The organism is Arenimonas maotaiensis, assembly GCF_014638745.1.
Taxonomy (GTDB): domain Bacteria; phylum Pseudomonadota; class Gammaproteobacteria; order Xanthomonadales; family Xanthomonadaceae; genus Arenimonas; species Arenimonas maotaiensis.
The window spans coordinates 164962-221238 of sequence record NZ_BMFO01000002.1; the positions used below are offsets into that span (position 1 = coordinate 164962).

Sequence of the window (56277 nt, forward strand, 5' to 3'; positions counted from 1 at the left end):
CGGCACGAAGGCGTCGTCCTCGAATTCCCAGAGCAGGTCGTCGAGGAAATCGGCCTGTTCGGCCGAGGCGCACAGCACCAGGCAGGGTTGGCCGGCCTGCACGGCTTTTTCGGCCAGTTTGCAGACCAGCAGCAGGGGCTGCGCCACGAACGCGGGCCGGCCCGCGATCATGTAGAAATCAGCCCGCACGGACATGTTCAGGCCTTGGCCTGATCCAGCAGCCACTGCGTCAGCAGGCCGACCGGGCGGCCGGTGGCCAGACCCTTGCGGCCGTCGTCGTTGGACACGCCGGCGATGTCGAGGTGCGCCCAGCGCTGGCCTTCGGCGAAGCGCGACAGGAAGCAGCCGGCGGTGATGGCGCCCGCGCCCTTGCCGCCGATGTTGTAGATGTCGGCGAAGGTCGATTCGAGCATGGTCTGGTATTCGTCCCACAGCGGCAGGCGCCAGGCGCGGTCGAACACCTGTTCGCCGGCGCCCAGCAGTTCGGCGGCCAGGTCGTCGTGCTTGCTCATCAGGCCGGCGGCGTACTTGCCGAGCGCGATGATGCAGGCGCCGGTCAGGGTCGCCACGTCGACGGTGGCCTTCGGCTCGAAGCGCTGCACGTAGGTCAGCGCGTCGCACAGGATCAGGCGGCCTTCGGCGTCGGTGTTGCCGACTTCGATGGTCTTGCCGTTCATCGCGGTCAGGATGTCGCTCGGGCGGTAGGCGTCGGCGTCCGGCATGTTCTCCACCGCCGGCACCACGGTCACCAGGTTGATCGGCAGCTGCAGCTTGGCGCAGGCCAGGAAGGTGCCCAGCACCGAGGCGGCGCCGCACATGTCGAACTTCATCTCCTCGATGCCGCCCTGCACCTTCAGGTTGATGCCGCCGGTGTCGAAGGTGATGCCTTTGCCGACCAAGGCCAGCGGTTTGGCGTCGCCGGCGCCGGTGTAGCGCAGCACGATCAGCTTCGGCGGATTGGCCGAGCCGCGCGCCACGGCCAGCAGCGAGCCCATGCCCAGCGCCTGCATCTCCTCGCGCTCGAGCACATCGCAGCTGACGTTGTCGTGTTCGGCGGCGATCTTCAGCGACTGCTCGGCCAGATACGACGGGTTGCAGATGTTCGGCGGCAGGTTGCCCAGCTCGCGGGTGAACTGCACGCCGGCGGCGATGCCTTCGCCTTGGCGGAAGGCCTCGGCCTGCGCGGCCGGGGCCCAGACCGACAGCTCGGCCAGGGTCACGCTCGGCTTCTTGCTGCGGGTGGCGGTGTATTCGTAGGCGGCGTGGTCGGCGGCGATCACCGCCTGGCGCACGGTCCAATCGGCGTCGCGGCCGTTCACCGTCAGGTCGCTCAGGGTCAGGTAGGCCGATTTGCCCGGGCCGGTGCGCAGGGCGCGCACGGCGTCGGCCACCGCCTTCAGATACTGCGGCACGCCGAACTTGGCCGGTTCGCCCAAGCCGACCACCAGCACGCGCGCCGCGGCCACGCCCGGCAGATCCGGCAGCAGCAGGGTGGCGCCGGTCTTGCCGGTGATGTCGCCGCGCTCGGCCAGCGCGCGCAGGCGGCCGCCGCTGGCGGCGTCGACGGCGTTGCCGGCGGCGTTGAAGGTCTTGTCGCTGAACGCGCCGACGACGACGCAGTCGCCGTCGTGGCGTTCGGCGGAGGTTTGGGTGGCGAGGAATCGCAGGGCCATGGGGTTCTTCCTGGGTGGTGCCCGCGGCACGGCGCGGGACGTGGGATGGTAAACTGCCATTGTAATCCAACCCGCCCCGAGTTGAGCCGCCGCGCCCGATGAGCCTGATCGACCGTTATCTGTTCAGACAGTTCAGCCAGCTGGTGGCCGCGGTGCTGTTGGTGCTGTTCCTGATCAGCGTCGGCGGCTTCCTGACCGACCTGATCGCCGAGATCTCGCGCGGCAAGGTGCCGGCCACCCTGATGCTGCAGCTGCTGGTGCTGCGCATGCCGCGCTTCCTCAGCTTCGTGATGCCGTTGGCGCTGTTCATCGGCCTGATGATGGCGATCGCCCGCCTGTACGCCGACAGCGAGATGGCGGTGCTGGCGTCGGTCGGCGTCGGCAGCCGCAGCCTGTGGCGGCCGGTGGCGTTGGTGGCGGCGCCGCTGGTGCTGATGATCGCCTTCGCCTCGCTCTGGCTGGTGCCGTGGACGGCGCAGAAGGCCAAGAACATGGTCGAGGAGGCCAACCGCAGCTTCCTGGTGTCCGGGCTGGAGCCCGGCCGCTTCGTCGATCTGCCGGGCAACTCCGGCATCCTGTTCGTGACCGAACTCAGCCGCGACGGCCGCGAGTTCGGCAACCTGTTCGTGCAGCGCGAGAACGGCGGCCGGCTCGACATCATCACCGCCGGCAAGGGCGAGTTGCGCCTGGCCGGCGGCGCGCGCGTGCTGCGGCTGGAGAACGGCACCCGCATCGAGGGCGAACTCGGCCGCCGCGATTTCCGCAAGGTGCAGTTCGCGGTCAACGAGATCCGCGTGCCGGAGCCGGGCGTCAGCAAGCCGTCCAACAAGCTCGACGCCGCCGGCACGCTGTCGCTGATCCGCCGCGGCGACGCCGCCGCGATGGCCGAACTGCACTGGCGCATCGCGCTGCCCTTGTTCGCCGGCATCCTGGCGCTGCTGGCCATTCCGTTGGCGCGCAGCGAACCGCGCCAGCCGCAGTACGGCCTGGTGCTGTTCGCGGTGATGGCCTATCTGCTCGGCATGTTGTCGCTATTGGCCGGCACCTATCTCATCGGCGAGGGCCGCATCCCGGCCTTCTTCGGCCTGTGGTGGGTGATCCTGCCGTTCGCGGCGCTGGCGGCCTGGCTGTTCCGGCGTGACGGCCGGCTCAAGCCGGTGCCGGAGACGGCGGCATGAACCGCATCGGCCGGCGGATGAGCGCCTACTTGGCGCTGAGCGTGCTGAAGGCCACCGCGCTGGTGTGGCTGGTGCTGCTCGGTTTCGATCTGATCAGCGCGTTCTACAACAGCTTCTCCGACATCGGGCGCAACGGCTTCACGCTCAACTACGCCCTGCTCGGCACCCTGTTCACCGCGCCGCGGCGCGCCTACGAACTGCTGCCGGTGGTGACGGTGATCGGCCTGCTGCTCGGCCTCGGCCAGCTGGCCGGCAAGTCGGAGCTGATCGCCATGGCCTCGGTCGGCGTCTCGCGCCTGCAGATCGCGGTCGGCGCCTTGCTGCCGGCGCTGCTGCTGTCGTGCCTGATGATTATCGCTAACGAAACGATCGGCATCGCCAGCGAGAAGCAGGCCTTGGCCTACAGCAGCTATAAAGCCGGCAAGTTCACGCTGGCGCGCTATTCCGGCGTGTGGGCCAAGGACGGCGAGGTCTACTTCAACGCCCGCTCCGGTTCGGCCAAGGTCAGCGGCACCGAAAGCTGGCTGGAGCTGGCCGACGTGCGCCTGTACCGCTTCGGCGCCGACGGCGCGCTGCAGTCGATCACCCAGGCCAAATCGGCCGGCAACCGCGCCGGCCATTGGCAGCTGCGCGACGTGCAGCGCACCACCTTCAAGCCCGAGCGCGTGCTGCTGGAGCGCATGGGCAGCCTGCCGTGGAACACGCGCATCACCGACGCCTCGCTGGAGGCCACGTTGTCCAATCCGCGCAATTTGAGCATGGCCGAGCTGCGCGCCAACATCGAATACCTGGGCCGCAACAAGCTGGACGCGCGCGTGTTCAGCTCGGCCTATTGGGGCCGGGTGTTCTATCCGCTTAAGATCGCGGTGCTGTGCCTGGCGGTGCTGCCGTTCGCGTTCGGTTCGCTGCGTTCCGGAGGCTTCGGCAAGAGCCTGTTCCTGGGCATCGTGGTCGGCATCAGCGCCATCCTGCTCGAGCGCCTGTTCGTGAACCTCTCCGACGTCTACCGCTTCGACGTGCGCATCGCCTACCTGCTGGCGCCGGCCTGCGTGTTCGCGCTGTGCTGGGGCTATCTGGCTAAGCGGGTCTAGCGTCCAGGCGCACGAACGCGGTGCCGGAGGCCAGGTCGTGCAGGCCGCGGCGTTCGCGGTCGATCAGGCTCCACAACAACGCCGCGCCCAAGCTCAGGCTGGCCACCGCGTAGCGGATCAGCAGCGCCCGCCAATCGGGCCGTCCGCCGTCGGCGGCCACCACTTTCAGCCGCCAGGGCTTCATGCCGATGGTCTGCCCGCCGCGCCGCCAGGAGGCGGTGGCGTACAGGCCGATACCGGCCCAGATGGCCGCGAACACCCCATACGAGGCCAACGAGCCGGGCTGCACCGGCTGGTGGTCGGGCTTCAGCGCCAGCGACAGCGCGCTGATGGTGAACAGGATGGCGATCGACACCACGGTGTCGTACAGCAGGGCCAGTAGGCGCCAGCCCAGATGGGCGGGACGGGCGCTGGCTTTCGCGGTCGGGGCGGAGGTTTGCATGCGCCATAGCATAGCCGCGAACGGCCGGCCGCGTTAAGCTTGGCCGATGGGAACCCGAACCACCGCCATTCGCCTGCAGGCCCGCGCCGCCACGCCGGCCGATGCCGACGCCACGGCGTTGATCGACACCGTGCTGGAACGCCTGTGGGCCGAACACGGCCTGTCGAAGGCGACCTTGGCCGCCTACCGGCGCGATCTGCGCGCCTTGGCCGCGTTCCTGGCGCCGCGGCCGCTGACCGCCGCCGCGCGCGCCGACCTGTTCGGCTTTCTGGAAGCGCGGGTGCGCGCCGGCTATGCCGCCAAGAGCAATGCCCGCCTGCTGTCCAGCCTGCGCGCGTTCTACGCCGTGCTGCAGCGCGACGGCGGCATCGCCGAGGATCCGGCCCGGTTGCTGGACATGCCGCGGCTGCCGCGTTCGGTGCCCAAGGCGCTGTCGGAATCGCAGGTGGAAGCGCTGCTGCGTGGGCCGGAGGACGCGGCGGATTCGCCCGACGGCCTGCGCCTGCGCGCCATGCTGGAGCTGATGTACGCCTGCGGCCTGCGCGTCAGCGAATTGGTCGAGCTGCCGGCGGCGGCGGTCAACCGGCGCCAGGGCCTGCTGCGCGTGCTCGGCAAGGGCGGCAAGGAGCGCCTGGTGCCGATGGGGCAGGAGGCCCAGCATTGGCTGGAACGCTATCTGGCCGAGGTGCGGCCGGCGCAGGCCGGCAAGCGCAATCCGCCGGCGCTGTTCCTCGACGCCAAGGGCGAGGCCCTGAGCCGCCAGCGTTTCTGGGCCGAGCTCAAGGCGCGCGCCACGGCCGCCGGCATCGATCCGGCCAAGGTCAGCCCGCACGTGCTGCGGCACAGTTTCGCCACCCATCTGCTCAACCACGGCGCCGATTTGCGCGCGTTGCAGATGCTGCTCGGGCACAGTTCGCTGTCGACCACGCAGATCTACACCCTGGTCGCCAAGGAAGGCCTGAAGCGCATGCACCGCGCCCATCACCCGCGCGGCTGAACCGCACATCACCGCCGGCGTGCCGCCCGTCCGCCGGGAACGCCCGCGCCCGCCGGCCTATGCCACAATGAGGGCCTGTCATACCGCACGGATCGCCCGATGAAATCCTCCCGTCCGCTCCTGATTCTCCTGATGGCCTTCAGCATGCAGGCCTGCGCCCAAGGCAACGCCCCGGTGCCGGCCGCCAAGCCGGCCGCGGCCAAGCCCGCCAAGACCGCCTTCACCGGCGCCGACGCCGTGGTCGCCGAGGCCCTGCGCAAGATCGCGCCCGGCGTCGAGATCACCCGCATCCAGCCCTCGCCGATGCCCGGCCTGCGCGAGGTCATCGTCGACGGCCGCGTGCTGTACGTCAGCACCGACGGCAAATACCTGTTGCAGGGCCAGATGATCGATCTGGCCACGCGCAGCAACCTCTCGGAAGCCAGCGAGGCGGTGGAACGCAAGACCCTGCTGGCCGGCATCCCGGCCGCGCAGAAGATCAGCTTCGCGCCGGCCAACCCGAAGTACCGGGTCACCGTGTTCACCGACATCGACTGCGGCTTCTGCCGCCAGATGCACAGCCAGATCGCCGAGTACAACAAGCTCGGCATTGCGGTCGACTACCTGTTCTTCCCGCGCGCCGGCATCGGCTCGGAGTCGTTCCAGAAGGCGGTCAACGTCTGGTGCGCGCCGGACCGCAAGGTGGCGATGACCATGGCCAAGGCCGGCAAGACCCTGCCGAAGAAGAACTGCAGCAATTTCGTGACCATGGACTACCACCTCGGCCAGAAGGCCGGCGTGGACGGCACGCCGGCGGTGTTCGACGGCAACGGCCGCCAGCTGGGCGGCTATCTGCCCCCGGACAAGCTGCTGGCCGCCCTGCAGGGCAAAAAATAAGCGCCTGCGCCCGGTGCCGCCCGCCGCCTGCGGGGCGGCCCGGCGCCCGATAAGGTAAAATGGCGGCCCGTCCCCAGCGCGTGCCGCCATGATCGTTCTCGAAGGCCTGCCGGCCTTATCCGCTTTCCGCCGCGACCGTCTCCAGACCCGCCTGCAACAGATCGCCCCGGATGCCGTCATCGCCGGTGCCTGGCATGTGTATTTCGTGCAGGCGGCGCCCGGTGCCGCGCCCGATGCCGCCGTGCTCGGCCGCATCCTGGAAGGCTGCAGCGCGCACACCGAATCCCTGGCCGGCGCGCGCCGGCGCATCGTCACGCCGCGCTTGGGCACCCGCTCGCCGTGGTCGAGCAAGGCCACCGACATCCTGCAGGGCGCCGGCCAGCCGGTGACGCGCGTCGAGCGCGGCCTGCGCTTCGACCTGTTGGGCGCACCCGACGCCGGCTCGCCGCTGTGGGCCGCCATCGACGGGCTGCTGTCCGATCCGATGACGCAATCGGTGTGGGACGACCTCGACCAGGCCGGCGCACTGTTCGCTGCCCCGCCGCGCGGCGCGTTGGTGCGGGTTCCGGTCGACACCCTGCCGCAGGCCAACGGCGAACTCGGCCTGGCGCTGAGCGAGGACGAGATCGCCTATCTGCAGGAACGCTACCGCGCGCTCGGCCGCGATCCGTCCGACGCCGAGCTGATGATGTTCGCGCAGGCCAACTCCGAGCACTGCCGGCACAAGATCTTCAACGCCAGCTTCCGCATCGACGGCGCCGATATGCCGCATTCGCTGTTCGGCATGATCAAGAACACGCACAAGGCCGCGCCGCAGTACACGCTGAGCGCGTACAAGGATAACGCCGCGGTGATCGAAGGCTACCGCTCCAGCCATCTGCGCCCGGACGCCGGCCAGGTCTACCGCTTCGGGCCGTCGATGCCGGACGCGTTCTGCATCAAGGTCGAGACCCACAACCACCCGACCGCCATCTCGCCGTTCCCGGGCGCCTCGACCGGCGCCGGCGGCGAGATCCGCGACGAGGGCGCCACCGGCCGCGGCGGCAAGCCCAAGGCCGGCCTGACCGGCTTTTCGGTCTCGCATCTGCGCATCCCGACCCTGCCGCAGCCGTGGGAGAAACCGCGCGCGCTGAATCCGCGCATGGCCTCGGCGTTCGAGATCATGACCGACGGCCCGCTCGGCGGCGCCGCGTTCAACAACGAATTCGGCCGGCCGAACCTGACCGGCTATTTCCGCAGCTTCGAGCTGGCCGGCGGCGATGCCGCGCACATGCGCGCCTACGACAAGCCGATCATGCTGGCCGGCGGCCTGGGCACGGTCGATCCGGACCAGGTGCAGAAACTGCCGCTGCGCCACGGCGACGCCGTGGTGGTGCTGGGCGGTCCGTCGATGCTGATCGGCCTGGGCGGCGGCGCGGCCTCCTCGGTGTCGTCCGGGCAGAGCTTGGAGGCGCTGGATTTCGCCTCGGTGCAGCGCGACAACCCGGAAATGGAACGCCGCTGCCAGGAAGTGATCAACCGCTGCTTCGCCCGTGGCGAGGCCAACCCGATCCGCTTCATGCACGACGTCGGCGCCGGCGGCCTGTCGAACGCCATCCCCGAGCTGCTGCACGATTCCGGCATGGGCGGCGTGATCGACCTGGCCAAGGTGCCGTGCGACGATCCGTCGCTGTCGCCGATGCAGCTGTGGTGCAACGAATCGCAGGAACGCTATGTGCTCGGCCTGGCCGCCGCCGACGTGCCGGCGTTCGAGGCGCTGTGCGCGCGCGAGCGCTGCCCGTTCGCGGTGGTCGGTTTCGCCACCGACGACCAACGCCTGGTGGTGGCCTACGGCGCCACGCCGGACGGCTTCGAGGCCATCCCGGCCGCTGAGCGCGCCATCGACATGCCGATGGACCTGCTGTTCGGCAAGCCGCCGAAGATGCACCGCGACGCCGTGGCGCCGCGTATCGCGCCGTACGCCACCTTGGCCGGCGACACCATTTCGGTGTACGAAGCCGGCCTGAAGGTGCTGGCGCACCCGAGCGTGGCCGCCAAGCAGTTCCTGATCACCATCGGCGACCGCAGCGTGGGCGGCCTGACCGCGCGCGACCAGATGGTCGGGCCGTGGCAGGTGCCGGTGGCCGATTGCGCCATCAGCAGCGCCGATTTTTCCGGCGTGCACGGCGAGGCCATGGCCATGGGCGAACGCACGCCGGTGGCCTTGCTGGACGCCGCCGCCTCGGCGCGCCTGGCGGTGGGCGAGGCCATCACCAACCTGCTGGCCGCGCCGATCGCGGGTCTGGATGAAGTGAAGCTGTCGGCCAACTGGATGGCCGCCGCCGGCCAAGCCGGCGAAGACGCCGCGCTGTACCAGGCGGTGCAGGCGGTGGGCATGGAACTGTGCCCGGCGCTGGACATCAGCATCCCGGTCGGCAAGGATTCGCTCTCGATGCAATCGCGCTGGCAGGCCGACGGTGCCACGCACACGTCCAGCTCGCCGGTATCGCTGGTGATCTCGGCCTTCGCGCGCGTGGCCGACGTGCGCCAACAATCCACGCCGGTGCTGGAATCCGGCATCGAATCCGACATCTGGCTGATCGGCCTGGGCGCCGGCAAGAAGCGCATGGGCGGCAGCATTTTGGCGCAGGTGCAGGACCGCTTCGGCGGCGAATGCCCGGACCTGGATTCGCCCGAGCTGCTGGCGCGCTTGGCGCAGTTGGTGATCAAGGCCCGCGAACAAGGCCTGATCCGCGCCTACCACGACCGCTCCGACGGCGGCGCGTTCGCGTCGCTGTGCGAGATGGCGTTCGCCGGCCGCTGCGGCCTCGACATCCACCTCGACCAGTGGGGCGAAGACGACTTGGCCTGCCTGTTCAACGAGGAGCTGGGCGCGCTGCTGCAGGTGGCCAAGGAAGACCGCGCCGAATTCGCCGACCTGATCAACGCCTGCGAGCTGACCCAGTGCGCGCAGCGCATCGCCAAGCCGACCGCGACCGACGCCATCCGCGTGCTGCGCGCCGGCGAGTCGGTCGCCGCTTGGTCCTGGCAGACCCTGTTCGAGGCCTGGTGGTCGGTGACGCACGCCATGCAGAAATCGCGCGACAACCCCGAGTGCGCCGATGCCGAATTCGCCGCCGCCCGGCGCTTCGATGCGCCCGGCCTGCACGCGCAGCTGACGTTCACGCCGGCCGCGCCGATGCTGAATACCGGCGCCGCGCCGCGCGTGGCCATCCTGCGCGAGCAGGGCGTGAACAGCCAAGTGGAAATGGCCGCGGCCTTCACCCGCGCCGGCTTCGAGGCGGTGGACGTGCACATGTCCGACCTGATCGCCGGCCGCATCGATCTGTCCGGCTTCAAGGGCCTGGCCGCCTGCGGCGGCTTCAGCTACGGCGACGTGCTCGGTGCCGGCCGCGGTTGGGCCACGTCCATTCTGGAGCGCGAAATGCTGCGCGCGATGTTCGCCGAGTTCTTCGCGCGCGAAGACAGCTTCAGCCTGGGCGTGTGCAACGGCTGCCAGATGCTGAGCCAGCTGAAGGCGCTGATTCCCGGCGCTGAAGCCTGGCCGCGCTTCCTGCGCAACCGCAGCGAACAGTTCGAGGCCCGCCTGAGCCTGGTGGAAGTGGTCGAGTCGCCGTCCATCCTGCTGGCCGGCATGGCCGGTTCGCGCCTGCCGATCGTGGTGTCGCACGGCGAAGGCCGCGCCGAGTTCGCGTCCGAGGCCGGCCTGGCCGCCGCGCGCGTGGCGATGCGCTTCGTGGACAACGCCGGCGACCTGGCCACAAGCTATCCGGCCAACCCGAACGGCTCGCCGATGGGCATCACCGGCCTGAGCTCGGCGGACGGCCGCGCCACGCTGATGATGCCGCACCCGGAGCGCGTGCACCTGAGCAAGCAGATGAGCTGGCATCCGAAAGAATGGGGCGAGTTCTCGCCGTGGATGCAGTTGTTCGTGAACGCGCGGAAGTGGGTGGGCTGACATCCCTCCCAGCCTCCCTTCTGAAGAAGGGAGGAGCATTCCCCCTGCGCTTCGCGTGTCGGCATTGAATCCCCCTGCGCTTCGCGCATCCCCCTTTGGGAAAGGGGGAGGGCAACCGAGAAAAGAAAAAGCCCGGCGATGCCGGGCTTTTTCTATGCAAGCAATTCGGGTTACACGCTGCCGATGAAATCCTTCTTGCCGATGGCCACGCCGTTGTGGCGCAGGATGTTGTAGGCGGTGGTGACGTGGAAATAGAAGTTCGGCAGGCCGGCGTGGTGCGCGTAGTTCAGACCGGTGTATTCGCGCTTGGTGTCGCCGCGCAGGATGACGATCTCGCGGGCTTCCGCGCCGGCGAATTTTTCGGCCGGAATGCTGGCGAGAAAGTCGATGGTCTTGGCGATGCGGGCCTTGTATTCGGCCAGCGTGGTTTCGGTGTCCTCGAAGCTCGGCATGTCCACGTCGGCCAGGCGGGCGCTTACGCCTTTGGCGAAGTCGCAGGCGATCTGGATCTGCCGGCCGAGCGGGAACATGTCGGGCGCCAGGCGGGCGCCGAGGATGTTGCTAACGTCGCATTTGAGCGCATCGGCATGGGCTTGGGCTTTGTCCAGGCAGGCGTCGAGGGCTTTCAGGCCGCGAATGAAAACGGGTACGGTGGCGTCGAACAGGGCGGGGTTCATGGCAATCTCCAGTCAGGGGTTGCAATCATCGCATATTTTTAGTGCAGGTCGAGTTGAGTTTGGTTGCGTATTAATGCTCGAAATTAGTTGGGGTAGGAAAAGAAAAAGCTCGGCGATGCCGAGCTTTTTTGCTTATAACTAAATTTTAATATGATATTTTCTGTGGAAAATCTCATCGATTTCCTTTTGCCCGATTATGTGTAACGCATAACATCTGGCAATTCTTTGCAGTGCTTTCGCCACCTTTGCTCCAGGCAGAAACATGGTCGGCTTCCATTTCAGCGAATTTCCATATTTTACTTTTATTGGCAGCATGGCCTGCCGCACATAGTGGACAGTTTGATATGTTTTTGGCTTCGGCTTCTTTTGTCTGTTTGGCGTAAACAGATTTCTTAATGGCTTCGTCAAATACACGAACATCAAGTAGTCTAAGATCAACGGATCCGCCAAGTATAAATTCAAATATTCCCTTGCGATTTTTTATATACGCATCACCGTAAAGCTTTTTAACTTCTAACGATACTTTATTAGGGTCATATGCTTTCTTGTGGTAAGTTTCGTACAGCCTTCCCCATTCAAGTCCGCACATTTCATTCTCTACGTCAGTAAATACAGAAGAGGCCCAGTCTATAACGCTTGTGAAATAATTTTTTAGTTCGTTTATATTTTTATCGAATCGATGACTGCTCATGTAGTCAGTTATATTTCCCTTGCTTACCCAGTCTAGTGCTTTCTCCAGAAATGCCTGGCGATTAGCGCTACCTTTGATATAGGCGCTCCATTTTTGTATGTTGGAATTCTGGCTGTTGCTAAATTCTGCTTTCGCAAGTGTTACAAAGGGGCCTGAAAATATGGCATTGTTCAGTTCTTGATTATTTAGTGGAATGCCGGCGATGTTAATGGTTTGAAACCATTTCTTTATCTCGCTTTCTTCGCCCTCACATTCATAGATTGTAATCTTTGTTTCTAATATCTTTTTCTTTCTGTCTGCCGCAATTCCATCAAAATATTGCTCCATGCCATTTTCGTCTTTGAAAGCAAATTTGTTGGTTACGTATCGCCCAAAGCTGGTTATTCGTTGCTGTCCATCTAAAATTTCAAATTCATCATCACTTATTTTTACAAAATAAATTAATCCTAGTGGATAGCCCTTCAGTAGAGAGTCAATTACGGCTACGTCCCTTTTGCCGTCTGCGTAAATGTAACTGCGCTGATATTCCGGCTGAATTGTAAGTTTTCCCGAGAGGCCAAATAATCCCTTTGCTTCAACTTCGTTATAAACGAATCCTTCGCATATATCTTTTACTGTGATATCAGTTCTCAACACTGTTTTCAATTTAGCCCCCATTTCTTTTGTGTTTAATTAAAATTCTCTTATAGATATTTTCGCCATTTATTGAAACTGACATATTGATGTTTTTATTCCAGCCATCTGGTCTTCCATAGTCATATGAGCAGCCAAGTATTTCAAATTGGTCAGGATTGTATTTATCTAAAAAAGTAATTGGCACCCCCATTACGCCATCATAATCGCTTGGAATGGCGTCGGTATAAGGAACTTCAATAGCATCAAAATTGTCATATTTTCTATATCCTTTACCCTTAATGTTCTTGTGAGAGCTAAATTTGATGTTGTCGCTCATGGACATTAGCGGTAATGGCTGGTGCCTTTTCCCGTGGTCAATATTGGTAAGCCAGAGGCAGTTATTGGTGGCAACTATTCTGTTTCCTTCCTCATCAATTCGCGCCTCTGTTCCATACAAATCATAGTTTTCAGGCACTATGAATCCGGAAATCCAACGCCCCATTCCTGTGCCAAGCCAGACCTTATTGCTTTTAATTAGCGGAAAAACTTCTTTATATGTAATTGCATTAATATTGCCTATGATCAAAAATTTTTTATCATGATCGATAAGCTGCTTAATGAATTCAGGAAAAAGACTAAAGGGCGGATTCGTCACTACAATATCGGATTGTTTTAGCAGATTAATGGACTCATCACTACGAAAATCTCCATCATTAATTAATGGGGACCATTCGTTATTTTTATTCCTCTTCAGCTGCAGTGCTACATCTTTCAAACTAAATTCGCCATCTCCATCTATATCACCGACTTCATTGATAATAAATTTATTGGCAGTTACTTTCGGTCGGCCTTTTGAGGTTTTGGGTGGAGCATAATCACTAAACAATTCAAGTTTAGTGTTCGCAACGGGTGAAGGTTTATAGCTTGTTGTAATGAGCTTCTTCAACCCGATTCTTTTAAAGTTCAGCACGAAATAACGAAAGAAATTACTTTCAAATGGATCATCGCAATTGCAGTAGACTACTTTGTCTCGGAAGACGTCAGCGTTATATGCTAGATATGATTCAATTTCTTTCTGAATATCAATATATTGAGTATAAAATTCATCGCTTTTAGATTTCTTCGCCTTGTGCAGTAGCTTATTTGTTGCATTTCTTGGCATAATTGATTCCTTCTTCTTAGATGCTTCAATGAGCCTTGGCCATTACCAGTTTCTGGTTATGTTAATTTAGCTGAATTGCCATATAAAGCATGGGCAGCGATTTCTGCCTAATATAAATTTAATCTTGACCTTGCATGTCAATTAGACTGACATCAAATTTTGATGTCAATAAGAAAAAGCCTGGGAATTCAGAGTGCTGTGCCGGCGCTGGTGGTGCCGCGGATTACCGGTAGCGGTTGATTTCGTCGCGCTGCGTGATGGCGGCGCTGCGGGCCGCGTCGGCGAAGTCTTCGCCCGAGCCGGCGTACAGAATGGCCCGCGAGGAGCTGATGATCAGCGCATCGGTGGCTTTGCCGCGGCCGTTCTGGATGATCTGCTGCACATTGCCGCCCTGCGCGCCCACGCCGGGCACCAGAAACGGCATATCGCCCACAATGGCGCGGACCTCGGCCAGCTGCTGCGGCCAGGTTGCGCCCACCACCAGCAGGCAGTTGCGGTTGCCGTTCCAGTCGCGGGCGATGGTTTCGGCCACGCGCTGGTACAGCGGCTTGCCGCCGCAGTCCAGGTCCTGCAGGTCTTTCGCGCCGGGGTTAGAGGTGCGGCAGAGCAGGATCACGCCCTTGTCGGCGTGCTTCAAAAACGGCGCGATGGAATCATGGCCCAGGTACGGGTTCAGCGTCACCGCATCGGCGCCATAGCGGCCGAAGGCTTCGGTGGCGTATTTCTCGGCGGTGGAGCCGATGTCGCCGCGCTTGGCGTCGAGGATGACCGGAATGGCCGGGTAGGCGGCTTGCGTGTAGCGGATCAGCCGCAGCAGCGCGTCTTCCGCGCCCAGCGCCGCGAAGTGCGCGATCTGCGGCTTGTAGCAGCACACCAGATCGGCGGTGGCGTCGACGATGGCCTTGAAGAACGCGAACAGGGCATCGGGGGTGTCGCGCAGGTGGGCCGGGAATTTCTCCAGCTCCGGATCCCAGCCGACGCACAGCAGGCTGTTATTGGCCCGCTGTGCCGCGTCCACCCGCGCGATGAAGCCCATGTTACTTGAGCGCCTTGTAACGCAGGCGGTGCGGCTTGGCGCCTTCCTCGCCCAGACGGCGCTTCTTGTCCTCTTCGTACTCGCGGTAGTTGCCCATGAAGAACTCCACGTGCGAATCGCCTTCGAAGGCCAGGATGTGGGTCGCGATGCGGTCCAGGAACCAGCGGTCGTGCGAGATCACGAAGGCGTTGCCGGGGAATTCCAGCAGGGCGTCTTCCAGCGCGCGCAGGGTTTCGATGTCCAGGTCGTTCGAGGGTTCGTCGAGCAGCAGCACGTTGCCGCCCTGCAGCAGGGTCTTGGCCAGGTGCAGGCGGCCGCGTTCGCCGCCGGACAGCGAGCCGACCAGCTTCTGCTGGTCCTGGCCCTTGAAGTTGAAGCGGCCGATGTAGGCGCGCGACTGGATCTCGATGCCGTTGATGTTCAGGATGTCGGCGCCGCCGGACACTTCCTGGAACACGTTGTGGTTACCTTCCAGCTTGTCGCGGCTCTGGTCCACGTAGGCCACCTTCACGGTCGAGCCGATCTCGATCTCGCCGGAATCCGGTTTTTCCTGGCCGGTGATCATCTTGAACAGGGTCGACTTGCCGGCGCCGTTCGGGCCGATGATGCCGACGATGGCGCCCGGCGGCACCTGGAAGCTCAGGTCGTCGATCAGCAGGCGGTCGCCGAACTTCTTCGACACGTTCTTGAACTCGATGACCTTGCTGCCCAGGCGCTCGCCCGGCGGGATGAAGATCTCGTTGGTCTCGTTGCGCTTCTGGTAATCGACGGCCTGCAGTTCCTCGATGCGCGCCAAGCGGGCCTTGCCCTTGGAGCGGCCGCCCTTGGCGTTCTGCCGGGCCCATTCCAGTTCCTTGGCGATGGCCTTCTGGCGCGCCTTCTCGCCGGCTTCCTCGCGCTTCAGGCGGTCTTCCTTCTGCATCAGCCATTCGGTGTAGTTGCCCTTCCAGGGGATGCCGCGGCCGCGGTCGAGTTCCAGGATCCACTCGGCGGCGTTATCCAGGAAGTAGCGGTCGTGGGTCACCGCCACCACGGTGCCCGGGTAGCGTGCCAGGAACTGCTCCAGCCATTCCACCGACTCGGCGTCCAGGTGGTTGGTCGGTTCGTCGAGCAGCAGCATGTCGGGCTTGGTCAACAGCAGGCGGCACAGCGCCACGCGGCGCTTCTCGCCGCCGGACAGCTTGCCGCACACGGCGTCCCAGGGCGGCAGGCGCAGGGCGTCGGCGGCCACTTCCAGCTGCTGTTCCAGGGTGTGGGCGTCGCCGGAGGCCAGGATGGCTTCCAGGCGTTCCTGTTCCTTGGCCAGCGCGTCGAAGTCGGCGCCTTCCTCGGCGTAGGCGGCGTACACCTCGTCCAGGCGCTGCTGCGCCTGCAGGATCTCGCCCACGCCTTCTTCCACGGCCTGGCGCACGGTGTGTTCCGGGTTCAGGCGCGGTTCCTGCTCCAGGTAGCCGACCTTGATGCCCGGCTGCGGCCGGGCTTCGCCGGTGAAATCGGTGTCCACGCCGGCCATGATGCGCAGCACGGTCGACTTGCCGGCGCCGTTCAGGCCGAGCAGGCCGATCTTGGCGCCCGGGAAGAAGCTGAGCGAGATGTCCTTGATGATTTCCCGTTTCGGCGGCACGGTCTTGGACACGCCGATCATGGTGTAGATGTATTGCATGCGGATTCCTCGGGCGGAAAGCCCGGTCTGGAGCGTGGAAAGGATGCCGCGATTATCGCCGATTCGCCGGTTTTTGGCCAGTTCCGGCTAGCCCAAAAGCCCCGCGGGGGCTACAATTTAGGGCTCATCCCCCACCGTCCGAGGCCCCCCATGTTCGCCCGCAGCCAGACCATCGCCCAGTACGACGCCGAACTCGCCCAGGCCATCGCCGACGAGCGCCGGCGCCAGGAAGACCACGTCGAGCTGATCGCCTCGGAAAACTACACCAGCCCGCGCGTGCTCGAGGCCCAGGGTTCGGTGCTCACCAACAAATACGCCGAAGGCTATCCGGGCAAGCGCTACTACGGCGGCTGCGAATACGTGGACGTGGCCGAGCAGCTGGCCATCGAGCGCGCCAAGAAACTGTTCGGCGCCGATTACGCCAACGTCCAGCCGCACTCGGGCTCCTCTGCCAACATCGCGGTGTACATGGCCCTGCTGAACCCGGGCGACACCGTGCTGGGCATGAGCCTGGCGCACGGCGGCCACCTGACCCACGGCGCGAAAGTGAACTTCTCCGGCAAGATCTACCACGCCGTGCAGTACGGCGTCGACGAAAACGGCCTGATCGATTACGCCGAAGTCGAGCGCCTGGCCCAAGAGCACAAGCCGAAGATGCTGATCGGCGGCTTCTCGGCCTACTCGCAGATCGTGGATTGGGCGCGCCTGGCGGAGATCGCCAAATCGGTCGGCGCCTACTTCTTCGTCGACATGGCGCACGTCGCCGGTCTGGTCGCCGCCGGCGTGTACCCGAATCCGGTGCCGTTTGCCGATGTCGTCACCTCGACCACCCACAAGACCCTGCGCGGTCCGCGCGGCGGTATCATCCTGGCCAAGGCCAATGAGGAAATCGAGAAGAAGCTGCAGTCGCTGGTGTTCCCCGGCACCCAGGGCGGCCCGCTGATGCACGTGATCGCCGGCAAGGCGGTGGCGTTCAAGGAAGCGCTGGAACCCGAGTTCGTGGATTACCAGAAGCAGGTGGTGAAGAACGCCCAGGCCATGGCCAAGGCCATCATCGCGCGCGGCTACAAGATCGTGTCCGGCGGCACCGAGAACCACCTGATGCTGATCGATTTGATCGGCCGGGAAGTGACCGGCAAGGACGCCGAAGCCGCGCTCGGCAAGGCGCACATCACGGTCAACAAGAACTCGGTGCCGAACGACCCGCGTTCGCCGTTCGTCACCTCCGGCCTGCGCATCGGCACCCCGGCGGTGACCACCCGCGGCTACGGCGAAGCCGAATGCGCCGAACTGGCCGGCTGGATCTGCGACGTGCTCGACGACCACGCCAACGAGGCCGTGCTGGCCGCGGTGCGCGAAAAGGTCACCGCGCAGTGCCGCCGCTTCCCGGTCTACGAATAAGGCCCGATGCACTGCCCGTTCTGCCAGCATGACGACACCCGCGTGATCGACACCCGGGTGGTGGAAGAGGGCATGGCCATCCGCCGCCGGCGCGAGTGCGGCCAGTGCGGCGAGCGCTTCAACACCTACGAGTCGGCCGACCTGAAGATGCCGACGCTGATCAAGAGCAACGGCCGGCGCGAGGCCTTCGAGGAACGCAAGCTGCGCACCAGCTTCGAGCGCGCGGTGCAGAAGCGGCCGGTCACCGGCGAGCAGATCGACGCCGCGGTGCACAGCATCATGCACCGCCTGCTGCGCCATACCGACCGCGAAATCGCCTCGCGCCAGCTCGGCATCCTGGTGATGGACGAGCTGAAGAAGATCGACCAGGTCGCCTATGTGCGCTTCGCCTCGGTATACCGCAAGTTCCAGGACGTCGAGGAGTTCCGCGAGGAGATCGCGCGCCTGGAGCGCGACCTGCCGGGATTGGCCGAGGGCCAACTGCCGCTGCTCGGCGACGCCGCCAAATCGTGAGCCTGTGCATCGAACGCTGGCGCGGCCAGCCGGACGTGGTCGAGCGCCTGGCCGATTGGCATGTGCGCCAGTGGAAGGCCATTTTTCCCGGCTGGGATGAGGCGGCGGCGGTCGACGAGTTCAACCTGCAGCTGCAGACCGACGGCTTGCCGGCGACCTGGCTGGCCTATCTGGACGACGAATTGGTCGGTTCGATCAGCGCTCTGCTGGAGGATTCGCCCGAACTGACCGACATCCCCGGCCCGTGGATGGCCAGCTTCTACATCCGGCCCGAAGCCCGCCGCCGGGGCGCGGCCCCGGCACTGATGGCCGCCGCCGCCGACGGCGTGGCGGCGCTGGGCTATGCCGAGTGGCATCTGTTCACCGAATTCCACGAAGACTACTACCGGCGCTTCGGTTGGTCGGTGCTGGAGCGCCGCGAGCTGCACGGCCAGACCGTGTCGATCATGCGCCAGCGCTTGCCGCGCTGATCCGTGCCGCCGCCGCCGCTCTGCGGTAAAATGGCCGTCCACCCGCATTCCGGACCGCCATGAAACCCACCCGCACCGACGGCATCGACCCGGCCGCCCGTTCGCGCTCCCGCCGCCGCGCCCTGCAGGCCGTGTACGCCTGGCAGATCTCGCACACACCGGTGGACCAGCTGATCGCGCAGTTCGCGCACGAGCAGGACATGGATGTGGCCGACCTGCCGTATTTCGAGGAACTGGTCCGCGGCGTGGTCAAGGGCCATGCCGAACTCGACGCCGCCTTGGCCGATTGCCTGGACCGGCCGATGGAGCAGGTCGACGGCATCGAGCGCGCGGTGCTGCGCATCGCCGCCTTCGAGCTACGCGACCGGCTGGACGTGCCGTACCGCGTGATACTGAACGAGGCCATCGAGACCGCCAAGCGCTTCGGCTCCGACCACGGCCACACCTACGTCAACGGCGTGCTCGACCAGGCCGCCGGCATCTGGCGCCAGCCCGAGCTCGCCGCCCGCCGCTGATGGCCGAGTTCGACTGGATCGACTGGCTCCGGGAACGCGCGCGGGAATCCGCGGCCCGGCCCGACGTCGGTCTGGGCATCGGCGACGACTGCGCCCTGCTCGACGTGCCGGAAGGCATGCAGTTGGCGGTCAGCACCGACACCTTGGTGGCCGGCGTGCATTTTCCGCCGGAAACCGCCGCCGCCGACATCGGCTACAAAGCGCTGGCCGTCAATCTCAGCGATCTGGCCGCGATGGGCGCCGAACCGGCCTGGTTCAGCCTGGCGCTGACCGTGCCCGAGATGGAGTGGGATTGGCTGCGCGGCTTCGCCGACGGCCTGCTGGAATTGGCCAAGGAACACGACATCGCGCTGATTGGCGGCGACACCACCCGCGGTCCGCTGTCGATCACCGTCACCGTGCATGGCCTGGTGCCGGCCGGACAAGCCCTGCGCCGTCGCGGCGCGCGCGTGGGCGACGACATCTGGATCACCGGCAGTCCCGGTGATGCCGCCGCCGCCCTGCGCCAGCTCGGCGGCCCGATGCAGTCGATGAAACTGCGTCACCGGCTGAACCGGCCGACGCCGCGCGTGCAGGCCGGTTTGGCGCTGCGCGGATTGGCGCATGCCGCCATCGACGTCAGCGATGGCCTGGCGCAGGATCTGGGTCATATCCTTGCCGCCAGCGGCGTCGGTGCCGAGCTCGATCTCGGCCGCTTGCCGGTGTCGTCCAGCCTGCTGGATTTCTTCCCCGACGACGACGCGCGCTGGCGCCTGCAACTGGCCGGCGGCGACGACTACGAGCTGTGCTTCACCGCGCCGGCCTCGGAGGCCTTCGCCATCGAACTGGCGATGGCGCAGCTCGGCGTCAGCGCCTCGGTCATCGGCCACATCACCGCCGAGCCCGGCCTGCGCTGCCTGCGGCCCGACGGCGGCGAACTGGTGCTGGAACATGCCGGCTACCGGCATTTCGAAGCCCATGTTCACTGACTTCCGCCTGCTGAAGCACCCGTATGCCTGGCTCGCGCTCGGCTTCGGTTCCGGCCTGTCGCCGAACGCGCCGGGCACGGTCGGCTCGCTGGCGGCGGTGCTGCTGTGGTGGCTGTTGCTCGCGGACTTGTCCTTGCCGTTGCAGTTGGCGGTGATCGTGGCCGGTTTCGGCCTCGGCATACTGGCCAGCGAGTGGCTGATCGCGCGCACCGGCGTGAAAGACCCAGGCTACATCGTCTGGGATGAATTCATCGGGCAGTGGCTCGCCTTGCTGCTGTTGCCGAAAAGCCTGACGGCCGCAGCACTGGCGTTCGCCGCCTTCCGCCTGTTCGACATCGTCAAGCGCGGTCCGGTCGGTTGGGCCGACAGGCGCTTTTCCGGCGGCTTCGGCGTGATGTTCGATGATGTGGTGGCGGGCCTGATGGCCTTGGCGCTGGTGCAAGCCGTGTGGCGTTTCACCGGCCTGGCTTAAGCCGCCCGCAGCGCTTTCCCCAGCCAGCGCAACAGCACCACCGCCGCCAGTACGGCCATGCCGGCCGCCACCGCCACCGCCTGTTGCGCTACGCTCAGCGGCGCGAAATCCATCGCCGCGCGCAGCCAAGGCCAATGCACGGTCAAGGCCGCCAGCGCCAACGCGAACAAGATGATGGCATAGGCCGCCCGATTCGGCACCCGCAGACTGCCCAGGAAGCCGCCGGCCGGCGCGCGGTTGGCCAGGATCAGCGCCGCGTTCGACACCACCAAGGCCACGAACACCAGCGCGCGCGTCTGCGCCTCGCTCAAGGGCGCTTGCCCGAAGCGCGCCCAGGCGTACACGCCGGCCAGGCCGGCCAGCACGCACAGGCCCTGCAATGCGGCAGAGAGCATGTCGGCGGCGCCGAACAACGGCGCCCGGGTATCGCGCGGCGGCTGCGCCATCACCCCGGCTTCGGCCGGTTCGCGCTCGAACGCCACCGCGCAGGACGGATCGATGATCAGCTCCAGCAACGCGATGTGCAGCGGCAGCAGCAGCGGTGGCAGGCCCAGCAGCATCGGAAGCAACGCCACGCCGGCGATCGGGATGTGGATGGCGAAGATGTAGGCCATCGCCTTGCGCAGGTTGGCGAAGATGCGGCGGCCGGTGCGGATGCCGCGCACGATCGAACTGAAGTCGTCATCGGTCAGCACCAGCGCCGCGGCCTCGCGCGCCACATCGGTGCCGCGCGCGCCCATCGCCACGCCCACATGCGCGGCGCGCAGCGCCGGCGCGTCGTTGACGCCGTCGCCGGTCATCGCCACCACCTCGCCGGCGGCCTGCAACGCGCGCACGATGCGCAGCTTCTGCTCGGGCGCGATGCGGGCGCAGACGTTCACCGTGCGCAGGCGTTCGCGCAGGGCGTCGTCGTCGAGCGCGTCCAGTTCGGCGCCGGTCAGCACCCCGCCCTCGGGCAGGCCGGCTTGGGCCGCAATCACCCGCGCAGTCAGCGGATAGTCGCCGGTGATCAGGATCACCCGGATGCCGGCCGAACGGCATTCGGCCACCGCCGCCGGTACGCCGGCGCGCAGCGGATCGCTCAGCCCGATCAGGCCGTCCCAGACGAACTCGAACGCGTGCGGCGATTGCGGAAAGCCGTCGCCGGCATGCCGGCCATGCGCCACGCCCAGCACGCGCAGGCCGCGCGCGGCCAAGGCCTCCACTTCGCGTAGCCAGACCGCCCGTTCGGGCTCGGGCAGGTGGCAGAGATCCATCACCGCTTCCGGCGCGCCCTTGCTGGAAATCACGTGCTGCGCGTCTTCGCCTTTCCAGGCTTGGGTCACGGCTTTCAGGTCGGGCGTCAGCGCGTAGCTGTGCGCCAGCCGCCAATCGCCGTGCAGGTGTTCGGTATCGCGCAGGTAGTCGTGACCGGTGCGGTGGAACGCCGCCTCCATCGGGTCGAACGGCTGCGGCGCGCTGGCCAGGATGGCGTGTTCGATCAGGCCGTGGAAGGCGTCCGGCAACGGCGCGCCGTCGGCCAAGGGCCAATGCAGGACTTGCGGCGCCTGCGCGGGACCGGTCACCAATGCGGTCACCTGCATGCGGTTTTCGGTCAGCGTGCCGGTCTTGTCGGTGCACAGCACGCCGGTGGCGCCCAGCGTCTCCAGCGCGTTGATCCGGCGCGTCAGCACGCCGTCGCGGGTCAGCCGGCGCGCGCCGAGCGCGGGGAACACGGTCAGCACCACCGGGTACTCCTCCGGCAGGATGGCCATGGCCAGCGCGATGCCGGACAGCACCGCCGGCAGCCACTGCCCGGAACGCACGCCGAGCACGGTGATCATCAACGCGCACAGGATCAGCGCCAAGCCGGCCAGCGCCTTCACCAGGCGCGCGGTCTGCGCCTGCAACGGCGTGCGCTGTTCGCCGAGCTGCGCCAGCGAGCGGCCGATGCGTCCGACCTGGCTGCGCGAGCCGGTGGCGGTGACGCGCAGCGTGCCGTGGCCGCGCACCACGAAGGTGCCGGCGTAGGCCCAGGGCCGGTAATCGCCGCCGGGTCCGTCGGCATCGTCGGTTTCCGGCGTCGAAGCATCGGCGCGCTTGTTGACCGGCAAGGACTCGCCGGTCAGCAGCGATTCGTCCACCTGCAAATCGTGCGCCGCCAGCACCCGGCCGTCGGCGGCGACGCGGTCGCCTTCGGCCAACAGCAGCAGATCGCCGGTCACCACCTCGCGCGCCGGGATGTCGCGGGCCGCGCCGTCGCGCAGCACGCGCGCATGGGTTTCGGTCAGTTCGCGCAGGGCCTCGATGGCGTTCTCGGTGCGGCCTTCCTGATAGAAGGTCAGGCCGATCACCGCCAGCACGAACACCGCCAGGGTCAGGCCTTCGGTCAGATCGCCGAGCAGGGTGTACAACAGCGCCGCCGCCACCAGCAGCGCGAACATCGGCTGCTTGAGCAGATCCCAGAGCCGCTGCGCCAGCGTTCGCCGGCGGGCCTGTTCCAGCACGTTCGGGCCATCGGCGGCCAAGCGCCGCGCGGCTTCGGCTTGGCTGAGGCCGGCTACTTCAGGCGTGGCATTGGCGTGGGTTTCGGGCATTTTGCTCACGTCCGTGTAATCAATCAGTCCGAAGGACTGCCTGATACACCAATCATGACTGATTGAGTAACGAGGCTAAATTTTGGGCATCGTCTCTATTTCGAAACAGATACATCAGCACACAAGCACCGAATTCCTGTTCCAGCTCACGCATTCGTACAGGATAGTTCCCAAACCGAAACTTGCGCGAGGTGGAAGCATTTTTCACGCGAAACACCCCATAAACTTCTGGGCGAAGTCAGCCCGCCCTCGATTCGCACATCCGATGTATGTATGGCGCGTTCGATGATTTTGTTCATCTGACCATTGGCGTTTTTTTCCGTCATGCTTCTTGCCCCTGTGTATTGCGGTGATGGTTTTCGGCGGCTTCCATCCGCCGGTCACGCGTCAAAGAATTTCATGACCTGGACGCCCAGGTAAATGAATGCCGCAAGGAGCGCCATGCCGGCGAAACAGCCCATTTTCTGAGGATGTCCGCAATGCGGGCAGGCTTTCGCGCGATAGCTGATCTTGTTCTTGCATTCGCTGCATTCGGTGAGCGGCATCGAGGTTATCCCCGGGCTTGGTTTGTGCGATTAGATATGGGATTTTTCATTCCGGCAAGGTCTTGCACGGATTGAGGATGCCGTCCGGGTCGAACAGCTGTTTGATGCCGCGCATCATTGTCAGCGTCTCCGGCGTGAACGCCTGCGCCATGAACGGCCGCTTGGCCAGTCCGATGCCGTGTTCGCCGGACAGCGTTCCGCCCAAACGTAGCACTTCGGCGAACAGCTTCCCGGCGCAGGCTTCGGCCGTGGCGGTCTGGCCGGCGTCGGCCTTGTCGTACATCACGTTCACGTGCACGTTGCCGTTGCCGATGTGGCCGAAGCTGACGATGGTCAGGCCCGATTCGCACGCTAGCGCTTCCACGAAGCGCACCAGCGCCGGCACCTTGGAGACGGGCACCACCACGTCTTCGTTGATCTTGCCGCTGGCCAGGCTGCGTAGCGCCGGCGAGAGCGCCTTGCGCGCCGCCATCAGCTGCGCCTGCTCGGCCTCGCTGCCGGGAATGGTGATGTCGAGGCAACCATCGCCTTGAGCGAAACCGGCGAGGCGGCGCAGCAGCTCCGGCAGTTGCGCCGGATCGCCGTCGCCTTCGATCATCAACAACGCGCCGGCGTCGGGGATGTCGGCGCCGCCGACCTCGCGCGCCAGCCTCAGCGCGGTGGCGTCCATGAACTCCAGCATCGAGGGCGTATCGGGTTGCGCCATCAGCCGCGCCACCGCCTCGGCGGCGGATTCCATGTCGCGGTACAGCGCGCGCAGCATGGCGCGCGCCGCAGGTTTCGGGCTGAGTTTCAGCGTGGCTTCCACCACCAGCGCCAAGCCGCCTTCGGAGCCGATCAGCAGGCGCGAGAGATCGAAGCCGGCCGCGTTCTTGCTGGTGCGCGCGCCGAATTCGACCAGCTCGCCGGTGCCGGTGACCGCCTTCAGCGCCAGCACGTTGTCGCGCGTGGCGCCGTATTTCACCGCGCGCGGACCGCCGGCGTTGCAGGCGATGTTGCCGCCGATGCTGCAGAACGGCGCCGAGGTCGGGTCCGGCGGCCAGAACAGGCCATGCGGCGCCAAGGCCGCCTGCAGGTCGCCGTTCAACACGCCGGGCTGCACGCGGGCGGTCCGGTCGCCGGGCGCGATGTCCAGGATGGCGTCCATGCGCTCGAAGCCGATCACGATGCCGCGCTCGACCGGCACGCTGGCGCCGGTGGTGTTGGTGCCGCGGCCGCGTGCGGTCAGCGGCAGTTTGTATTCGCGCGCCAGCCGCACCGCGGCCTGCACCTGCTCGATGCGGGTGGGCAGCAGCACCATGGCCGGATTGGCGCGGTAGCTCGAGTTGTCGTAGCCGTAGGCCAGGCAGTCGTCGATGCCGGTCAGCACCGCCTCGGCGCCGAGCGCGCGTTCGAACGCGGCGATCAGACGGCGATCCATCAGAATACGTCCTCGAACACGAAGGCGCCTTGGATCCATTCGATGCGCCAGTCGTCCTCGGTGCCGGTCAGCAGTACGGCATCGAAGCGGCAGGAGGCGTCGGCAAAGCGCGGGTTGCGCTTCAGCCAGCATTGCGCGGCCAGCGCGCATTTGCGGCGTTTGCGCGCGTCGATCGACTGCGCGGCGCCGCCGAAGGCCTCGGATTTGCGTTGCCGCACTTCGGCGAACACCAGGGTGTCGCCGTGCAGCAGGATCAGATCGAGTTCGCCGACCGAAAAACGCGCGTTGCGTTCGAGCAGCGTAAGGCCACGCGCGGTGAGGAAGGCCAGGGCGGCGTCCTCCGCCATCCGGCCGCGGACTTGCCGGAAAGTTGGGCTAGCGGACATCCGCCTGCGGCACGCCGCCGCGGAACACCGCCCACGGCAGGCGGCGTTCGATTTCGCCGTCCGGCTCCAGATGCAGCGTGCCGGTGGCGCCATTGATCGGTCCGTTCGGATTGTTCAGCCACAGATGCAGTCGGGTCGCGATCAGCCAGGCGTCGGCGCCGAAGGCGTTCAGGCGCGCACCGGCGCCGCGGGCGCTCGGCAGTTTGGCCACCGAGGCGGCCGACAGATTCAGCGCGTTGCCGCGGCCGCCCAGCCAGGGCAATTGCGGGAAGCGGATGCCGTCGAGCTGCGCGTTGCTCATTGGGTCGGCGTTGTCGGTGATGTCGCCGCCGGCGTACAGCGGCAGCTGGCCGGCGCCGTTTAGCGCCAACGCGGCCCGCGTCGGTTTGGCGGCGGTGCCCGACATCAGCAGCAGCACGCCGTTGGCGCGCGACAGCGAATCCGGCAACACCGGATTGACGGCGGCGCCGTTGGCGTCCTTGCCGAAGTGCGGCACCGGCGCCTTCGCCACCACGAGGCCGCCGCCGAGGCGGTAGGCGTCTTCGAAGGCGCTGAAGCTGCGTTGCGCGGCATCGTCGCCTTCCACGAACACCGCGGCTTCCAGAATCCTGTCGGCCAGCAGGCGTTCGGCCAGCAGTTCGCCTTCGCGTTCGGGCGTCAGCGAGAAGTCGAGCAGGAAGCGGCTGCGCGGGCCGTCGATCTTGTTCAGCACCAGCACCGGGATGCCGTCGGCGAGCGCGGCCACGGCCGCCGCTTCGTCCTTGCCGATCGGGCCGATGACCATCTGCGCGCCGTCCTTGCGCGCGCGCGCGAACGCGGCGCCGGCGCCGGCGGCGGTGCCTTGCGTGTCGTAGAAGCGGATGATCGGTTTGTTGCGGGTTTCGGCGTAGTAAGCGGCCAACAGGCCGTCGCGCACGGCCGCGGCGGCGGCCGACAGATTGCCGCTCTGCGGCAACAGCACGGCCAGGCGTTGCGGCGCGCGGTAGTCGCCGACGGCGGCGGGGAAGGCGCCGGTCAGCGTCGGCTCCAGCCAATGCTGGTTGCGGGCACGGGCTTCGGCCAAGGCGTCGCGCGGCGCCGCCGGTTTGTCCTCGATCACCGGCGCACGCTTCGGCGCGCTGGTGCAGGCGGCCAGCAGGCAGACGGCGGCGACGGTAAGCAATGCACGCATAACCCAAAGTCCTTGTGCTTGACGCTATGATGGAAGCGGTTCCTGTCCGGATTTTACCAATGTTCGAGCTGAAAAAGGGCGCTTTGTACGTGGTCGCCACGCCCATCGGCAATCTGGGCGATTTGAGCCCGCGCGCGCGCGATGTGCTGGCCGGCGCCGACCGCATCTGCGCCGAAGACACCCGGCATACCCGGCAGATGCTGAACGCGCTCGGCCTGGAGCGGCCGTTGCTGGCCCTGCACGAACACAACGAGGACGCGCGCGTGGCGCAGGTGCTGTCGTATCTGCAGGCCGGCGAAAGCCTGGCGTTGGTGAGCGACGCCGGCACGCCGCTGATTTCCGATCCCGGTTACCGGCTGGTGCGCGGCCTGCGCGCCGCCGGTGTCACCGTGTCGCCGGTGCCCGGTCCGTGCGCCGCCATCGCGGCGCTGTCGGTGGCCGGCATCGCCTCCGACCGTTTCTGCTTCGAAGGCTTCCTGCCGAACAAGTCTACGGCGCGGCGCGAACGCCTGCAGGCGCTGGCTGCCGAGCCGCGCACGCTGGTGTTCTACGAGAGCGCGCACCGCATCGAGGAATGCCTGGCCGACATGCGCGCCGCGTTCGGCGACGCGCGCGAGGCGGTGCTGGCGCGCGAGATCACCAAGCTGTTCGAGACCGTGCTCGACGGCACGCTGGCGTCGATCGCCGAATCCGTCGGCGCCGACCCGAACCAGCGCAAGGGCGAGTTCGTGCTGGTGGTGGCCGGCGCGCCGGAGGACGCGGACGCCGCGTTGCGCGAAGGCAGGCGGCTGTACGCCAAGCTGGCCGAGGTGATGAAGCCGTCGCAGGCAGCCAAACTGGCGGCCGAACTCAGCGGCGCGCCGCGCAAGGCGTTGTACGGCGGCGAGTGAGCGCGCTTATTCGCGCACGATCCTGATCTTCAGTCCGCGTACGTCGTTGCCGACCAGTTGCAGGCTGGAGCGCCCTTCCCAGAACGCCAGCTTCACCAGCAGGTCCTCGCCATCGTCCACTTCGATGTTGAAATCGCGCGGGAAGGCTTTCTGCAGGGCGTCTTCGGCCAGGTCGGCGATGTTGTCGTCGTTGGTGCCGTCTTTCACCGTAATGCTGACCTGCACCGGTTCGCGGCCCTTCTGCGTCATGCGGAACACCAGCACGCCGTCGGATTTGGCTTCGCCGCGGAATTTGATCCGCCACTTGTTCGAGTATTTCAGCGGTGCTTCGGCGGCGGGCGCAGCGGCAGGTGCCGGTACGGCATCCTGCGCGAGGGCGGATGTGCCGAAGGCGAGCAGGGCGGCGGCGATCAGGTGCGATTTCATGGACATGGGATTCTCGCGGTTCCGAGTGGACCATCAGTATGACTTGCGGCGCGGGCGCCGGCGAACCCGATGACGCGGCACGGAACCGTTGCGTTCAGCCGGACTGTGCGACAATGGCCTTGGCGGAGTTGGCCAGACAACCGCGTCGCGCAAGCGCCGAGGAAAGTCCGGGCTCCACAGAGCAGAGTGCCAGGTAACGCCTGGGCGGCGCAAGCCGACGGCCAGTGCAACAGAAAACATACCGCCGAACGGCCCGCGAGGGCGCGTGGTAAGGGCGAACCGGTGGGGTAAGAGCCCACCGCCTGCGGGGCTAACGCCGCAGGGCACGGTAAACCCCACTCGGAGCAAGGCCAAATAGGGGTGCGATGGATTGGCTCGGTCCGCACCCGGGTGTGCTGCTTGAGCCTTGCGGTGACGCAAGGCCTAGAGGAATGGTTGTCCACGACAGAACCCGGCTTATCGGCCAACTCCGCCCCTTTCCGGTTTCTTATGCCGGGTTCCGCAAGGCCTGTTCGATGCGCGCCTGCTCGAATCCGGCGGCGGTTTCGCCGCTGATCGCATAGCGGTACAGCACGGCGGTGTAAACGGCTGATACCGCCGATTTCACGATCACCAGCAAGACCATGGCGGCGGCGCACAGGCCGGCCACCGCGACCGCCAACGCCGGCGACGCGCGGAACGCGAAGAACACCGCGGCCACCGATGCCAACAGCAGGGCGCTGAACGCCGCCTTGTAGCCGGCCCAGATGCCCACGGTGCCGATCAGGTTCTCGCCCCAGGTGCGTTTCAGCAGCTTGCCGCTTTCCACGATAGCGTCGATCGGGCCGATTTTCCGGCTGAGCAGCACCGGAATGACCAACAGCGTGGCCACTTGCCAGGCCATGCCGGCGGCGGCCGTCACCGCGTTCTCCAGGCCGCGGCGGCGGCGTTTGCCGCGGCGCAGCAACAGGCCCGCGGTGGCCGATATCGCGGCAAAGCCCAGAATCGGCAGCGCGTGCGCGTTGGCCAGGCGCAGGCCGTCGCCCAGCGTCGGATTACCGCCATCCAGGCGGATCTGCGCGGCGCCGACCAAGGCCGCGTTGAAATAGTGGATCACCATCGCCTGGCACAGGTAAAAGCCGAACACGAGCGCCATGTTGAACGGCGCGAGGCCATGTTCGAGCAGGCGGCCCAGCATCAGAGGCACGGCGAACACGGCGATGACCGCCAGCGACACCAAGCCCGACAGCGCCGGAAACAGCAGCAGCTCCTTGTCGTCGCGCAATACCCCGAAGCAGGCTTTCAGCAAATCCCAGCTGCGACCGAATTGTTCCATTCCGCTTCTCTCCCCGAGTGAGCCGCCAGTGTGCCATGTCCGACCGGCGGCGCATCGGCCGGAAGTCATCCCTTACAGGGGATTTTTCGCTGGAAACGCGAATTTCGCTGCGCGTCAAGCGGGAAAAGCGGGGCTGGAAGTTCCTGTGGATAACTCCGTGGAAAAATCGCTGACAACGAGCGCGAAAATTAAAAATCAACGTAAACAAAGCGTATGAATCGCTTCTTAAAGTATTTTCTCAAGTTGATGCAAGCCATTGATTCCCCAAATGAAAACCATTGGAAAAGTGCTTGACTTTGACATTTCGGAAGTCTACTGTGGGCAATCAGGGGGAATTCTGGTTTTTTGTGGGAAAAGGTGGATATGTTCCAGGGTGAAACCGCAATCAGCATTGACGACAAAGGGCGTTTGGCCATCCCCACGGCCTTCCGCGACCTGGTCGCGGGCGCGTGCAACAACCGCTTGGTGCTGACCTACAACCCCTACGAGCCGGGTTGCCTCTGGCTGTACCCTGAATCCGAATGGCAGAAAGTGCGTGACCAGGTCATCGCCCTGCCCAGCGCCAAGAAGGTCTATCGCAGTCTGCAGCTGAAGCTGGTCGGCGCCGCCACCTTCCTGGAGCCCGACAGCAGCGCCCGCATCTTGCTGCCGTCCAGCCACCGGCACGCCGCCGGCCTGGAAAAGCGCGCCGTGCTGGTCGGCATGGGCGTCAAGCTCGAGCTGTGGAGCGAACAGGCGCATCTGGCGCAGATCCGCCAGAGCATCGTCGAGGACGATGTCACCGACGCCATGCTGGACCTGAGGTTGTAAGCCATGGCGAACGGGACCTCTGTGACGCAGCAGACTCCCCGCCACCTTCCCGTGATGTGGAAAGAGGTTATGGACGGCCTGCGAGTCAAATCCGACGGATGCTATCTCGACGGCACCTTCGGGCGCGGCGGGCATGCGCGCGGCATCCTCGACCGGCTCGGCCCGGACGGCCGCCTGCTGCTGATGGACAAGGATCCGGACGCCATCGCGCACGCCGAGGCGCACTTCACCGCCGACGCGCGGGTCAGCCTGCACCACGGCTCGTTCGCCGACATGGCGCACTGGCCGGCGGCGGGCGGCGGGCTGGACGGCGTGTTGCTCGACCTGGGCGTGTCTTCGCCGCAGCTGGACGTGGCCGAGCGCGGCTTCAGCTTCCGCCAGGACGGCCCGCTCGACATGCGCATGGACACCAGCCGCGGCCAAAGCGCCGCCGAGTGGCTGGCGCAGGCCTCCGAAAAGGACATCGCCGACGTGCTGTGGCTGTACGGCGAGGAAAAGCTCAGCCGCCGCATCGCGCGCGTGCTGGTCGCCAAGCGCGCCGACACGCCGTTCACCCGCACCGCGCAGTTGGCCGAGTGCATCGCCGGCGTGGTCGGCCGCGGCGACGGCAAGATCCATCCGGCCACCCGCAGCTTCCAGGCCATCCGCATCTACATCAACCGCGAGTTGGCCGACCTCGAAGCCGGCCTGCAGGCCGCGCACGACCTGCTCAAGCCCGGCGGCCGGCTGGCGGTGATCAGCTTCCATTCGCTGGAAGACCGCATCGTCAAGCAGTTCATCGCCAAATGCGCGAAGGCGCCGGCCGGCAACCGCCGCATGCCGGCGGCCGCGCCGTTCCGGCCGACCCTGCACGACGTCTCCGGCGCGCTCAAGGCCGGCGACGACGAGCTGGCCGAAAACCCGCGCGCGCGCAGCGCCGTGCTGCGCGTGGCCGAAAAGGCGGGTACGGCATGAGCCCGCGCCTGTTCGCCCTGGCCGCGTTGATCCTGGCCTGCATCGCCAGCGCCGTCGCCGTGGTGTATTCGCGCCATTCGCACCGCCAGGCCTACATCGAGCTGAGCCGCCTGCAGAAGCAGCGCGACGAATTCAACGTCGAGTTCCGCCGTCTGCAGACCGAGCAGGCCACCGTGTCGGAAAGCGCGCGCATCGTCGGCATCGCCACCGACAAGCTCGGCATGCGTTTCCCGGCCGAGAACGAGATCACGGTGGTGCAGCCATGAGACCGATGCCGCGCGCCGGCCAGCCGCGGGCCCGTCTGGGCCTGATCGTCGGCATCCTGCTGTTCTGCGGCACGGTGGTGGTGGCGCGCGCCGCCTACATGCAGCTGATTGCCGACGACCGCCTGCAGGCCGCCGGCGACGAGCGCTTCCTGCGCGAGGTCACCATCGCCACCACCCGTGGCATGATCACCGACCGCAACGGCGAGCCGTTGGCGGTGTCCAGTCCGGTCGAATCGCTGTGGGTCAATCCCAAGGAACTGCTGGTCGACGCCAAGCGCGTGCCCGAGCTGGCGCGCGCGGTCGGTCTGCCGGTGGACGAATTGACCCTGAAGCTGGCGCAGCGCAAGGACAAGCAGTTCATGTACCTGCGCCGGCACATGAATCCGGACGCGGCCAAGGCCGTGCTCGATCTCGACATTCCCGGCGTGTACAGCAGCCGCGAATTCCGCCGCTTCTATCCGCACCGCGAGGTGATGGCGCAGGTGATCGGCTTCACCAACCTCGACGAGCACGGCATCGAGGGCATGGAGAAGGCTTTCGACGACTGGCTGACCGGCACGCCCGGCAAGCAGAAGATCATCCGCGACCGCCGCGGCCGCGTGGTCGAGAACGTCGACCTGATCCGTCCGGCCGAGAACGGCAAGGACCTGGTGCTGTCGATCGACCGCCGCATCCAGTACCTGGCCTACAGCGAGCTGAAGAAGACCGTGCTGCAGCATCAGGCGCGCTCCGGCACCGCGGTGGTGCTGGACGTGAAGACCGGCGAAGTGCTGGCGATGGTCAACTATCCGTCATACAACCCGAATTCGCGCGAGAACATCCCGCCTTCGCGCCGGCGCAACGCCGCCGTCACCGACGTGCTGGAGCCGGGTTCGACCATGAAGCCGTTCACCGTGGCCGCCGCGCTCGAGAACGGCATCGACCCCGACATCGTGATCCCGACCGGCCCGGGCAAGTACCGCATCGCCAACCGCTACATCTCCGACGTGCACGACTACGGCCCGGTGACCCTGCGCCGGCTGCTGGTGAAGTCGTCCAATATCGGCTCGGCCAAACTGGCCGCGACCATGAGCAACCAGCACATGTACGGCGTGTTCAGCCGCTTCGGCTTCGGCGAGAAGACCGAGTCCGGCTTCCCCGGCGAATCCTCGGCCGTGCTGTCGGCGCCGAACCGCTGGGGTCCGGTCGAGAAGGCCACCATCTCCTATGGCTACGGCCTGTCGGTGACGCCGCTGCAGATCGCGCAGGCCTACGCCACGCTGGCCAACGGCGGCGTGCGCGTCAGCCCGACCTTCATCAAGGGCGCCAAGACCCGGCGCGTGCGGGCGGTCGACGCGCACATCGCCAACGACGTGCTGCGTATGCTGGAGGGCGTGATCGAACCCGGCGGCACCGCCACCCAAGCCGCGATCAAGGGCTACCGCGTGGCCGGCAAGACCGGCACCTCGCGCCGGGCCGTGGCCGGCGGCTACGAGCGACGCTACATCTCGCTGTTCGCCGGCGTGGTGCCGATCGAGAATCCGCGTTTCGCGATGGCGGTGGTGGTGCATGAGCCCTCGGCCGGCGGTTACTACGGCGGCGTGATCTCGGCGCCGGTGTTCCACCACGTGATGGACGGTGCGCTGCGCCTGATGGACGTGCCGCCGGACAACATCGCGCAATGGTATGCCGATGCCGCGCCGGCTAAACCGGCCGCGCCTGTGGCGGCCGAAGAGGATGTGCCGCCGGTGCCGGAGGTGACGCCGTGAGCCGGAGTATGCGCCTGAGCGCGCTGGCCGACGGCCTGTTCGCCGTGCCGGCCGACGCCGACCGCGACATCCGCGGCCTGTGCGCCGATTCGCGCGCCGTCGCCGACGGCGATGCGTTCCTGGCCGTGCCCGGCCTGAGCGCACACGGCCTGAGCTATCTGAATGCCGAACAAGCGGCCAAGGCCGCCGTGGTGTTGTTCGAACCGCCGGCGCCGGCCGGCGCCGCGCCGCCGCCGAACGCGCTGCCGGTGCCGGAACTCAAGCGCCTGCAGGCCGCGCTCGCCGACCGTTTCTACGGCGCGCCGTCGAAAGCGATGACCGTGGTCGGCGTGACCGGCACCAACGGCAAGACCTCCACCGTGCAACTGATCGCGCAGGCCTTCACGCTGCTCGGCCGCGTCGCCGGCACCATCGGTACGCTCGGCACCGGCCTGTACGGACGCCTGCAGGCCGGCGAGCGCACCACGCCGGACGTCATCGCGGTGCACCGCGCGCTCGGCGCCATGCGCGACGACGGCGCCACGCTGGTGGCGATGGAAGTGTCCTCGCACGCGCTCGACCAAGGCCGCGTGGCCGAGGTCGTATTCGACACCGCGGTGTTCAGCAATTTGACCCAGGATCATCTGGATTACCACGGCACCATGGCGGCCTATTTCGAGGCCAAGGCCACGCTGTTCGCCTGGCCCGGCCTGCGCCACGCGGTGATCAACATCGACGACGCCTACGGCCGTGAATTGGCCGGCCGCCTGCCATCCGGCTTGGCCGTGATCCGCACCTCTTCCGCCGGCGCTGCCGTCGCCGACCTGCGCGCCGACGACGTGCGTCTGGGATTGGACGGCATGCGTTTCCGTCTATGCGAAGCCGGCGCCGAAGTCGAGGTCGCTTCGCCCTTGCTCGGCCGCTTCAATGTCGACAACCTGTTGGCGGTGGCCGGCGTGCTGCGCGCCCAGGGCCTGCCCTTGGCCGACGTCGCCGCGCTGCTGGGCCGGCTGGATCCGGTCGGCGGCCGCATGAGCCGCTTGGGCGGCAGCGACGGCAAGCCGCTGGTGGTGGTCGATTACGCGCACACGCCGGACGCCCTGGAACAGGCGCTGAAGACCCTGCGCGGCCACAGCCAAGCGCGGCTGATCTGCGTGTTCGGCTGCGGCGGCGACCGCGACCGCAGCAAACGGCCGCTGATGGCGGCCAGCGTCGAACAATGGGCCGATGCGGTCTGGGTCACCGACGACAATCCGCGCAGCGAGTCGGGCGACGCCATCGTGGCCGAGATCCGCGCCGGATTCCGCGCGCCGGAGCGAGTGTGCGTGCAGCGCGACCGCCGCCGCGCCATCGCCGAGGCCATCGCCGAAGCCGATGCCGGCGACATCGTGCTGATCGCCGGCAAGGGCCACGAGACCTATCAGGAAGTAAACGGCGTGAAGACCCCGTTCGACGACCGTGCCGTGGCCGGCGAATGCCTGCAGGTGGCGGCATGAGGACGCTGATGCTGTCGCAGATCGCGCAGTGGTGCGAAGGCCGCCTGGTCGGCGACGACGTCCCCGTCGCGCGCGTCAGCACCGACAGCCGCGAAGACCTGGCCGGCGCGCTGTTCGTGGCGCTGCGCGGCGAACGCTTCGACGCGCACGAGTTCGCCGATCAGGCCGCCGACAACGGCGCCGCCGCGCTGCTGCTACACAAGCCGGTGCCGACCGCGCTGCCGCACGTCCTGTGCGCCGACACCGAACAGGCGCTGGCCGACATCGCCGCCGGCATCGCCCGCGGCCGCCCGGCGGTGACGCTGGCGCTGACCGGCAGCAACGGCAAGACCTCGGTCAAGACCCTGCTGCACGCCATCCTGCGCGAAGCCGGCCGCGCCTACGTCAATCCCGGCAACCGCAACAACGAGATCGGCCTGCCGCTGGCGGTCATCGACGCGCCGGAAGACGCCGAGTTCGCCATCTACGAAATGGGCGCCGGTAAGCCGGGCGACATCGCCTACCTGTGCAGCGTGGTGACCCCGAACGTGGCGCTGGTCAACAACATCGCGCCGGCCCACATCGAACGCATGGGCTCGCTGCTCGGCATCGCCGAGACCAAGGGCGCCATCTACGAGGCGCTGCCGGACGACGGCATGGCGGTGGTCAACGTCGACGACGCCTTCGCGCCGTATTTCCTGGAGCGCATCGGCCGCCGCGGCGTGCTGCGCTTCGGGCTGGACAACAACGCCGACGTCGGTGCCCGCGCGTTGGCGCTGGACGCCGACGGTTCGCGCTTCGAGCTGGTCAGTCCGGCCGGCCGCGCCGACATCCGCCTGCCGTTCCCCGGCCGGCACAACGTGCTGAACGCGTTGGCCGCCACGGCCATGGCGCTGGCCGCCGGCGCACCGTTCGAGGCCGTGGTCAAAGGCCTGCAGGCCGCGCGTCCGGTCGCCGGCCGGCAGGCCGTGCGCACGCTCGGCAACGGCGCAGTGCTGGTCGACGACAGCTACAACGCCAATCCCGGTTCGGTCGCCGCCGCCATCGCCTCCCTGCGCGAAGCCTGCGCCTTGGACGGCCGCACCGCGGTCTTGGTGCTGGGCGACATGGCCGAACTCGGCCCCGGCGCCGAAGACCTGCACGCCCAGACCGGCGCGTTGGCCAAACAGGCCGGCATCGGCCGCCTGCTGACCTGCGGCCGGCTGAGCGCCGCCGCCGCCGCCGCCTTCGGTGACGGCGCCACCCACTTCACCGACCGCGAGGCGCTGACTGCCGCGCTCGGCGACGGATTGCGGGCCGACCAGCGCGTGCTGGTCAAGGGCTCGCGTTCCAGCCGGATGGATCTCGTGGTCGACGCCCTGACGCAGCGCTTCGGCGCCAAGGAGACCCCGCATGTTGCTTGAACTGGCCCGTTGGCTGCAGGAATTCGCCCGTCTGTTCGCGCTGTTCGACTACATCACCATGCGCGCCATCCTCGGCGCCCTGACCGCGCTGGCGCTGTCGCTGTGGCTGGGCCCGTCGGTGATCGCCCGGCTGTCGCGGCTGAAAGGCGGCCAGCCGATCCGCACCGACGGCCCGCAGTCGCACTTCTCCAAGGCCGGCACGCCGACCATGGGCGGCGCGCTGATCCTGATGACCATCACCCTGTCGACCCTGCTGTGGGCCGACCTGCGCAACCGCTACGTCTGGATCGTGCTGGCGGTGCTGGTCGCCTACGGCCTGATCGGCTGGCTGGACGACTGGATCAAGATCGTGCGGCGCGACCCGAACGGCCTGAAGTCGCGCCATAAATACGCGTTGCAGTCGGTGTTCGGCGCCATCGCCGCGGTGGTGCTGTTCGTCACCGCCGACGCGCCGTCCAACACCACGCTGTACCTGCCGTTGCTGAAGAACGTGGCGGTGCCGCTGGGCGCGCTGTTCATGGTGGTGGCGTATTTCTGGATCGTCGGCTTCTCCAACGCGGTCAACCTGACCGACGGCTTGGACGGCCTGGCCATCATGCCGACCGTGCTGGTCGCCGGCGGCCTGGGCATCTTCGCCTATGCTTCCGGCAACGCGGTGTTCTCCAACTACCTGCAGATCCCGTCGGTGCCGGGCGCCGGCGAGCTGGCCATCGTCTGCGCCGCCATCGCCGGCGCCGGGCTGGGCTTTTTGTGGTTCAACACCTTCCCGGCCATGGTGTTCATGGGCGACATCGGCGCGCTGGCGCTGGGCGCGGCGCTCGGCGCCATCGCGGTGATCGTACGCCAGGAGCTGATCCTGGTGATCATGGGCGGCATCTTCGTGATCGAAACGCTGTCGGTGATGATCCAGGTCGCCTCGTTCAAGCTGACCGGCAAGCGCGTGTTCCGCATGGCGCCGATCCACCATCATTTCGAACTCAAGGGCTGGCCGGAACCGCGCGTGATCGTGCGCTTCTGGATCATCTCGGTCATCCTCGTGCTGGTCGCGCTGGCGACCCTGAAGGTGCGCTGATGGCGGCTCCGCAGGCCACCAAATACCAGGAACTCGGCGGCCGCGTCGACGTGCCGATGCTGTGCGCGATCGGCGTGCTGTTGGCGCTGGGCGTGGTGATGGTGGCCTCCAGCTCGATGTCGTACGCGGTGATGACCGGGCAGGGCGCGTTCTATTACATCAACCGCCATCTGCTGTTCCTGGCCGTCGGCCTGGGCTTGGCCGCGGTCGCGCTGCGTACCGAGATCAAGCAGGTCGAGAAATACGGCTACGTGTTCCTGGGCCTGTGCTTTCTGGCGCTGGTCAGCGTCTGGATTCCCGGCCTGGGCCATTCGGTCAACGGCGCACGCCGCTGGGTGCGCGTCGGCCCGCTCGGCTTCCAGGCGGTGGAGGCGGTCAAGTTGATGTTCATCGTCTGGCTGTCGAGCTACCTGGTGCGCTACCGCGACCAGATCGGCAGCAGCCTGAAGACCCTGCTGAAACCGCTCGGCATCGCCTGCGCGCTGGTGTTCCTGCTGTTGTTGCAGCCGGACTTCGGCTCGTCCGCGCTGCTGCTGGCGATCACCCTGTGCATGGTCTGGCTGGGCGGTGCCAACCAGCGCCACATCGTCGGCCCGGCCATCGTGATGGGCGTCGCCATGGGCTTCATCGCCTGGATGGAGCCGTATCGCGTCAAGCGCCTGACCTCCTTCCTCGATCCGTGGGCCGACCAGTTCGATTCCGGCTTCCAGCTGGTGCAGGCGTTCATCGCCATCGGCCGCGGCGGTCTGGACGGCGTCGGCCTGGGCGGCAGCATCCTGAAACTGGATTACCTGCCGGAAGCGCACACCGACTTCATCTTCTCGGTGTACGCCGAGGAGTTCGGCTTCATCGGCGTCTGCCTGCTGGTGCTGCTGTTCGGCATCCTGACCTGGCGCGCGTTCCGCACCGGCCTGGGCTGTCTGGAGCTGAACCGTCCGTTCGCCGCCTACTGCGCGTTCGGCTTGGGCTTGTGGATCAGCATCCAGGCCACGGTCTCGGTCGGCGTCAACCTCGGCCTGCTGCCGACCAAGGGCCTGACCCTGCCGCTGATCTCCTCCGGCGGCTCCAGCTTGATGATGACCTGCACGGCCATGGGCCTGTTGCTACGCATCAGCTATGAGCTTGACCGCGCCCGCCGCCAACGCGGCGAGCGCACCGATGCGCCGCGGAGCGACGACGCCGGTGTTGCCGCGCGCGACGAAAGCCGCCCGAGCGCCGCGCAAGCGGCCGCCCGCATCGGCGGCCGACGCATCGAACCGAAAGCGGGGGCGCCGGCATGAGCGACGCCCCGCGCGCACCCGTGGTGATCATGGCCGGCGGCACCGGCGGCCACATCTTCCCCGGTCTGGCCGTGGCCGAGGCCCTGCGCGCCCGTGGCGAAACGGTGCTGTGGCTCGGCACCGACGGCGGCATGGAGACGCGCTTGGTGCCGGCGCGCGGTTTCGCGATCGAGACCCTGGCGGTCAAAGGCCTGCGCGGCAAAGGCATCGCAGGCCTGCTGAAAGCGCCGTTGACGGTAGGCAAGGCGGTGCTGAAAGCGCGGTCCCTGATGATGGCGCATCGCCCGGCGGCGGTGATCAGCTTCGGCGGCTATGCCGCCGGCCCGGGCGGTGTGGCGGCTTGGCTATTGGGCCATCCGTTGCTGGTGCATGAGCAGAATTGCGCACCGGGCCTGACCAACCGCCTGCTCGCGCGTCTGGCCGACAAGGTGCTAACCGGTTTCCCGAACAGCTTCGGCAAGGTACCGAACACCATCGTCGGCAATCCGGTGCGGCCGGAAATCAGCGCCTTGCCGCCGCCGGCGCAGCGCCGCCACGACGGCGAGGCGCTGCGGGTGCTGGTGCTCGGCGGCAGCCAGGGTGCACGCGCCTTGAATGCGGTGCTGCCGGCGGTATTCGCCGGGATTCCGCGCCGGCTCGACATCCGCCACCAGTGCGGCGAGAAACTGCTGGACGAAACACGGCAGGCGTATGCGGCCGTCGGCGTCGACGCCTCGCTCGAACCGTTCATCCAGGACATGGCCGCGGCCTATGGCTGGGCCGACGTGGTCATCGGCCGCGCCGGCGCCTTGACCGTGGCCGAGATCTGCGCGGCCGGCGTCGCCGCCTTGCTGGTGCCGCTGCCGACCGCGGTCGACGACCATCAGGCCAAGAACGCCGAATTCCTCAAACAACACGGCGGCGGTCTGTGGTTCCGTCAAGGTCCCGACCTGCCGCAGCGACTCAAGGACGCACTCACGATGTTGGCATCCGATTCCGATAAACGCCTGGCGATGGCCAACGCGGCGCGCGCCGCGGCGTTTCCGCACGCGGCCGAGGACGTGGCCGAGCTGGTCCTGCGCGAGGTGAGGGCATGAAGCGCCATCTGCTGAAAGAGGGCGATCTGGCCCGCGCCTTTCCGCGCGTGCATTTCATCGGCATCGGCGGCTCCGGCATGAGCGGCATCGCCGAGGTCATGGTCACGCTCGGCTACCAGGTCAGCGGTTCCGACCAAAGCGACAGCCAGGCCACGCGCCGGCTGCAGGCCATGGGCGCGACCGTGTTCAAGGGCCACGCCGCCGGCCACATCGAGGGCGCCGACGTGGTGGTGGTGTCCAGCGCCATCAAGGCCGACAATCCCGAGCGTGTGGCCGCGCGCGAAAAGCGCATCCCGATCGTGCCGCGCGCCGAGATGCTGGCCGAGCTGATGCGCTTCAAGCGCGGCATCGCCATCGCCGGCACACACGGCAAGACCACCACCACCTCGCTGACCGCCAGCGTGCTGCGCGAGGGCGGCATGGACCCGACCTTCGTGATCGGCGGCCAGTTGCTGTCGGCCGGCGCCAACGCCCAGCTCGGCTCCGGCCAGTGGCTGGTGGCCGAGGCCGACGAAAGCGACGGCAGTTTCCTGCGCCTGAATCCGCTGGTGGCGGTGGTGACCAACATCGAAGCCGACCATCTGGAGAACTACGGCGGCGATTTCAACCGCGTGCGCCAGGCGTTCTCCGAATTCCTGCACCGCCTGCCGTTCTACGGACTGGCCGTGCTCTGCATCGAAGACGACGAAGTGCGCGCCCTGGCCGACGAGATGCCGCGCCACTGCCTGACCTACGGCTTCCGCGACGCCGCCGACGTGCGCGCCAGCGACGTGCGCCAGCGCGGCGGCCAGATGCATTTCACCCTGCACCTGCCGGACGGCGTGGCGCAGGACATCGCGCTGAACATGCCCGGCCGCCACAACGTGCTGAACGCGCTGGCGGCGGCGGCGGTGGCCTGGCAACTGGGCGTGGCGCCGGCCGCCATCGCCAAGGCCTTGGGCGAATTCCAGGGCGTCGGCCGTCGCTTCAACCTGAAAGGCGAGTTGGCGCTGAAGCAGGGCAGCGCGCTGCTGGTGGACGACTACGGCCACCACCCGAGCGAGCTGGCGGCGGTGTTCGCCGCCGCGCGCGGCGGTTGGCCCGAGCGCCGGCTGGTGGTGGCGTTCCAGCCGCACCGCTATTCGCGCACGCGCGACCTGTTCGACGAGTTCAGCGCCGTGCTGTCGGAAGCCGACGCCGTGGTGCTGACCGACGTGTACGCCGCCGGCGAAGCCCCGATCCTGGGCGCCGACGCCAAGTCGCTGGCGCGCGCCATCCGCGCGCGCGGCCGGCTGGATCCGGTGGTGGCCGGCCCGGCCAAGGCCCTGCCGCAGATCCTGGGCGACGTGCTGAAGGACGGCGATCTGCTGTTGATGATGGGCGCCGGCGATATCGGCGCGGTCGCGAATGAATTGGCCGCCAGCGGCCTGATGTCGGAGCACAAGGCATGAAGACGGTACACGACCCCAAACGTTTCGGCCGGGTGGCCGTGCTGATGGGCGGCAACAGCTCCGAGCGCGAGGTCTCGCTGGATTCGGGCCGCAACGTGTTGGCCGCGCTGCAGGCGCAGGGCGTCGAGGCCTTCGCGGTCGACGGCATCCCGGCGCTGGTCGAGGCCATCCGCGCCGGCGGCGTCGACCGCGTGTTCAACATCCTGCACGGCGGCGACGGCGAGAACGGCGTGCTGCAGGGCCTGCTGCAGGCGATGGACGTGCCGTACACCGGCCCGGGCGTGCTCGGTTCGGCGCTGACCCTGGACAAGATCCGCACCAAGCAGGTGTGGATCGCGGCCGGCCTGCCGACCGCGCGTTTCGTGCGCATCCCGCCCGGCGGCGATCTGGCCGCCGCGGTGCGCGAGCTCGGCCTGCCGGTGTTCGTCAAGCCGTCCACCGAAGGCTCCAGCGTCGGCGTGTTCCGCATCGCCGAGGAATCCGATCTGGCGCCGGCCGTGGCCTTCGCCGCCGATTACGCCGGCGAGCTGCTGGCCGAGCAGATGCTGACCGGCGGCGAGTTCACCGTCGGCGTGCTGGGCGACACGGCGCTGCCGTCGGTGCGCATCGTGCCGGCCGGCGACTGGTACGACTACCACGCCAAGTACGTGGCCGACGACACCCAATACATCTGCCCCGGCCTGGACGGCGAAGACGAAGACGCGATCCGCGCGCTGGCGCTGGCCGGCTTCCGCGCCGCCGGCTGTGACGGCTGGGGCCGCGTCGACATCATGCGCCACGGCGACGGCCGGCTGATGCTGATGGAGGTCAACACCGCGCCCGGCATGACTTCGCATTCGTTGGTGCCGAAGGCCGCCGCGCAGATCGGCATCGACTTCCCGACCGTGTGCTGGCGGGTGCTCGAGTCCAGCCTGGAGGGCGCGCGCCGATGACCGCCTTCCGCCGCCTGCTGCTCGGACTGCTGGTGCTGGCCATCCTGGCCTCGCCGGTGGTGGCCGTGCTCGGCGGCTGGGTCGGCGGCCAGCATTGGCCGATGAAGCGCCTGCAGGTCTCGGCGCCGTTCGAGTTCGTCGGCCAGGCGCCGGTGCGCGCGGCGGTGGCGCGGCATGCGCGCGGCGGTTTTTTCGCGGTCGACCTGAAGGCCATCGAGCGCGAGCTGGAAGCGCTGCCCTGGGTCGAGCGGGTGGAGGTGCGCAAGCAGTGGCCGGATACCTTGGTGGTCAAGTTGCACGAATACCGGCCGCTGGCGGTCTGGAACGGCACGCAGCTGCTGGCCGAGCAGGGCTCGGTGTTCGCCCGGCCCAAGGCCGGATTGCCGGTCTTGCCGGCGTTCAACGGCCATGCCCTGCAGGCGCAGGACATGGTCGCGTTCTACCGCCGCGCGCAGCCGCTGTTCCAGTCGGTCGGGCTCGGCATCCGCGAACTGAGCATCAGCGAGCGCAACGCCTGGCGGATCGTGCTGTCGGACGGTCTGGTGCTCGATATCGGCCGCAACGACGCCGACGCGCGCCTGAACCGCTTCGTGGCGCTACTGCCGAAGATAAAACGCGAGGAGACGCGCCGGCTGGCGCACGCCGACCTGCGCTACACCAACGGCTTCGCCCTGACCTGGAAACCGGCGCCGGCACCGGCCGCCGCTTCGAACCCAACGGAAGACATCCGCATATGACCCGCAAAAGCGACAAATCCCTGATCGTCGGCCTCGACATCGGCACCTCCAAGGTCACCGCCCTGGTCGGCGAGTACTCCCACGAGCTCGACGAGATCGAAGTCATCGGCCTCGGCACCCACGATTCGCGCGGCATGCGCCGCGGCGTGGTGGTCGACATCGAGTCGACCGTCGAGTCGATCAAGGGCGCCATCGAGGAGGCCGAGGTGATGGCCGGTTGCGAGATCCGCTCGGTGTACGCCTCGATCTCCGGATCGCATACCGAATGCCGGCGTTCGTCCGGCATCTCGCCGGTGGCCGGCGGCGAAGTGCAGTACCACGACCTCGACCAGGCGCTGCAGGCCGCCAAGGTGGTGGCGATCTCCTCCGACCAGCGCATCATCCACGCCATCCCGCAGGAATACATCCTCGACAACTTCCAGGAGGGCGTGCGCAATCCGGTCGGCATGTCGGCCGTGCGCCTGGAGCTGCACGCGCTGCTGATCACCGCCGCCACCTCGGCCGCCGCCAACATCGAGAAGTGCATCAGCCGCTGCGGCCTGCAGGTCGACGGCCTGGTGCTGTCCTCGCTGGCGTCCTCGCACGCGGTGCTGAGCGCCGACGAGAAGGAGTCCGGCGTGGTGCTGGTCGACATGGGCGCCGGCACCACCGACATCGCGGTCTACGCCGGCGGCTACATCCGGCACACCGCCTCGCTGCCGATCGGTGGCGATCAGGTCACCAACGACATCGCGCACCTGCTGCGTACCTCCACGCCCGACGCCGAACAGCTGAAGGTCCGCTATGCCTGCGCGCTGGCGCAGCTGACCCGCGCCGACGAATCGATCCAGGTGCCGGGCGTGGGCGGCCGCGCGCCGCGCCGGATGACCCGCCAAAGCCTGGCCGAGGCGGTGCAGAGCCGCTACGAGGAGATCTTCGAGATGGTGCACGCCGAGCTGCGCCGTTCCGGTTTCGAGGAGTTCGTGCGCGCCGGGCTGGTGCTGACCGGCGGCGCCGCCCGCATGGAAGGCGTGGTCGAGCTGGCCGAGGAGATGCTGCACATGCCGGTGCGCGAGGGCGTGCCGCAGCACATCCAGGGCCTCGGCGAAGTGGTCGGCAATCCGACCTTCGCCACCGCGGTCGGCCTGATGCAGTGGGGCCGGCTGAACGACAACCCGCGCCGTCCGGGCTTCCGCGGCGGCAATGCGGTCGGCGGTTGGCTGGGCAAGCTCGGCCGGATCATCAAAGGCGAATTGTAAGAGTGCGGTAACAGGGCGGTAAACAGCGGTACAGGGCGTTTCCGGTTTTTCATACATAAAACAAAGAGGACAGAACCATGGCATATTTCGAATTAGTTGAGCAGGCCGCACCCAATGCGGTAATCAAGGTGGTCGGCGTCGGCGGCGGCGGTGGCAACGCCGTGGCGCACATGGTGAATTCCGGCGTCGAAGGCGTCGAATTCATCACCGCCAACACCGACGCGCAGGCGATCAAGCAGTGCGGCGCCAAGACCCAGTTGCAGCTGGGCGCCAACGTCACCAAGGGCCTGGGCGCCGGCGCCAATCCGGAAGTGGGCCGCCAGGCCGCGCTCGAGGACCGCGAGACCATCATCCGCGCGCTGGACGGCGCCGACATGGTGTTCATCACCGCCGGTATGGGCGGCGGCACCGGCACCGGCGCCGCGCCGGTGGTGGCGCAGGTCGCCAAGGAGCTGGGCATCCTGACCGTGGCGGTGATCACCAAGCCGTTCCCGTTCGAGGGCCGCCGCCGGATGCAGACCGCGCTGCAGGGCATCGAGGAGCTGGCCAAGCACTGCGACTCGCTGATCACCGTGCCGAACGAGAAGCTGATCACCGTGCTCGGCCGCGACGCCACCATGATCAGCGCCTTCAAGGCCGCCAACGACGTGCTGCTGGGCGCCGTGCAGGGCATCGCCGACCTGATCACCCGTCCGGGCATCATCAACGTCGACTTCGCCGACGTGCGCACCGTGATGAGCGAGATGGGCCTGGCCATGATGGGCTCCGGCATCGCCCGCGGCGACGACCGCGCCCAGGCCGCCGCCCAAGCCGCGGTCAACAATCCGCTGCTGGATGAGGTCAACCTGCAGGGCGCCAACGGCGTGCTGGTCAACATCACCGCCGGTCCGAACTTCACCATGCGCGAATTCGACGAGGTCGGCAGCACCATCGAAGCCTTCGCCTCGGAAGACGCCACCGTGGTGGTCGGCACCGTGCTGGACGCCAACATGGGCGACGAAGTGCGCGTGACCGTGGTCGCCACCGGCCTGAACCAGGCCCGCGCCCGCGCCCAGGTCCGCCCGGAGCTGGTCAAGACCGAACCGCGCTGGCAGCAGGCCACCGGCACCGACGGCCCGTTGCCGTTCGATCCGGTCAGCCCGCCGGGCCTGTCGGCCGGCGGCATCTCGGCCAACCTGCGCCGCGGCAGCCGGACCGAGCCGACCGTGGGCGGCCCGAGCACCGCGTTGAACGACATGGCCGGTTCGGCCGGCCAGAGCTACCTCGACATCCCGTCGTTCCTGCGCCGCCAAGCGGACTGAAGCGGCGACCGCGTCACTCCGGGGCCGTCGTCCTTGCGGTCCCGGACCGAACTTGGCCCGCCGGTCCGCCGGCGGGTCCTTCTTCGCCAACGCGGGGATTTTGCTTTACAATGACCGACCGCCATAAGCGTAATGAATTCAAGCACAAGGCGGCTGCGTTTACATTCCATACACCGTCGGATGCGTAAAATCCCGTCATGATCAAGCAACGCACATTGAAGAATGTCATCCGCGCCACCGGCGTGGGCTTGCATAGCGGCGAAAAGGTGTTCATGACCCTGCGTCCGGCCGCCGCCAACACCGGCATCGTGTTCCGCCGCATCGACCTGCCGACCCCGGTCGAGGTCAAGGCCCAGGCCCATCTGGTCGGCCAGACCCAGCTGTGCACCGTGCTGGTCGACGAAAACCAGGTCAAGATCAAGACCACCGAACACCTGTTGGCCGCCCTGGCCGGTCTCGGCGTCGACAACGCCTACATCGACCTGTCCTCGGAAGAAGTGCCGATCATGGACGGCTCCGCCGGTCCGTTCGTGTTCCTGATCCAGTCGGCCGGCATCGAAGAGCAGAACGCGCCCAAGCGCTTCATCCGCATCAAGAAGACCCTGCAGGTCACCGACGGCGACAAATGGGCCCGCTTCGAGCCCTACGAGGGCTTCAAGGTCGGCTTCACCATCGATTTCAAGCATCCGGCCTTCAAGAAATCGGCGTCCAACGCCGAAATCGACTTCTCCACCACCTCCTTCGTCAAGGAAGTCAGCCGCGCCCGCACCTTCGGCTTCATGAAGGACATCGAGTACATGCGCGACCGCAACCTGGCCCTGGGCGGCAGCCTGGACAACGCCATCGTGCTGGACGACTACCGGGTGGTGAACGAGGACGGCCTGCGTTTCGACGACGAGTTCGTCAAGCACAAGATCCTGGACGCCATCGGCGACCTGTACCTGATGGGCCATAGCCTGATCGGGGCCTACTACGCCTATAAATCGGGCCATGGGCTGAACAACCAACTGCTCCGCGCCCTGATCGCCGACCGCGACGCCTGGGAAGAGGTGGTGTTCGAAGATCCGGCCGAAGCGCCCATCTCGTATGTGAACCCGGTCGCAGTTGCCTGAGTCCGGCTTTAAGAAATCATACGAAAAATCAGGCATTTAACCTGAATTTAACTACCCCTTAACCCTTTGTTTCGGGTTTTCCCCCACAATTGTCCGGTCATCGATCGTCCCCCGGCTGAAAGGCCAGGTCGATCGTAATCCGGATTTCACGGGCAGGAAGCCCGAGGGCGTTGGCGTGGTCGAGGATTTCCCGGCTGTGCAGGCGCAATTTGTTCTTCCAGACCGGATTGGACACCTGAAAAACCAGCCTGCCTTCGCGCCATGCCCCCAAGCGGCACTGCTTGGCCAGGGCCTCGGGCAGGTTCCGACGCAGTAAACGGTCCAGCGACGCCAGTTCACCGGCGCGCGCGACCAAGGCCGCAAGGCCCGTCTGTTCCAGCGCTTGCAGCGCGGAACGCTCGGGTTTGAATGGCTTGTCTGCGCCCATGATTTCCAGAGATGGTTCGATGCTCAACGTCATTCTAGTTTCAAAACACCTGAAAGCACCGAAAAAAATCAATCTGGCCGAGCGCCGCACCGCGGCGACGTTCGCCGGCGCGGCCGTGCTCCTGCTGTCGGCCGTGTTCGGCCTGGGGTTCGCCGCCAACTCGGTGTTCGGCAACCTGCAGGTGGCGCAGCTGAAGAGCCGCGTGGCCGAGCAGGACCGGCTGATCGCCGAGCTGCGCGCCGACAACCAGCGCGACATGAACGCCATGGCCCTGCGCCTGGCCGAGCTGCAGGCCCAGGCCAACCGCCTGAACGCGCTTGGCATCCGCCTGACCCGCGACAGCAAGCTCAGCGGCGGCGAATTCAATTTCGAGCGTGTGCCCGGCGCCGGCGGCGATGAAACCGCCGAAGACGTCAGCGCGGCCGAGCTGAAGGCCTCGCTGAAGCAGGTCTCGGCCGAGTTCGAGGCCTCGTCCCAGCAGCTGTCGGTGCTGGAGTCGATGCTGTTCGAGCAGGAACTGGAGCTGAAATCGCAGCCGACCACCCGCCCGAGCGACGGTTTCGTGACCTCCGGCTTCGGGTATCGCATGCATCCGATCCTGGGCGGCCGCGCCCACCACAACGGCATCGACTTCGACGCCAACACCGGCGACCCGGTGCGCTCGGCCGGCAACGGCTTGGTCAAATACGCCGGCTGGAAGAACGGCTTCGGCAACGTGGTCGAAATCGACCACCAGAACGGTTACGTCACCGTGTATGCCCACAACTCGGCGTTCACCGTGAAGGAAGGCGACGTGGTGCGCGCCGGCCAGATGGTGGCCAAGGCCGGCTCGACCGGCCGCTCGACCGGCCCGCACGTGCACTTCGAAGTCCACAAGGACGGCCGCGCGGTCAATCCGCGCGCGTTTCTCGACGCCAGCGGCTGGGCCGACAGGGCCAAGTAAGCGGTCTTGATATCGGAAAATCCGCCCACAGGTTAAAATACACGGCTATCCCCCCGGATGGCCGTTGTCATTTGCGGCCCCCGAGGCCCGAGTCCCGCCCGCGCGGGCCCCTCCTCCCACCGGTTCAACCATGCTCAATCAATTGCTTACCAAACTTTTCGGCAGCCGCAACGAGCGCGTCCTGCGCCAGTACCAGAAGAGCGTGCAGCGCATCAACCAGTTGGAAGAGGGGCTGAAGTCGCTCGATGACGAGTCCCTGAAAGCCAAGACCGCCGAATTCAAGCAGCGCGTCGCCGCCGGCGAGAGCTTGGACCAGATCCTGCCGGAGGCCTTCGCGGTCTGCCGCGAGGCCTCGGTGCGTGCGCTCGGCCTGCGCCACTACGACGTGCAGCTGATCGGCGGCATGGTGCTGCACTCGGGCCGCATCGCGGAAATGCGCACCGGCGAGGGCAAGACCCTGGTCGCCACCTTGGCGGTGTACCTGAACGCGCTGTCCGGCAAGGGCGTGCATGTGGTCACCGTCAACGACTACCTGGCCCGCCGCGACGCCGCGGTGATGGGCAAGCTGTACAACTTCCTCGGCCTGAGCGTGGGCGTGGTGGTGCCGGGCATGCCGCACCACGACAAAAAGGCCGCCTACGCCGCCGACATCACCTACGGCACCAACAACGAATACGGCTTCGACTACCTGCGCGACAACATGGCCGGCCACAAGGACGAGCGCTTCCAGCGCGGCCTGAACTTCGCCATCGTCGACGAGGTAGACTCGATCCTGATCGACGAGGCGCGCACGCCGCTGATCATCTCCGGTCCCGCCGACGAGTCGCCGGAACTGTACCTCAAGGTCAACCGCATCGTGCCCAAGCTGGTCCGCCAGGAGAAAGAGGACGGCGAGGGCGACTATTGGGTCGACGAGAAATCCAAGCAGGTGCACCTGTCGGAAGCCGGCATGGAGCACGCCGAGGACATCCTGCGCGAAGCCGGCATCCTGGCCGAGGACGACGGCCTGTACTCCGGCCATAACCTGTCGGTGGTGCACCACCTGAACGCCGCCCTGCGCGCGCACGCGCTGTACCAGCGCGACGTCGACTACATCGTGCGCGACGGCGAAGTCATCATCGTCGACGAGTTCACCGGTCGCACCCTGGCCGGCCGTCGCTGGTCGGACGGCCTGCACCAGGCGGTGGAGGCCAAGGAAGGCGTGCCGATCCAGCGCGAGAACCAGACGCTGGCCAGCATCACCTTCCAGAATTATTTCCGCATGTACGGCAAGCTGGCCGGCATGACCGGCACCGCCGACACCGAAGCCTACGAGTTCCAGAACATCTACGGCCTGGAAGTGGTGGTGATCCCGACCCACCGCCCGATGATCCGCAAGGACGATCCGGATCTGGTGTACCTGACCCGCGAAGCCAAGTTCAAGGCCGTGGTCAAGGACATCCAGCGCTGCTTCGACGCCGGCCAACCGGTGCTGGTCGGCACCACCTCGATCGAGACCTCCGAACTGCTGGCCGGCGAGCTGCGCAAGGCCGGCATCCCGCACGAGGTGCTGAACGCCAAACAGCACGAGCGCGAAGCGCACATCGTGGCCAACGCCGGCGCGCCGAAGGCGGTCACCATCGCCACCAACATGGCCGGCCGCGGCACCGACATCGTGCTCGGCGGCAGTCTGGAGGCCGAATTGCAGGCGCTCGGCGAGGACGCCGACGAGGCCGCCAAGGCGGCGGCCAAGTCCGCCTGGCAGCAGCGCCACGAGCAGGTGCTGGCCTCCGGCGGCCTGCACATCATCGGCACCGAGCGCCACGAATCGCGCCGCATCGACAACCAGCTGCGCGGCCGCTCGGGCCGCCAGGGCGACCCGGGTTCCTCGCGCTTCTACCTGTCGCTGGAAGACAACCTGATGCGCATCTTCGCCGCCGATTGGGTGCAGACCGCGATGCGCCGCATGGGCATGAAGGAGGACGAGGTCATCGAGTCCGGCCTGGTCTCGCGCCAGATCCAGAACGCCCAGCGCAAGGTCGAGGCGCACAACTTCGACATGCGCAAGAACCTGCTGGAGTACGACGACGTCGCCAACGACCAGCGCAAGGTCATCTACCAGCAGCGCAACGAGCTGCTGGAGGCCGACGACGTGGCCGAGACCGTGGCCGCCATCCGCGAGGACGTCATCGAGGAGCAGGTGCGCAAGTTCGTGCCGCGCGATTCGATCGACGAACAGTGGGACCTGACCGGCCTCGAGCGCGTCCTGCTCGAGCAGTTCTCGGTCGCCGTCGACCTGCGCGCGCTGGCCGCCGGCAGCGAGGAGCTGGACGACGCCGCGCTCGCCGCCGCGGTGCAGGAGCGCGTCGCCGCCCATTTCGCCGCCAAGGAAGCCGACATCGGCGCCGAGACCGCGCGCCAGATCGAGAAGCTGATCATGCTGAACGTGCTCGACCAGGCCTGGAAGGAGCATCTGGCGCGCATGGATTACCTGCGCCAGGGCATCCACCTGCGCGGCTACGCGCAGAAGCAGCCCAAGCAGGAATACAAGCGCGAGAGCTTCGAGCTGTTCAGCGAGATGCTGGACAAGGTCAAGTTCGACGTCACCTCGATGCTGGCGCGCGTGCGCGTGCGCGACGAGGACGATGCGGCCGCGATGGAGGCCGAAGACCGCCGCCGCCACGAGCAGCAGGCCAGCCAGATGGCGTTCCAGCATCCGGGCGTCGGCAACACCGGCCCGGACGAGGAGCTGGCCGACATGGGCGTGGTGCACGTGGACGGCCCCAAGGTCGGCCGTAACGACCCCTGTCCGTGCGGCAGCGGCAAGAAATTCAAACAATGTCACGGACGTTTAGGCTGATGCGCAGATCCCCCCTCGACACCCCCCGAATCGTTCCCGTCGCCGCCGGCGTGCTCACCGATGCCAGCGGCCGCGTATTGCTCGCCCGCCGCACCAGCGGACGCGATCTGGCCGGCGCCTGGGAGTTCCCGGGCGGCAAGGTCGAGCGCAACGAAAGCCCGGAAGCGGCGCTCAAGCGCGAACTGAAGGAAGAGCTCGGCATCGACGTGTTGGCCACCGAGCCGTTGATGTCGGTGCCGCAGCACCACGGCAGCAAGGCCATCAAACTCGACGTGTTCCGCGTCACCAAGTACGCCGGCCAGCCGCGCGGCATGGAGAACCAGGCCTTGGCCTGGGTGCCGAACGGCAAGCTGACCTCGTATCCGATGCCGCCGGCCGACCTGCCGGTGGTGGCGGCTTTGCAGAAACCGGCGCACTACCTGATCACCCCCGAGCCGACCACCGACACCACCCGCTTCCTGCGCGAGTTGGACGCGGCGCTCTCGCGCGGCCACCGTCTGGTGCAGCTGCGCGCCAAGACCTGGCAGGAGAAGCCGCTGAAGGCCCTGCTCACGCTCACCGTGGCGCTGTGCAAGAAGCACAAGGCGCAGCTGCTGATCAACGGCCAACTCGGCTTGGCGCACGATTTCGACGTCGGTCTGCATCTGACCAGCGAGCAGCTGATGGGCCTGCACGCCCGCCCGCTGGCGGCGCGCCTGCCGGTCTCGGCCTCCTGCCACAACCTCGAGCAGCTCAAGCACGCGCAGGCGCTCGGCCTGGATTTCGTGGTTTTGGGTTCGGTCAACAAGACCGCCAGCCATCCCGATGTGGCACCGATGGGCTGGAAGGCCTGGCAGGAGATGCGCGCGGAAGTGTCCTTGCCGATCTTCGCCATCGGCGGCCTGGGGCCGGACGATGTGGCGACGGCCCGCCAACACGGCGCGCAGGGCGTGGCCGGCATCCGCGCGTTCTGGCCCAGTCTGGGCTGAGCCGCGGTTCTTGCCTTATCCGAAAAGGCGGCCGACAGCCGCCTTTTTCATGCCCGGCTTCCGGAGATCAGCGCGACGCGCTGCCCAAGGCCGCGTAGCGCGCATACAGCCGCCGCGACCAATCGCGCAGGTCGGCCAGCGGTCCGTCGTTGATCAGCACGTCGTCGGCCATCGGCAGACGGCCGGTGCTGTCCAGCTGCGCCGACACCATGGCCTCGGCCAGCTCGCGGCCGGAGCCATCGCGCGCGGCGATGCGGGCGACCTGCGCCGCGCGCGGCGCTTCCACGATCAGTACGCGTTGCAGCCAGGCATAGGCGCCGGCGCGGCTGGCGGGCGTCAGCAGCGGGATGGCGACGGCGGTCACCGGTGCGGTGGATGCCTCGCACTGGCGGCGCAGCTCGGCCTGGATGCGCGGATGCAGGATGGCTTCCAGCGCCGCTTTGGCATCGGCATCGGCGAATACGTGCGCGCGCAGGGCGGCGCGGTCCAGGCCGTCGGCGGAGACGAAGCGCGCGCCGAGCCGTTCGGCGATCTCGGCCAAGGCCGGTTGTCCGGGCCGTACCAGTTCGCGCGCCACCGCATCGGCGTCGATGATGTGCGCGCCGCACTCGGCCAATACCGCGCAGACCGCGGATTTGCCGGCCGCGATGCCGCCGCTGACCGCGAGCCGCAACGCCATCAGCGCCCCAGCGCCCAGCCTAGGTACAGGCCGAGCAGGTCGACGCCGGAAATGAACTGCAGCCAGCCGGCGATGGCCAGGTATTGCCCGAACGGAATCTGGGTATCGCGGTGCTTGCCGGCGGTGGCCAGCCAAATCGAGCCGATGACGGCGCCGACCACCGACGAGATCAGGATGATCGGCAGTACGGCCTTGAACCCGCACCAGGCGCCGAGCGCGGCCAGTAGCTTGAAGTCGCCGGCGCCCATGCCGTCCTTGCCGGTCAGCAGCTTGAACAGCGCGGTCACCGACCACAGGCTGAGGTAGCCGGCGGCGGCGCCGAGGATGGCCGAGACCGGATCGACGAACAGGGTGACCAGGCTGGCCAGCAGGCCGAGCCAGAGCAGGGGCAGCACGATCTGGTCGGGCAGCAGGGTGGTGCGCAGGTCGATGCCGGACAGCGCCACCAGCGCCGCGGTGAACGCCAGCGCGAAGCCGAGCTCGAGCGAGATGCCGAAGCGCCAGGCGCAGGCCGCGAACAGCAGGCCGGTGATCAGTTCGACCGCCGGGTATTGCCGCGAGATCGGGGCTTGGCAGGCGCGGCAGCGGCCGCGCAGCAGCAGAAAGCTGAGCAGCGGGATGTTTTCCCAGGCGGCCAAGGCATGGCCGCAGTGCGGACAGGCCGAGCGGCTGACCACCAGGCCCGGCGGTTTGGGTTCGTAGGCTTCCGGCTGGCCGAGGATCTCGCGCGCTTCCTGGCGCCAGCTCCATTCCATGCGCGCCGGCAGACGCAGGATGACCACGTTCAGGAAACTGCCGACCAGCAGGCCGAAGACGGACACCAACCCGATGGCCAGGGCCGGATGCTGGGCGAGGGCTTCCATCAGATCGCGGCCGCGAGCTTGAATACCGGCAGGTACATGCCGATCACCATCGAGCCGACCACCAGGCCGATGACGATCATCACCATCGGCTCGATCAGGCTGGACAGGGCGTCCACCGCGTTGTTCACTTCCTGCTCGTAGAAATCGGCGACCTTGTACAGCATGGTGTCGAGCGCGCCGGCCTCCTCGCCGATCGCGGTCATCTGCATCACCATGTGCGGGAACACGCCGACCTGCTTCATCGCCACGTTCAGCGGATAGCCGGTGGCGACGTCGTCCTTGATGCGCAGCACGGCGTTTTCGTACACGATGTTGCCGGTGGCGCCGGCCACGGTGGCCAGCGCGTCGACCAGCGGCACGCCGGCCTTGAAGGTCACCGCCAGGGTGCGCGAGAAGCGCGCGATGGCCGAGTTGTGCAGGATCTGGCCGATGACCGGCACCTTCAGCAGGGCGCGGTCGATGAATTCGGCGAAGGCGCGCGAGCGCTTCAGGCTGCTGACGAAGAAGAACGCGCCGCCGATGGCGATGCCCAGGATCACCCACCACCATTTGATCATGAAGTCGGAGGCGGCGATGATCATCAGCGTGAACGCCGGCAGGTCGGCACCGAAGCCCTTGAACAGGTTCTGGAAGGTCGGCACCACGAAGATCAGCAGGATGGCCGAGACCAGGATGGCGACCACGATGATCACCGCCGGGTAGAACAGCGCCTTCTTGATCTTGCCCTTCAGGGTCTCGATGTTCTCCTTGTAGCTGGCGATGGTGTCCAGCACGGTATCGAGCACGCCGGCGTTTTCGCCGGCGAACACCAGGTTCTGGTACAGCTTGTCGAAGTACAGCGGGTGCTTGGCCAGCGCCTCGGACAGCGCGGTGCCGCTGGCGATGTCGGCGCCGATCGACTCCAGCAGGTTCTGCATGCGGATGTTCTTCTGGCCGCCGGCCACGATGCCGAAAGCCTGAACCATCGGGATGCCGGACTGCATCATGGTGGCCAGCTGGCGCGAGAAGATGGCGATGTCCTGCGGCGTGATGGTCTTGCCGGCCTGTCCGAACAGCGGTTTGGCCACCGGCTTCACCGTCGGGTTGACGATGCCGCGCTTGCGCAGCTCCAGCCGCAGCGCGTTCTCGGACTTGGCGGATTCCTCGCCCTTCATCTTGATGCCGCGCTTGTCGACGCCGCTCCAGCTGAACTGCTTCAGGATGTCGTCGGCGCGGGCCGGGGCCTTGCTGCTTTTCGCGGTGGCGGAACGGGAGGCGGCCATAAGTTAGTCCTTGGTGACGCGGTTGATTTCGGCCAGGCTGGTGACCCCGGCCTTGGCTTTCAGCAGGGCGGAGCGGCGCAGGTCGTTGACGCCGGACTGTTCGGCGGCGCGGGCGATGTCGAGCGCGTTGCCGCCGTTCAGGATGATTTCCTGGATCGGCTCGCTCATCGGCATGACCTGATAGATGCCGACCCGGCCCTTGTAGCCCTCGGTGCATTCGTCGCAGCCGATCGGTTCGTACAGGGTGATGCCGGCGTCGATCTCGGCCTGGCTATAGCCTTCCTTGAGCAGGGCCTGCGGCGGCAGCGGATGCTTCATCGGCTTCTTGCAGTCGTGCAGGCGGCGGGCCAGGCGCTGGGCGATCACCAGGGTGACCGAGGAGGTGATGTTGTACGGCGCGATGCCCATGTTCATCAGGCGCGCGATGGTCTGCGGCGCATCGTTGGTGTGCAGGGTGGACAGCACCAGGTGGCCGGTCTGCGCCGCTTTGATGGCGATCTCGGCGGTCTCCAGGTCGCGGATTTCGCCGACCATGATCACGTCCGGGTCCTGGCGCAGGAACGAGCGCAGCGCGGCGGCGAAGGTCATGCCCTTCTTGTTGCTGACCTGCACCTGGTTGATGCCCGGCACCCGGATTTCGACCGGATCCTCGGCGGTGGAGATGTTGCGCTCCGGCGTGTTCAGGATGTTCAGGCCCGAATACAGCGACACGGTCTTGCCCGAGCCGGTCGGGCCGGTGACCAGGATCATGCCGTACGGCTTGTTCAGCGCGTCCAGGTACTGCTTCATCTGCTCGTCTTCGTAGCCCAGCTTCTCGATGCCGAGCTTGGCGGCCGAGCCGTCGAGCAGGCGCAGCACGATCTTCTCGCCGAACAGGGTCGGCAGGGTGCTGACGCGGAAGTCCATCTGCTTGGTCTTGCTCAGGTTCAGCTTGATGCGGCCGTCCTGCGGCACCCGGCGTTCGGCGATGTCCAGCGCCGCCATCACCTTCAGGCGCGCCGCGATGCGCGGATGCAGGCCGATCGGTGCCTTGGCCACCACGCGCAGGATGCCGTCGGTGCGGAAGCGCACGCGCGATTCGGTTTCGTAGGGCTCGAAATGGATGTCGGAGGCGCCGCGGCGGATGGCGTCGGTCAGCTGCTTGTTGACGAACTTCACCACCGGGGTGTCGTCGGCCTTGTTGTCGGCCTTGTCCTCGCCCAGTTCCTCGTCGCCGCCGATGGCCTCCAGGTTGACCAGCTCGTCGTCGCCCGAATCATCCAGGGTATCGGCCGGGTTGTTGTAGGCCAGCTCCAACGCGCGGCGCAGTGCGTCCTCGGCCACCACCACCGGTTCCACCAGCGAGTTGGTGGCGAACTTGACGGCGTCCAGCGCGGTGCTGTTGGTCGGGTCGGCGATGGCCACGAACACCTTGCCGGCGTGCTTCTGCAGCGGCAGCACCTGCTGCTTGTTGGCCAGTTCCTCGGGAATCAGGCTGGCCAGCGACTGGCTCAGGTCCATGCTCGACAGGTCGAACAGCGGCAGGCCGAACTCCAGCGAGAACGCGGCGGCCATCTGCTGGTGGTTGACCAGCTTCTTCTCCATCAGGTACTTCTGGATCGGACGCTTGTCCTTGGCGGCCTCGGCCTGGGCGGCGCGGGCGGCGGCTTCTTCCAGGGCGCCGTCCTGCACCAGGCGGCGGGTGATGCCGGTGATTCCCACGAGATTGGCGGCTGGTACGCTCATGCTTGCTCTTGTTCAGAATTCCCCATTCCGAAGCTTACCGCAAAAACCCGCATGGTAAAAGGGATTGGGCCCCGAATCCGGCCCCGGGCGTGCGCATCGGCGGCAACTCCGTTACCCTAATGCGGAACCGGAATCGAGCCGCCATGACCCTATCCATCGTACTGCCCGCCAAGAACGAAGCCGAGGGGCTGCGCACCTTCCTGCCGGCCCTGCGCGCGGCCCATCCGCAGGCCGAGATCCTGGTGGTGGACGACGGCTCGACTGACGACACCGCCGCCGTGGCCCGTGAAGCCGGGGTGACCGTGCTGTCCAATCCATACCCGATGGGCAACGGCGCCAGCATCAAGCGCGGCGCCCGCGCCGCCGCCGGCGAGGTCATCGTGTTCATGGACGCCGACGGCCAGCACCGGCCCGAGGACGTGGACCGCCTGTTGGCCAAACTCGACGAAGGCCACGACATGGCGGTCGGCGCCCGCGGCAAGGGCGGCCAGGCCAACGTGGGGCGCGGCTTGGCCAACGCACTGTACAACCGCCTGGCCAGCTGGATGACCGGCCATCGCATCCTCGACCTGACCTCCGGTCTGCGCGCCGTGCGCGCCGACAAATTCCGCGAGTTCCTGCACCTGTTGCC

Annotated in this window: 51 protein-coding genes and 1 other RNA gene (2 of these 52 cut by a window edge); 32 read left to right on the top strand and 20 right to left on the bottom strand. The window is 66.7% G+C overall.

The features are described from left to right. A protein-coding gene (locus IEV56_RS04790) for a DNA polymerase III subunit chi (protein ID WP_425488561.1) crosses the window boundary here: on the bottom strand, positions 1–195 show its 5' portion. 243 nt of this gene lie to the left of the window's left edge; the window shows 195 of its 438 coding nt (coding positions 1–195); its start codon is at positions 193–195; its stop codon lies off the left edge, out of view. A 2-nt stretch (positions 196–197) separates the two neighbouring features. After that, on the bottom strand, positions 198–1673 hold the full coding sequence (locus IEV56_RS04795; protein ID WP_188448331.1) for a leucyl aminopeptidase: 1476 nt from the start codon (positions 1671–1673) through the stop codon (positions 198–200). A gap of 98 nt (positions 1674–1771) precedes the next feature. On the opposite strand from IEV56_RS04795, the gene lptF reads away from it, so the two are divergent. Both lptF and lptG read left to right on the top strand, forming a co-directional pair. Continuing rightward, positions 1772–2851, top strand: coding sequence for an LPS export ABC transporter permease LptF (gene lptF, locus IEV56_RS04800; protein ID WP_188448332.1), 1080 nt, complete (start codon positions 1772–1774; stop codon positions 2849–2851). Further along, positions 2848–3942, top strand: coding sequence for an LPS export ABC transporter permease LptG (lptG, locus tag IEV56_RS04805; protein WP_188448335.1), 1095 nt, complete (start codon positions 2848–2850; stop codon positions 3940–3942). The genes lptF and lptG overlap by 4 nt, the downstream gene beginning before the upstream one ends. Here the strand turns inward: lptG and IEV56_RS04810 are convergent. Next, positions 3929–4384, bottom strand: coding sequence for an RDD family protein (locus tag IEV56_RS04810; RefSeq protein WP_188448337.1), 456 nt, complete (start codon positions 4382–4384; stop codon positions 3929–3931). The two genes, lptG and IEV56_RS04810, sit on opposite strands and share 14 nt — an antisense overlap. Before the next feature lie 46 nt (positions 4385–4430). Between IEV56_RS04810 and xerD the strand changes: the two genes are divergently transcribed. The 3 genes from xerD to purL all read left to right on the top strand — a co-directional run bounded on the left by xerD (position 4431) and on the right by purL (position 10215). Further along, the gene (gene xerD / locus IEV56_RS04815; protein ID WP_188448339.1) at positions 4431–5381 is read left to right on the top strand and encodes a site-specific tyrosine recombinase XerD; all 951 of its coding nucleotides are present in this window, start codon (positions 4431–4433) and stop codon (positions 5379–5381) included. 99 nt (positions 5382–5480) lie between these two features. Further along, positions 5481–6257: a DsbC family protein gene (locus tag IEV56_RS04820; protein ID WP_188448341.1), complete on the top strand. Its 777-nt coding sequence runs from the start codon at positions 5481–5483 to the stop codon at positions 6255–6257. A gap of 88 nt (positions 6258–6345) precedes the next feature. Continuing rightward, positions 6346–10215 (top strand): phosphoribosylformylglycinamidine synthase, encoded by a 3870-nt coding sequence (purL, locus tag IEV56_RS04825; RefSeq protein WP_188448343.1) that lies wholly within the window; start codon positions 6346–6348, stop codon positions 10213–10215. Between the two features lie 170 nt (positions 10216–10385). Here the strand turns inward: purL and IEV56_RS04830 are convergent, their stop codons facing one another. The 5 genes from IEV56_RS04830 to ettA all read right to left on the bottom strand — a co-directional run bounded on the left by IEV56_RS04830 (position 10386) and on the right by ettA (position 16059). After that, positions 10386–10892, bottom strand: a complete 507-nt coding sequence (locus IEV56_RS04830; RefSeq protein WP_188448345.1) for a DUF1993 domain-containing protein — start codon at positions 10890–10892, stop codon at positions 10386–10388. Positions 10893–11064: 172 nt separating this feature from the next. Then, positions 11065–12216: an HNH endonuclease family protein gene (locus tag IEV56_RS04835; RefSeq protein WP_229730187.1), complete on the bottom strand. Its 1152-nt coding sequence runs from the start codon at positions 12214–12216 to the stop codon at positions 11065–11067. A 13-nt stretch (positions 12217–12229) separates the two neighbouring features. After that, positions 12230–13360 (bottom strand): adenine-specific methyltransferase EcoRI family protein, encoded by a 1131-nt coding sequence (locus IEV56_RS04840; RefSeq protein ID WP_188448347.1) that lies wholly within the window; start codon positions 13358–13360, stop codon positions 12230–12232. 223 nt (positions 13361–13583) lie between these two features. Then, positions 13584–14396, bottom strand: coding sequence for an orotidine-5'-phosphate decarboxylase (gene pyrF / locus IEV56_RS04845; protein WP_188448349.1), 813 nt, complete (start codon positions 14394–14396; stop codon positions 13584–13586). 1 nt (position 14397) lies between these two features. Further along, on the bottom strand, positions 14398–16059 hold the full coding sequence (gene ettA, locus IEV56_RS04850) for an energy-dependent translational throttle protein EttA (protein ID WP_188448351.1): 1662 nt from the start codon (positions 16057–16059) through the stop codon (positions 14398–14400). A gap of 150 nt (positions 16060–16209) precedes the next feature. Here ettA and glyA point away from each other — a divergent pair, with 150 nt between their 5' ends. Genes glyA through IEV56_RS04880 form a run of 6 tightly spaced genes read left to right on the top strand, consistent with a single transcriptional unit; the run spans position 16210 to position 20398 of the window. Then, positions 16210–17460, top strand: a complete 1251-nt coding sequence (glyA, locus tag IEV56_RS04855) for a serine hydroxymethyltransferase (RefSeq protein WP_188448353.1) — start codon at positions 16210–16212, stop codon at positions 17458–17460. A gap of 6 nt (positions 17461–17466) precedes the next feature. Beyond that, positions 17467–17973: a transcriptional regulator NrdR gene (nrdR, locus tag IEV56_RS04860; protein WP_188448354.1), complete on the top strand. Its 507-nt coding sequence runs from the start codon at positions 17467–17469 to the stop codon at positions 17971–17973. Beyond that, positions 17970–18443: a GNAT family N-acetyltransferase gene (locus IEV56_RS04865; protein ID WP_188448356.1), complete on the top strand. Its 474-nt coding sequence runs from the start codon at positions 17970–17972 to the stop codon at positions 18441–18443. The genes nrdR and IEV56_RS04865 overlap by 4 nt, the downstream gene beginning before the upstream one ends. Positions 18444–18502: 59 nt before the next feature. Beyond that, positions 18503–18958 carry a transcription antitermination factor NusB gene (gene nusB, locus IEV56_RS04870; RefSeq protein ID WP_188448358.1) on the top strand — a complete coding sequence of 152 codons (456 nt, stop codon included), beginning with the start codon at positions 18503–18505 and terminating at the stop codon, positions 18956–18958. Then, positions 18958–19926, top strand: a complete 969-nt coding sequence (gene thiL, locus IEV56_RS04875; RefSeq protein ID WP_188448360.1) for a thiamine-phosphate kinase — start codon at positions 18958–18960, stop codon at positions 19924–19926. Before nusB ends, thiL begins: the two co-directional genes overlap by 1 nt. Then, entirely contained in the window at positions 19916–20398 is a 483-nt protein-coding gene (locus IEV56_RS04880; protein ID WP_188448362.1) for a phosphatidylglycerophosphatase A family protein, read from the top strand. The genes thiL and IEV56_RS04880 overlap by 11 nt, the downstream gene beginning before the upstream one ends. On the opposite strand, the gene IEV56_RS04885 is transcribed toward IEV56_RS04880, so the two are convergent. The 5 genes from IEV56_RS04885 to IEV56_RS04905 all read right to left on the bottom strand — a co-directional run bounded on the left by IEV56_RS04885 (position 20395) and on the right by IEV56_RS04905 (position 26496). Next, positions 20395–22974 carry a cation-translocating P-type ATPase gene (locus IEV56_RS04885; protein WP_188448364.1) on the bottom strand — a complete coding sequence of 860 codons (2580 nt, stop codon included), beginning with the start codon at positions 22972–22974 and terminating at the stop codon, positions 20395–20397. The two genes, IEV56_RS04880 and IEV56_RS04885, sit on opposite strands and share 4 nt — an antisense overlap. 380 nt (positions 22975–23354) lie before the next feature. After that, positions 23355–23519 carry a zinc ribbon domain-containing protein gene (locus tag IEV56_RS04890; protein WP_188448366.1) on the bottom strand — a complete coding sequence of 55 codons (165 nt, stop codon included), beginning with the start codon at positions 23517–23519 and terminating at the stop codon, positions 23355–23357. 46 nt (positions 23520–23565) lie between these two features. Then, on the bottom strand, positions 23566–24939 hold the full coding sequence (locus IEV56_RS04895) for an FAD-binding oxidoreductase (protein ID WP_188448368.1): 1374 nt from the start codon (positions 24937–24939) through the stop codon (positions 23566–23568). Continuing rightward, entirely contained in the window at positions 24939–25286 is a 348-nt protein-coding gene (locus IEV56_RS04900) for a YraN family protein (RefSeq protein WP_229730188.1), read from the bottom strand. The genes IEV56_RS04895 and IEV56_RS04900 overlap by 1 nt, the downstream gene beginning before the upstream one ends. A 28-nt stretch (positions 25287–25314) precedes the next feature. Then, a complete protein-coding gene (locus tag IEV56_RS04905; RefSeq protein ID WP_188448372.1) occupies positions 25315–26496 on the bottom strand; it encodes a penicillin-binding protein activator in 1182 nt (393 codons plus the stop codon). A gap of 59 nt (positions 26497–26555) precedes the next feature. Between IEV56_RS04905 and rsmI the strand changes: the two genes are divergently transcribed. Next, entirely contained in the window at positions 26556–27386 is an 831-nt protein-coding gene (gene rsmI, locus IEV56_RS04910) for a 16S rRNA (cytidine(1402)-2'-O)-methyltransferase (protein ID WP_188448374.1), read from the top strand. Positions 27387–27392: 6 nt separating this feature from the next. On the opposite strand, the gene IEV56_RS04915 is transcribed toward rsmI, so the two are convergent. Continuing rightward, positions 27393–27818, bottom strand: a complete 426-nt coding sequence (locus tag IEV56_RS04915; RefSeq protein ID WP_188448376.1) for a hypothetical protein — start codon at positions 27816–27818, stop codon at positions 27393–27395. Positions 27819–27936: 118 nt separating this feature from the next. Between IEV56_RS04915 and rnpB the strand changes: the two genes are divergently transcribed. After that, positions 27937–28287: RNase P RNA component class A (rnpB, locus tag IEV56_RS04920), an RNA gene on the top strand. A gap of 12 nt (positions 28288–28299) precedes the next feature. Here rnpB and IEV56_RS04925 read toward each other — a convergent pair. Then, a complete protein-coding gene (locus tag IEV56_RS04925; protein WP_188448378.1) occupies positions 28300–29127 on the bottom strand; it encodes a DUF6159 family protein in 828 nt (275 codons plus the stop codon). Positions 29128–29490: 363 nt separating this feature from the next. Here IEV56_RS04925 and mraZ point away from each other — a divergent pair, with 363 nt between their 5' ends. The 15 genes from mraZ to lpxC all read left to right on the top strand — a co-directional run bounded on the left by mraZ (position 29491) and on the right by lpxC (position 45940). Beyond that, the gene (mraZ, locus tag IEV56_RS04930; protein WP_188448380.1) at positions 29491–29937 is read left to right on the top strand and encodes a division/cell wall cluster transcriptional repressor MraZ; all 447 of its coding nucleotides are present in this window, start codon (positions 29491–29493) and stop codon (positions 29935–29937) included. Positions 29938–29940: 3 nt separating this feature from the next. Next, entirely contained in the window at positions 29941–30891 is a 951-nt protein-coding gene (gene rsmH / locus IEV56_RS04935; protein WP_188448382.1) for a 16S rRNA (cytosine(1402)-N(4))-methyltransferase RsmH, read from the top strand. Further along, the gene (ftsL, locus tag IEV56_RS04940) at positions 30888–31157 is read left to right on the top strand and encodes a cell division protein FtsL (RefSeq protein ID WP_188448384.1); all 270 of its coding nucleotides are present in this window, start codon (positions 30888–30890) and stop codon (positions 31155–31157) included. Before rsmH ends, ftsL begins: the two co-directional genes overlap by 4 nt. Then, a complete protein-coding gene (locus tag IEV56_RS04945; RefSeq protein WP_188448386.1) occupies positions 31154–32905 on the top strand; it encodes a peptidoglycan D,D-transpeptidase FtsI family protein in 1752 nt (583 codons plus the stop codon). The genes ftsL and IEV56_RS04945 overlap by 4 nt, the downstream gene beginning before the upstream one ends. Beyond that, on the top strand, positions 32902–34380 hold the full coding sequence (locus tag IEV56_RS04950) for a UDP-N-acetylmuramoyl-L-alanyl-D-glutamate--2,6-diaminopimelate ligase (protein ID WP_425488562.1): 1479 nt from the start codon (positions 32902–32904) through the stop codon (positions 34378–34380). The genes IEV56_RS04945 and IEV56_RS04950 overlap by 4 nt, the downstream gene beginning before the upstream one ends. Continuing rightward, entirely contained in the window at positions 34377–35762 is a 1386-nt protein-coding gene (locus IEV56_RS04955) for a UDP-N-acetylmuramoyl-tripeptide--D-alanyl-D-alanine ligase (protein ID WP_188448388.1), read from the top strand. The genes IEV56_RS04950 and IEV56_RS04955 overlap by 4 nt, the downstream gene beginning before the upstream one ends. Then, positions 35752–36834 carry a phospho-N-acetylmuramoyl-pentapeptide-transferase gene (gene mraY, locus IEV56_RS04960; RefSeq protein ID WP_188448390.1) on the top strand — a complete coding sequence of 361 codons (1083 nt, stop codon included), beginning with the start codon at positions 35752–35754 and terminating at the stop codon, positions 36832–36834. The genes IEV56_RS04955 and mraY overlap by 11 nt, the downstream gene beginning before the upstream one ends. Further along, positions 36834–38114, top strand: coding sequence for a putative lipid II flippase FtsW (gene ftsW / locus IEV56_RS04965; protein WP_188448392.1), 1281 nt, complete (start codon positions 36834–36836; stop codon positions 38112–38114). Before mraY ends, ftsW begins: the two co-directional genes overlap by 1 nt. Continuing rightward, the gene (murG, locus tag IEV56_RS04970) at positions 38111–39190 is read left to right on the top strand and encodes an undecaprenyldiphospho-muramoylpentapeptide beta-N-acetylglucosaminyltransferase (protein WP_188448394.1); all 1080 of its coding nucleotides are present in this window, start codon (positions 38111–38113) and stop codon (positions 39188–39190) included. The genes ftsW and murG overlap by 4 nt, the downstream gene beginning before the upstream one ends. Beyond that, positions 39187–40620 (top strand): UDP-N-acetylmuramate--L-alanine ligase, encoded by a 1434-nt coding sequence (murC, locus tag IEV56_RS04975; protein ID WP_188448395.1) that lies wholly within the window; start codon positions 39187–39189, stop codon positions 40618–40620. Before murG ends, murC begins: the two co-directional genes overlap by 4 nt. Next, positions 40617–41552 carry a D-alanine--D-alanine ligase gene (locus IEV56_RS04980; protein WP_188448397.1) on the top strand — a complete coding sequence of 312 codons (936 nt, stop codon included), beginning with the start codon at positions 40617–40619 and terminating at the stop codon, positions 41550–41552. The genes murC and IEV56_RS04980 overlap by 4 nt, the downstream gene beginning before the upstream one ends. Then, entirely contained in the window at positions 41549–42289 is a 741-nt protein-coding gene (locus IEV56_RS04985; RefSeq protein WP_188448400.1) for a cell division protein FtsQ/DivIB, read from the top strand. The genes IEV56_RS04980 and IEV56_RS04985 overlap by 4 nt, the downstream gene beginning before the upstream one ends. Further along, positions 42286–43527: a cell division protein FtsA gene (ftsA, locus tag IEV56_RS04990; protein WP_188448402.1), complete on the top strand. Its 1242-nt coding sequence runs from the start codon at positions 42286–42288 to the stop codon at positions 43525–43527. The genes IEV56_RS04985 and ftsA overlap by 4 nt, the downstream gene beginning before the upstream one ends. Positions 43528–43604: 77 nt before the next feature. Next, complete coding sequence (ftsZ, locus tag IEV56_RS04995; RefSeq protein WP_188448404.1) at positions 43605–44828, top strand: cell division protein FtsZ; 1224 nt, start codon at positions 43605–43607, stop codon at positions 44826–44828. Positions 44829–45025: 197 nt separating this feature from the next. Next, on the top strand, positions 45026–45940 hold the full coding sequence (gene lpxC / locus IEV56_RS05000) for a UDP-3-O-acyl-N-acetylglucosamine deacetylase (protein WP_188448406.1): 915 nt from the start codon (positions 45026–45028) through the stop codon (positions 45938–45940). A gap of 97 nt (positions 45941–46037) precedes the next feature. Here the strand turns inward: lpxC and IEV56_RS05005 are convergent, their stop codons facing one another. Beyond that, positions 46038–46400 carry a DciA family protein gene (locus IEV56_RS05005; protein WP_188448408.1) on the bottom strand — a complete coding sequence of 121 codons (363 nt, stop codon included), beginning with the start codon at positions 46398–46400 and terminating at the stop codon, positions 46038–46040. Between IEV56_RS05005 and IEV56_RS05010 the strand changes: the two genes are divergently transcribed. The 3 genes from IEV56_RS05010 to IEV56_RS05020 all read left to right on the top strand — a co-directional run bounded on the left by IEV56_RS05010 (position 46387) and on the right by IEV56_RS05020 (position 51117). Further along, positions 46387–47310 carry a M23 family metallopeptidase gene (locus IEV56_RS05010; protein ID WP_229730189.1) on the top strand — a complete coding sequence of 308 codons (924 nt, stop codon included), beginning with the start codon at positions 46387–46389 and terminating at the stop codon, positions 47308–47310. The genes IEV56_RS05005 and IEV56_RS05010 overlap by 14 nt on opposite strands. Before the next feature lie 130 nt (positions 47311–47440). Beyond that, positions 47441–50149, top strand: coding sequence for a preprotein translocase subunit SecA (gene secA / locus IEV56_RS05015; protein ID WP_188448410.1), 2709 nt, complete (start codon positions 47441–47443; stop codon positions 50147–50149). After that, entirely contained in the window at positions 50149–51117 is a 969-nt protein-coding gene (locus tag IEV56_RS05020) for a Nudix family hydrolase (protein WP_188448412.1), read from the top strand. The genes secA and IEV56_RS05020 overlap by 1 nt, the downstream gene beginning before the upstream one ends. A gap of 67 nt (positions 51118–51184) precedes the next feature. Here the strand turns inward: IEV56_RS05020 and coaE are convergent, their stop codons facing one another. Genes coaE through pilB form a run of 4 tightly spaced genes read right to left on the bottom strand, consistent with a single transcriptional unit; the run spans position 51185 to position 55646 of the window. Next, positions 51185–51796: a dephospho-CoA kinase gene (gene coaE, locus IEV56_RS05025; protein WP_188448414.1), complete on the bottom strand. Its 612-nt coding sequence runs from the start codon at positions 51794–51796 to the stop codon at positions 51185–51187. Further along, positions 51796–52659 carry a prepilin peptidase gene (locus tag IEV56_RS05030; RefSeq protein ID WP_188448416.1) on the bottom strand — a complete coding sequence of 288 codons (864 nt, stop codon included), beginning with the start codon at positions 52657–52659 and terminating at the stop codon, positions 51796–51798. The genes coaE and IEV56_RS05030 overlap by 1 nt, the downstream gene beginning before the upstream one ends. Next, positions 52659–53921, bottom strand: a complete 1263-nt coding sequence (locus IEV56_RS05035) for a type II secretion system F family protein (RefSeq protein WP_188448418.1) — start codon at positions 53919–53921, stop codon at positions 52659–52661. The genes IEV56_RS05030 and IEV56_RS05035 overlap by 1 nt, the downstream gene beginning before the upstream one ends. Before the next feature lie 3 nt (positions 53922–53924). Further along, complete coding sequence (gene pilB / locus IEV56_RS05040; protein WP_188448420.1) at positions 53925–55646, bottom strand: type IV-A pilus assembly ATPase PilB; 1722 nt, start codon at positions 55644–55646, stop codon at positions 53925–53927. 143 nt (positions 55647–55789) lie between these two features. Between pilB and IEV56_RS05045 the strand changes: the two genes are divergently transcribed. Beyond that, positions 55790–56277, top strand: the 5' portion of a protein-coding gene (locus tag IEV56_RS05045; RefSeq protein ID WP_188448422.1) for a glycosyltransferase family 2 protein. The gene runs 367 nt beyond the window's last position; only the first 488 of its 855 coding nucleotides appear in the window; it begins with the start codon at positions 55790–55792; its stop codon lies beyond the right edge, outside the window.

What these genes read in the sequence shown, in the direction of transcription:
- secA (WP_188448410.1), top strand. Translation starts at nt 47,441, where the DNA reads ATGCTCAATCAATTGCTTACCAAACTTTTCGGCAGCCGCAACGAGCGC.
- IEV56_RS04980 (WP_188448397.1), top strand. Translation starts at nt 40,617, where the DNA reads ATGAAGACGGTACACGACCCCAAACGTTTCGGCCGGGTGGCCGTGCTG.
- IEV56_RS04820 (WP_188448341.1), top strand. Translation starts at nt 5,481, where the DNA reads ATGAAATCCTCCCGTCCGCTCCTGATTCTCCTGATGGCCTTCAGCATG.
- mraY (WP_188448390.1), top strand. Translation starts at nt 35,752, where the DNA reads ATGTTGCTTGAACTGGCCCGTTGGCTGCAGGAATTCGCCCGTCTGTTC.
- pyrF (WP_188448349.1), bottom strand. Translation starts at nt 14,396, where the DNA reads ATGGGCTTCATCGCGCGGGTGGACGCGGCACAGCGGGCCAATAACAGC.
- IEV56_RS04795 (WP_188448331.1), bottom strand. Translation starts at nt 1,673, where the DNA reads ATGGCCCTGCGATTCCTCGCCACCCAAACCTCCGCCGAACGCCACGAC.
- IEV56_RS05035 (WP_188448418.1), bottom strand. Translation starts at nt 53,921, where the DNA reads ATGGCCGCCTCCCGTTCCGCCACCGCGAAAAGCAGCAAGGCCCCGGCC.
- xerD (WP_188448339.1), top strand. Translation starts at nt 4,431, where the DNA reads ATGGGAACCCGAACCACCGCCATTCGCCTGCAGGCCCGCGCCGCCACG.
- IEV56_RS04830 (WP_188448345.1), bottom strand. Translation starts at nt 10,892, where the DNA reads ATGAACCCCGCCCTGTTCGACGCCACCGTACCCGTTTTCATTCGCGGC.
- pilB (WP_188448420.1), bottom strand. Translation starts at nt 55,646, where the DNA reads ATGAGCGTACCAGCCGCCAATCTCGTGGGAATCACCGGCATCACCCGC.
- nusB (WP_188448358.1), top strand. Translation starts at nt 18,503, where the DNA reads ATGAAACCCACCCGCACCGACGGCATCGACCCGGCCGCCCGTTCGCGC.
- mraZ (WP_188448380.1), top strand. Translation starts at nt 29,491, where the DNA reads ATGTTCCAGGGTGAAACCGCAATCAGCATTGACGACAAAGGGCGTTTG.
- nrdR (WP_188448354.1), top strand. Translation starts at nt 17,467, where the DNA reads ATGCACTGCCCGTTCTGCCAGCATGACGACACCCGCGTGATCGACACC.
- thiL (WP_188448360.1), top strand. Translation starts at nt 18,958, where the DNA reads ATGGCCGAGTTCGACTGGATCGACTGGCTCCGGGAACGCGCGCGGGAA.
- IEV56_RS04840 (WP_188448347.1), bottom strand. Translation starts at nt 13,360, where the DNA reads ATGCCAAGAAATGCAACAAATAAGCTACTGCACAAGGCGAAGAAATCT.
- ftsW (WP_188448392.1), top strand. Translation starts at nt 36,834, where the DNA reads ATGGCGGCTCCGCAGGCCACCAAATACCAGGAACTCGGCGGCCGCGTC.
- ettA (WP_188448351.1), bottom strand. Translation starts at nt 16,059, where the DNA reads ATGCAATACATCTACACCATGATCGGCGTGTCCAAGACCGTGCCGCCG.
- lptG (WP_188448335.1), top strand. Translation starts at nt 2,848, where the DNA reads ATGAACCGCATCGGCCGGCGGATGAGCGCCTACTTGGCGCTGAGCGTG.
- IEV56_RS05030 (WP_188448416.1), bottom strand. Translation starts at nt 52,659, where the DNA reads ATGGAAGCCCTCGCCCAGCATCCGGCCCTGGCCATCGGGTTGGTGTCC.
- glyA (WP_188448353.1), top strand. Translation starts at nt 16,210, where the DNA reads ATGTTCGCCCGCAGCCAGACCATCGCCCAGTACGACGCCGAACTCGCC.
- IEV56_RS04905 (WP_188448372.1), bottom strand. Translation starts at nt 26,496, where the DNA reads ATGCGTGCATTGCTTACCGTCGCCGCCGTCTGCCTGCTGGCCGCCTGC.
- IEV56_RS04895 (WP_188448368.1), bottom strand. Translation starts at nt 24,939, where the DNA reads ATGGATCGCCGTCTGATCGCCGCGTTCGAACGCGCGCTCGGCGCCGAG.
- IEV56_RS04885 (WP_188448364.1), bottom strand. Translation starts at nt 22,974, where the DNA reads ATGCCCGAAACCCACGCCAATGCCACGCCTGAAGTAGCCGGCCTCAGC.
- IEV56_RS04900 (WP_229730188.1), bottom strand. Translation starts at nt 25,286, where the DNA reads ATGGCGGAGGACGCCGCCCTGGCCTTCCTCACCGCGCGTGGCCTTACG.
- ftsA (WP_188448402.1), top strand. Translation starts at nt 42,286, where the DNA reads ATGACCCGCAAAAGCGACAAATCCCTGATCGTCGGCCTCGACATCGGC.
- IEV56_RS04985 (WP_188448400.1), top strand. Translation starts at nt 41,549, where the DNA reads ATGACCGCCTTCCGCCGCCTGCTGCTCGGACTGCTGGTGCTGGCCATC.
- coaE (WP_188448414.1), bottom strand. Translation starts at nt 51,796, where the DNA reads ATGGCGTTGCGGCTCGCGGTCAGCGGCGGCATCGCGGCCGGCAAATCC.
- ftsL (WP_188448384.1), top strand. Translation starts at nt 30,888, where the DNA reads ATGAGCCCGCGCCTGTTCGCCCTGGCCGCGTTGATCCTGGCCTGCATC.
- IEV56_RS05010 (WP_229730189.1), top strand. Translation starts at nt 46,387, where the DNA reads ATGCTCAACGTCATTCTAGTTTCAAAACACCTGAAAGCACCGAAAAAA.
- rsmI (WP_188448374.1), top strand. Translation starts at nt 26,556, where the DNA reads ATGTTCGAGCTGAAAAAGGGCGCTTTGTACGTGGTCGCCACGCCCATC.
- IEV56_RS04890 (WP_188448366.1), bottom strand. Translation starts at nt 23,519, where the DNA reads ATGCCGCTCACCGAATGCAGCGAATGCAAGAACAAGATCAGCTATCGC.
- IEV56_RS04955 (WP_188448388.1), top strand. Translation starts at nt 34,377, where the DNA reads ATGAGGACGCTGATGCTGTCGCAGATCGCGCAGTGGTGCGAAGGCCGC.
- IEV56_RS05020 (WP_188448412.1), top strand. Translation starts at nt 50,149, where the DNA reads ATGCGCAGATCCCCCCTCGACACCCCCCGAATCGTTCCCGTCGCCGCC.
- IEV56_RS04915 (WP_188448376.1), bottom strand. Translation starts at nt 27,818, where the DNA reads ATGTCCATGAAATCGCACCTGATCGCCGCCGCCCTGCTCGCCTTCGGC.
- IEV56_RS04880 (WP_188448362.1), top strand. Translation starts at nt 19,916, where the DNA reads ATGTTCACTGACTTCCGCCTGCTGAAGCACCCGTATGCCTGGCTCGCG.
- murC (WP_188448395.1), top strand. Translation starts at nt 39,187, where the DNA reads ATGAAGCGCCATCTGCTGAAAGAGGGCGATCTGGCCCGCGCCTTTCCG.
- rsmH (WP_188448382.1), top strand. Translation starts at nt 29,941, where the DNA reads ATGGCGAACGGGACCTCTGTGACGCAGCAGACTCCCCGCCACCTTCCC.
- ftsZ (WP_188448404.1), top strand. Translation starts at nt 43,605, where the DNA reads ATGGCATATTTCGAATTAGTTGAGCAGGCCGCACCCAATGCGGTAATC.
- lpxC (WP_188448406.1), top strand. Translation starts at nt 45,026, where the DNA reads ATGATCAAGCAACGCACATTGAAGAATGTCATCCGCGCCACCGGCGTG.
- murG (WP_188448394.1), top strand. Translation starts at nt 38,111, where the DNA reads ATGAGCGACGCCCCGCGCGCACCCGTGGTGATCATGGCCGGCGGCACC.
- purL (WP_188448343.1), top strand. Translation starts at nt 6,346, where the DNA reads ATGATCGTTCTCGAAGGCCTGCCGGCCTTATCCGCTTTCCGCCGCGAC.
- IEV56_RS04945 (WP_188448386.1), top strand. Translation starts at nt 31,154, where the DNA reads ATGAGACCGATGCCGCGCGCCGGCCAGCCGCGGGCCCGTCTGGGCCTG.
- IEV56_RS04810 (WP_188448337.1), bottom strand. Translation starts at nt 4,384, where the DNA reads ATGCAAACCTCCGCCCCGACCGCGAAAGCCAGCGCCCGTCCCGCCCAT.
- IEV56_RS05005 (WP_188448408.1), bottom strand. Translation starts at nt 46,400, where the DNA reads ATGACGTTGAGCATCGAACCATCTCTGGAAATCATGGGCGCAGACAAG.
- lptF (WP_188448332.1), top strand. Translation starts at nt 1,772, where the DNA reads ATGAGCCTGATCGACCGTTATCTGTTCAGACAGTTCAGCCAGCTGGTG.
- IEV56_RS04925 (WP_188448378.1), bottom strand. Translation starts at nt 29,127, where the DNA reads ATGGAACAATTCGGTCGCAGCTGGGATTTGCTGAAAGCCTGCTTCGGG.